This is a genomic window from Lutispora thermophila DSM 19022 (assembly GCF_900142105.1).
Lineage (GTDB): Bacteria > Bacillota > Clostridia > Lutisporales > Lutisporaceae > Lutispora > Lutispora thermophila.
On record NZ_FQZS01000012.1, the window covers coordinates 57,672 to 115,342 of the forward strand.

65 protein-coding genes and 2 other annotated features (2 of these 67 cut by a window edge) are annotated in these 57,671 nt (G+C 37.4%); of the genes, 54 read left to right on the plus strand and 11 right to left on the minus strand.

All coding sequences use genetic code 11. The annotated features are described in order from the left end of the window. Positions 1-464, minus strand: the beginning of a protein-coding gene (locus tag BUB48_RS09625; protein WP_073026028.1) for an LCP family protein. The gene continues 529 nt to the left of window position 1, outside the view; 464 of the gene's 993 nt are visible here — the first part of the coding sequence; its start codon is at positions 462-464; its stop codon lies off the left edge, out of view. A 175-nt stretch (positions 465-639) separates the two neighbouring features. Between BUB48_RS09625 and BUB48_RS09630 the strand changes: the two genes are divergently transcribed. The 3 genes from BUB48_RS09630 (at position 640) to BUB48_RS09640 (ending at position 3,617) form a co-directional block, all read left to right on the plus strand. After that, entirely contained in the window at positions 640-1,563 is a 924-nt protein-coding gene (locus tag BUB48_RS09630; protein ID WP_084524472.1) for a hypothetical protein, read from the plus strand. Positions 1,564-1,760: 197 nt separating this feature from the next. Next, positions 1,761-3,119: a CCA tRNA nucleotidyltransferase gene (locus BUB48_RS09635; RefSeq protein ID WP_073026030.1), complete on the plus strand. Its 1,359-nt coding sequence runs from the start codon at positions 1,761-1,763 to the stop codon at positions 3,117-3,119. Positions 3,120-3,146: 27 nt separating this feature from the next. Continuing rightward, positions 3,147-3,617, plus strand: coding sequence for a pyridoxamine 5'-phosphate oxidase family protein (locus BUB48_RS09640; protein WP_073026031.1), 471 nt, complete (start codon positions 3,147-3,149; stop codon positions 3,615-3,617). 25 nt (positions 3,618-3,642) lie between these two features. Here the strand turns inward: BUB48_RS09640 and BUB48_RS09645 are convergent, their stop codons facing one another. Then, positions 3,643-4,833 carry an anaerobic nitric oxide reductase flavorubredoxin gene (locus BUB48_RS09645; RefSeq protein WP_073026032.1) on the minus strand — a complete coding sequence of 397 codons (1,191 nt, stop codon included), beginning with the start codon at positions 4,831-4,833 and terminating at the stop codon, positions 3,643-3,645. Positions 4,834-5,020: 187 nt separating this feature from the next. On the opposite strand from BUB48_RS09645, the gene ric reads away from it, so the two are divergent. From ric to BUB48_RS09660, 3 genes are all read left to right on the plus strand, one after another. Continuing rightward, positions 5,021-5,719: an iron-sulfur cluster repair di-iron protein gene (gene ric, locus BUB48_RS09650; protein ID WP_073026033.1), complete on the plus strand. Its 699-nt coding sequence runs from the start codon at positions 5,021-5,023 to the stop codon at positions 5,717-5,719. 31 nt (positions 5,720-5,750) lie between these two features. Further along, positions 5,751-5,948, plus strand: coding sequence for a DUF1858 domain-containing protein (locus tag BUB48_RS09655; RefSeq protein ID WP_073026034.1), 198 nt, complete (start codon positions 5,751-5,753; stop codon positions 5,946-5,948). Positions 5,949-6,014: 66 nt separating this feature from the next. Beyond that, on the plus strand, positions 6,015-6,572 hold the full coding sequence (locus BUB48_RS09660) for a hemerythrin domain-containing protein (protein ID WP_073026095.1): 558 nt from the start codon (positions 6,015-6,017) through the stop codon (positions 6,570-6,572). A 21-nt stretch (positions 6,573-6,593) separates the two neighbouring features. On the opposite strand, the gene BUB48_RS09665 is transcribed toward BUB48_RS09660, so the two are convergent. From BUB48_RS09665 to yedE, 3 genes are read right to left on the minus strand one after another with little or no spacing between them, the layout of a single operon-like run. Further along, a complete protein-coding gene (locus tag BUB48_RS09665; protein WP_073026096.1) occupies positions 6,594-6,830 on the minus strand; it encodes a DUF3343 domain-containing protein in 237 nt (78 codons plus the stop codon). 6 nt (positions 6,831-6,836) lie between these two features. Next, entirely contained in the window at positions 6,837-7,049 is a 213-nt protein-coding gene (locus tag BUB48_RS09670; protein WP_139249959.1) for a sulfurtransferase TusA family protein, read from the minus strand. Further along, the gene (gene yedE / locus BUB48_RS09675) at positions 7,039-8,124 is read right to left on the minus strand and encodes a YedE family putative selenium transporter (RefSeq protein ID WP_073026036.1); all 1,086 of its coding nucleotides are present in this window, start codon (positions 8,122-8,124) and stop codon (positions 7,039-7,041) included. Before yedE ends, BUB48_RS09670 begins: the two co-directional genes overlap by 11 nt. Positions 8,125-8,292: 168 nt before the next feature. Between yedE and BUB48_RS09680 the strand changes: the two genes are divergently transcribed. From BUB48_RS09680 to BUB48_RS09690, 3 genes are all read left to right on the plus strand, one after another. Next, positions 8,293-9,450 (plus strand): aminotransferase class V-fold PLP-dependent enzyme, encoded by a 1,158-nt coding sequence (locus tag BUB48_RS09680; RefSeq protein ID WP_073026037.1) that lies wholly within the window; start codon positions 8,293-8,295, stop codon positions 9,448-9,450. Then, positions 9,440-10,129, plus strand: coding sequence for a DNA/RNA nuclease SfsA (sfsA, locus tag BUB48_RS09685; RefSeq protein WP_073026038.1), 690 nt, complete (start codon positions 9,440-9,442; stop codon positions 10,127-10,129). Before BUB48_RS09680 ends, sfsA begins: the two co-directional genes overlap by 11 nt. Before the next feature lie 74 nt (positions 10,130-10,203). Next, entirely contained in the window at positions 10,204-10,383 is a 180-nt protein-coding gene (locus BUB48_RS09690; RefSeq protein WP_073026039.1) for a DUF1540 domain-containing protein, read from the plus strand. Positions 10,384-10,452: 69 nt separating this feature from the next. Here the strand turns inward: BUB48_RS09690 and BUB48_RS09695 are convergent, their stop codons facing one another. Next, entirely contained in the window at positions 10,453-11,163 is a 711-nt protein-coding gene (locus BUB48_RS09695) for a hypothetical protein (RefSeq protein ID WP_073026040.1), read from the minus strand. A gap of 264 nt (positions 11,164-11,427) precedes the next feature. Between BUB48_RS09695 and BUB48_RS09700 the strand changes: the two genes are divergently transcribed. The 21 genes from BUB48_RS09700 (at position 11,428) to asnA (ending at position 29,525) form a co-directional block, all read left to right on the plus strand. Continuing rightward, on the plus strand, positions 11,428-11,814 hold the full coding sequence (locus tag BUB48_RS09700; protein ID WP_084524473.1) for a BMC domain-containing protein: 387 nt from the start codon (positions 11,428-11,430) through the stop codon (positions 11,812-11,814). A gap of 9 nt (positions 11,815-11,823) precedes the next feature. Further along, positions 11,824-12,252, plus strand: coding sequence for a EutP/PduV family microcompartment system protein (locus BUB48_RS09705; RefSeq protein ID WP_073026041.1), 429 nt, complete (start codon positions 11,824-11,826; stop codon positions 12,250-12,252). A gap of 100 nt (positions 12,253-12,352) precedes the next feature. Further along, the gene (locus BUB48_RS09710; RefSeq protein WP_073026042.1) at positions 12,353-12,934 is read left to right on the plus strand and encodes an ANTAR domain-containing response regulator; all 582 of its coding nucleotides are present in this window, start codon (positions 12,353-12,355) and stop codon (positions 12,932-12,934) included. Further along, a complete protein-coding gene (locus tag BUB48_RS09715) occupies positions 12,935-14,365 on the plus strand; it encodes a sensor histidine kinase (RefSeq protein WP_242944196.1) in 1,431 nt (476 codons plus the stop codon). 96 nt (positions 14,366-14,461) lie between these two features. Beyond that, positions 14,462-15,889 carry an ethanolamine ammonia-lyase reactivating factor EutA gene (eutA, locus tag BUB48_RS09720; protein ID WP_073026043.1) on the plus strand — a complete coding sequence of 476 codons (1,428 nt, stop codon included), beginning with the start codon at positions 14,462-14,464 and terminating at the stop codon, positions 15,887-15,889. Positions 15,890-15,904: 15 nt separating this feature from the next. After that, entirely contained in the window at positions 15,905-17,269 is a 1,365-nt protein-coding gene (locus BUB48_RS09725; protein ID WP_073026044.1) for an ethanolamine ammonia-lyase subunit EutB, read from the plus strand. A gap of 17 nt (positions 17,270-17,286) precedes the next feature. Then, entirely contained in the window at positions 17,287-18,183 is an 897-nt protein-coding gene (gene eutC / locus BUB48_RS09730) for an ethanolamine ammonia-lyase subunit EutC (RefSeq protein WP_073026045.1), read from the plus strand. A gap of 33 nt (positions 18,184-18,216) precedes the next feature. After that, positions 18,217-18,870 (plus strand): ethanolamine utilization microcompartment protein EutL, encoded by a 654-nt coding sequence (gene eutL / locus BUB48_RS09735; protein WP_073026046.1) that lies wholly within the window; start codon positions 18,217-18,219, stop codon positions 18,868-18,870. Between the two features lie 14 nt (positions 18,871-18,884). Beyond that, complete coding sequence (locus BUB48_RS18860; protein WP_073026047.1) at positions 18,885-19,493, plus strand: BMC domain-containing protein; 609 nt, start codon at positions 18,885-18,887, stop codon at positions 19,491-19,493. Next, complete coding sequence (locus BUB48_RS09745) at positions 19,480-20,922, plus strand: acetaldehyde dehydrogenase (acetylating) (RefSeq protein ID WP_073026048.1); 1,443 nt, start codon at positions 19,480-19,482, stop codon at positions 20,920-20,922. The genes BUB48_RS18860 and BUB48_RS09745 overlap by 14 nt, the downstream gene beginning before the upstream one ends. A 25-nt stretch (positions 20,923-20,947) precedes the next feature. Then, positions 20,948-21,232, plus strand: coding sequence for a BMC domain-containing protein (locus BUB48_RS09750; protein ID WP_073026049.1), 285 nt, complete (start codon positions 20,948-20,950; stop codon positions 21,230-21,232). 83 nt (positions 21,233-21,315) lie between these two features. Further along, on the plus strand, positions 21,316-22,086 hold the full coding sequence (locus BUB48_RS09755) for a cobalamin adenosyltransferase (RefSeq protein WP_073026050.1): 771 nt from the start codon (positions 21,316-21,318) through the stop codon (positions 22,084-22,086). A gap of 5 nt (positions 22,087-22,091) precedes the next feature. Further along, a complete protein-coding gene (pduL, locus tag BUB48_RS09760; RefSeq protein WP_073026051.1) occupies positions 22,092-22,715 on the plus strand; it encodes a phosphate propanoyltransferase in 624 nt (207 codons plus the stop codon). A gap of 10 nt (positions 22,716-22,725) precedes the next feature. After that, positions 22,726-23,550 (plus strand): ethanolamine utilization protein EutJ, encoded by an 825-nt coding sequence (eutJ, locus tag BUB48_RS09765; RefSeq protein ID WP_073026052.1) that lies wholly within the window; start codon positions 22,726-22,728, stop codon positions 23,548-23,550. A 12-nt stretch (positions 23,551-23,562) separates the two neighbouring features. Then, entirely contained in the window at positions 23,563-24,231 is a 669-nt protein-coding gene (locus BUB48_RS09770; RefSeq protein WP_073026053.1) for a hypothetical protein, read from the plus strand. A 26-nt stretch (positions 24,232-24,257) separates the two neighbouring features. After that, positions 24,258-24,539 carry a EutN/CcmL family microcompartment protein gene (locus tag BUB48_RS09775; protein WP_073026054.1) on the plus strand — a complete coding sequence of 94 codons (282 nt, stop codon included), beginning with the start codon at positions 24,258-24,260 and terminating at the stop codon, positions 24,537-24,539. A 16-nt stretch (positions 24,540-24,555) separates the two neighbouring features. After that, positions 24,556-25,905: a 4Fe-4S dicluster domain-containing protein gene (locus BUB48_RS09780; RefSeq protein ID WP_073026055.1), complete on the plus strand. Its 1,350-nt coding sequence runs from the start codon at positions 24,556-24,558 to the stop codon at positions 25,903-25,905. After that, positions 25,899-26,447 carry a BMC domain-containing protein gene (locus BUB48_RS09785; protein WP_073026056.1) on the plus strand — a complete coding sequence of 183 codons (549 nt, stop codon included), beginning with the start codon at positions 25,899-25,901 and terminating at the stop codon, positions 26,445-26,447. Before BUB48_RS09780 ends, BUB48_RS09785 begins: the two co-directional genes overlap by 7 nt. A 29-nt stretch (positions 26,448-26,476) precedes the next feature. Next, on the plus strand, positions 26,477-27,586 hold the full coding sequence (gene eutH / locus BUB48_RS09790) for an ethanolamine utilization protein EutH (protein WP_073026057.1): 1,110 nt from the start codon (positions 26,477-26,479) through the stop codon (positions 27,584-27,586). A gap of 17 nt (positions 27,587-27,603) precedes the next feature. After that, positions 27,604-28,053: a cupin domain-containing protein gene (locus BUB48_RS09795; protein ID WP_073026058.1), complete on the plus strand. Its 450-nt coding sequence runs from the start codon at positions 27,604-27,606 to the stop codon at positions 28,051-28,053. Positions 28,054-28,198: 145 nt separating this feature from the next. Further along, positions 28,199-28,455 (plus strand) — a binding site (T-box leader). A 53-nt stretch (positions 28,456-28,508) separates the two neighbouring features. Further along, a complete protein-coding gene (gene asnA / locus BUB48_RS09800) occupies positions 28,509-29,525 on the plus strand; it encodes an aspartate--ammonia ligase (RefSeq protein ID WP_073026059.1) in 1,017 nt (338 codons plus the stop codon). 537 nt (positions 29,526-30,062) lie between these two features. Here asnA and BUB48_RS09805 read toward each other — a convergent pair. Then, positions 30,063-30,584, minus strand: coding sequence for a peptidylprolyl isomerase (locus BUB48_RS09805; RefSeq protein WP_073026060.1), 522 nt, complete (start codon positions 30,582-30,584; stop codon positions 30,063-30,065). 236 nt (positions 30,585-30,820) lie between these two features. On the opposite strand from BUB48_RS09805, the gene BUB48_RS09810 reads away from it, so the two are divergent. Next, a complete protein-coding gene (locus tag BUB48_RS09810) occupies positions 30,821-31,747 on the plus strand; it encodes a TIGR01212 family radical SAM protein (protein ID WP_073026061.1) in 927 nt (308 codons plus the stop codon). On the opposite strand, the gene BUB48_RS09815 is transcribed toward BUB48_RS09810, so the two are convergent. Next, on the minus strand, positions 31,742-32,080 hold the full coding sequence (locus tag BUB48_RS09815) for a DUF3870 domain-containing protein (RefSeq protein WP_073026062.1): 339 nt from the start codon (positions 32,078-32,080) through the stop codon (positions 31,742-31,744). The genes BUB48_RS09810 and BUB48_RS09815 overlap by 6 nt on opposite strands. 270 nt (positions 32,081-32,350) lie before the next feature. Here BUB48_RS09815 and BUB48_RS09820 point away from each other — a divergent pair, with 270 nt between their 5' ends. From BUB48_RS09820 to BUB48_RS09870, 11 genes are all read left to right on the plus strand, one after another. Next, positions 32,351-33,139, plus strand: coding sequence for a serine hydrolase (locus BUB48_RS09820; protein ID WP_073026063.1), 789 nt, complete (start codon positions 32,351-32,353; stop codon positions 33,137-33,139). Between the two features lie 33 nt (positions 33,140-33,172). Further along, positions 33,173-33,997, plus strand: coding sequence for a C40 family peptidase (locus tag BUB48_RS09825; RefSeq protein ID WP_175548403.1), 825 nt, complete (start codon positions 33,173-33,175; stop codon positions 33,995-33,997). A gap of 150 nt (positions 33,998-34,147) precedes the next feature. Next, on the plus strand, positions 34,148-34,783 hold the full coding sequence (locus BUB48_RS09830) for a hypothetical protein (RefSeq protein ID WP_073026064.1): 636 nt from the start codon (positions 34,148-34,150) through the stop codon (positions 34,781-34,783). Positions 34,784-34,799: 16 nt separating this feature from the next. Next, positions 34,800-35,005 (plus strand) — a binding site (T-box leader). Positions 35,006-35,065: 60 nt separating this feature from the next. Beyond that, positions 35,066-37,513 (plus strand): leucine--tRNA ligase, encoded by a 2,448-nt coding sequence (leuS, locus tag BUB48_RS09835; protein WP_073026065.1) that lies wholly within the window; start codon positions 35,066-35,068, stop codon positions 37,511-37,513. A gap of 186 nt (positions 37,514-37,699) precedes the next feature. Then, on the plus strand, positions 37,700-38,146 hold the full coding sequence (gene acpS / locus BUB48_RS09840) for a holo-ACP synthase (protein ID WP_084524476.1): 447 nt from the start codon (positions 37,700-37,702) through the stop codon (positions 38,144-38,146). Further along, a complete protein-coding gene (locus BUB48_RS09845) occupies positions 38,094-39,653 on the plus strand; it encodes a bifunctional ADP-dependent NAD(P)H-hydrate dehydratase/NAD(P)H-hydrate epimerase (RefSeq protein ID WP_073026067.1) in 1,560 nt (519 codons plus the stop codon). Before acpS ends, BUB48_RS09845 begins: the two co-directional genes overlap by 53 nt. A 12-nt stretch (positions 39,654-39,665) precedes the next feature. Beyond that, entirely contained in the window at positions 39,666-40,280 is a 615-nt protein-coding gene (locus BUB48_RS09850) for a germination lipoprotein GerS-related protein (RefSeq protein WP_073026068.1), read from the plus strand. A 68-nt stretch (positions 40,281-40,348) separates the two neighbouring features. After that, positions 40,349-41,536, plus strand: coding sequence for an alanine racemase (gene alr / locus BUB48_RS09855; protein WP_073026069.1), 1,188 nt, complete (start codon positions 40,349-40,351; stop codon positions 41,534-41,536). 177 nt (positions 41,537-41,713) lie between these two features. Next, the gene (locus BUB48_RS09860) at positions 41,714-41,989 is read left to right on the plus strand and encodes a CopG family ribbon-helix-helix protein (RefSeq protein WP_073026070.1); all 276 of its coding nucleotides are present in this window, start codon (positions 41,714-41,716) and stop codon (positions 41,987-41,989) included. 1 nt (position 41,990) lies between these two features. Further along, positions 41,991-42,347 (plus strand): type II toxin-antitoxin system PemK/MazF family toxin, encoded by a 357-nt coding sequence (locus BUB48_RS09865; RefSeq protein ID WP_139249960.1) that lies wholly within the window; start codon positions 41,991-41,993, stop codon positions 42,345-42,347. Positions 42,348-42,546: 199 nt separating this feature from the next. Then, positions 42,547-43,113, plus strand: a complete 567-nt coding sequence (locus BUB48_RS09870; RefSeq protein ID WP_073026072.1) for a hypothetical protein — start codon at positions 42,547-42,549, stop codon at positions 43,111-43,113. Between the two features lie 64 nt (positions 43,114-43,177). Here the strand turns inward: BUB48_RS09870 and BUB48_RS09875 are convergent, their stop codons facing one another. From BUB48_RS09875 to BUB48_RS09885, 3 genes are all read right to left on the minus strand, one after another. After that, the gene (locus tag BUB48_RS09875; RefSeq protein ID WP_073026073.1) at positions 43,178-44,788 is read right to left on the minus strand and encodes a tetratricopeptide repeat-containing diguanylate cyclase; all 1,611 of its coding nucleotides are present in this window, start codon (positions 44,786-44,788) and stop codon (positions 43,178-43,180) included. Between the two features lie 77 nt (positions 44,789-44,865). Then, positions 44,866-45,762, minus strand: coding sequence for a radical SAM protein (locus tag BUB48_RS09880; RefSeq protein ID WP_139249962.1), 897 nt, complete (start codon positions 45,760-45,762; stop codon positions 44,866-44,868). Further along, entirely contained in the window at positions 45,746-46,336 is a 591-nt protein-coding gene (locus tag BUB48_RS09885; RefSeq protein WP_175548404.1) for a TetR/AcrR family transcriptional regulator C-terminal domain-containing protein, read from the minus strand. Before BUB48_RS09885 ends, BUB48_RS09880 begins: the two co-directional genes overlap by 17 nt. A gap of 265 nt (positions 46,337-46,601) precedes the next feature. On the opposite strand from BUB48_RS09885, the gene BUB48_RS09890 reads away from it, so the two are divergent. The 12 genes from BUB48_RS09890 to BUB48_RS09945 form a co-directional block, all read left to right on the plus strand. Beyond that, on the plus strand, positions 46,602-47,453 hold the full coding sequence (locus BUB48_RS09890) for a DegV family protein (RefSeq protein WP_073026075.1): 852 nt from the start codon (positions 46,602-46,604) through the stop codon (positions 47,451-47,453). A gap of 113 nt (positions 47,454-47,566) precedes the next feature. Then, on the plus strand, positions 47,567-48,643 hold the full coding sequence (locus BUB48_RS09895) for a GNAT family N-acetyltransferase (protein WP_073026076.1): 1,077 nt from the start codon (positions 47,567-47,569) through the stop codon (positions 48,641-48,643). A 29-nt stretch (positions 48,644-48,672) separates the two neighbouring features. Next, positions 48,673-49,626, plus strand: a complete 954-nt coding sequence (locus BUB48_RS09900) for a PIG-L deacetylase family protein (protein WP_073026077.1) — start codon at positions 48,673-48,675, stop codon at positions 49,624-49,626. Then, positions 49,601-50,755 (plus strand): glycosyltransferase, encoded by a 1,155-nt coding sequence (locus BUB48_RS09905; protein ID WP_073026078.1) that lies wholly within the window; start codon positions 49,601-49,603, stop codon positions 50,753-50,755. Before BUB48_RS09900 ends, BUB48_RS09905 begins: the two co-directional genes overlap by 26 nt. Next, complete coding sequence (locus BUB48_RS09910; RefSeq protein ID WP_073026079.1) at positions 50,739-51,233, plus strand: DUF4330 domain-containing protein; 495 nt, start codon at positions 50,739-50,741, stop codon at positions 51,231-51,233. Before BUB48_RS09905 ends, BUB48_RS09910 begins: the two co-directional genes overlap by 17 nt. An 11-nt stretch (positions 51,234-51,244) precedes the next feature. Further along, on the plus strand, positions 51,245-51,658 hold the full coding sequence (locus tag BUB48_RS09915; protein ID WP_073026080.1) for a hypothetical protein: 414 nt from the start codon (positions 51,245-51,247) through the stop codon (positions 51,656-51,658). 11 nt (positions 51,659-51,669) lie between these two features. Next, positions 51,670-52,917: an O-antigen ligase family protein gene (locus BUB48_RS09920; protein ID WP_073026081.1), complete on the plus strand. Its 1,248-nt coding sequence runs from the start codon at positions 51,670-51,672 to the stop codon at positions 52,915-52,917. A 15-nt stretch (positions 52,918-52,932) separates the two neighbouring features. Further along, the gene (gene csaB, locus BUB48_RS09925; protein ID WP_073026082.1) at positions 52,933-54,021 is read left to right on the plus strand and encodes a polysaccharide pyruvyl transferase CsaB; all 1,089 of its coding nucleotides are present in this window, start codon (positions 52,933-52,935) and stop codon (positions 54,019-54,021) included. Positions 54,022-54,032: 11 nt separating this feature from the next. After that, a complete protein-coding gene (locus BUB48_RS09930; RefSeq protein ID WP_073026083.1) occupies positions 54,033-54,764 on the plus strand; it encodes a WecB/TagA/CpsF family glycosyltransferase in 732 nt (243 codons plus the stop codon). 80 nt (positions 54,765-54,844) lie between these two features. After that, the gene (locus tag BUB48_RS09935) at positions 54,845-55,672 is read left to right on the plus strand and encodes a transketolase (protein ID WP_073026084.1); all 828 of its coding nucleotides are present in this window, start codon (positions 54,845-54,847) and stop codon (positions 55,670-55,672) included. Next, positions 55,672-56,607, plus strand: coding sequence for a transketolase family protein (locus BUB48_RS09940; RefSeq protein ID WP_073026085.1), 936 nt, complete (start codon positions 55,672-55,674; stop codon positions 56,605-56,607). Before BUB48_RS09935 ends, BUB48_RS09940 begins: the two co-directional genes overlap by 1 nt. 78 nt (positions 56,608-56,685) lie before the next feature. Then, on the plus strand, positions 56,686-57,671 hold the 5' portion of the coding sequence (locus BUB48_RS09945; RefSeq protein ID WP_073026086.1) for a Lon protease family protein. 1,408 nt of this gene lie beyond the right edge of the window; 986 of the gene's 2,394 nt are visible here — the first part of the coding sequence; the start codon lies at positions 56,686-56,688; its stop codon lies off the right edge, out of view.

Below are 57,671 nucleotides of genomic sequence, written 5' to 3' on the forward strand. Positions count from 1 at the left end.
TCGATGCCTCCATAGGCATAGGAAGCGTTGATCTTTTGATTGCCTCTTTTGTCAAGTTTTATAAGAGTATCTCTTGGTATAGATATGAAATTTACCTTATCATTTCTCATATTGATGAGAATTATGGCATCTGCTCTGGCAGGTTCATTCTTTCTGGCATCGATGCCGATGATAAGCAAATTTTTATTTGTAATACTCGGTTCCGTACTTACTTCATAATTTATGCTTTCACTGGGGGAATTTTCTTCAATAGTTTCTTTGTTGTTTTCATCAATGGAATTAATATCTTTGTTTTCATCAACAGCTTTATTATCATTAGTAATTATACCCTCATCTGTTTCCTGATTGTTGGATTCAATAACATTGCTGCTTAATTTGCTCATATTAATTCTGCTGCAAGCGATAAGAACTATTGGAATGCTTATTGCCAAAATCAAGGCAACTTTTTTTATTTGATTATTCATATGAAGGTATTCCACCTTTCACAATTATTAATATTGTTTAATTTATTATTTGCAGTTATGATTTTTCTTTTCAGAAAAAACTTTGTCAAATAATTCATTGTAAAAAGTAAAGAAAAAAGGCATCTTTGCGCGTCTAATGGTATAAATGTTGGTTAATGCAAAAGGAGGACACAAAGTGATAAATAAAAAAATATTAGTAGCAGCTGTACTGGTGTTGACTATATCTTTCGGTACCGGTTGTGTTTCGCAAAATAAGCGAGATATGGAAGATAATCCAAGTGTTGAATCAAATGTGAGTGAACCTAGAGACAATGATATTGTAAAGGAATATGAGAATATGATAAATAATGAAACTAACATTTCTCAGTTTATTTCATTTGTGGACAAGAATATTGAAAAATTGTCTCCAGAAAATGCATCGAAACTTATTGCAAAGTTGGAAGAATTACAAGAAATATATATTGGTCAGTTGGAGGATAAATATAATACAACTGAAAATCAAACTATATTATTTGAAGCCTTTAAATTTGGATTGGATTTAGAAAAACTCAAATACAAGAATATTGAAGATGAAGAAATAAAGGAACTTCTAAAAGAAACTGAAGAACTGGGCTACAAGGTTGAGATGGCAGAAGGTTCATTCTTTCCTGTGATAGATTATGGGTTTTATGAAAAGTATTCCGCTTATGTTACTGAAGACGTGAAAGACTATATTAGTATCATGGCTGTAGAATCAGGTAAAGCTCCTGCAAAGGATGCTGCCCTTGCTATAAGCTGGGGAGAGCTTTTGGAAAGAATATCGAAACAGGAAAGATTTTTAAATGAGCATAAGGAATCAGTAAAGTTCGAAAAAATTAACGAGTTGTATGGGAAATATATATTCTTGGCACTACATGGGCTAGATAATACTCCATTATTTGGTCGAAGCGACAACAGGTTGGATGATGAGGCTAAGGCAGCCTATGAAAAAGCTATAACAAAGGATAGTCAAGTTTCCAAAGTTATAAAGGAGTATTATGAACTAATCAAAAAAAATGGATATAAGATGACAGAAGAAGTGAAAAATTATAGGAACCAAGCGAATGAAAACTTGAAATAATTATTAAGGTTAAAACTATAACAATATTTGATTAATCATCATACTATGGTAAAATATTTACAAGATAAGCGATTATCAAAACAGGCAGTTGGCTTTAAGTCTGCTGCCTTTTCCATACATAACTATATGACATATTTCCTGGGAAATTGAGCAAATTTTTTACCTGTTTGTCATTATGAGTATAAGGAGCTGGACGCATGAAAATTGATATTCCTCATTATGTAAGAGGTATATTGGACAGGTTGATAGATAATGGATATGAGGCTTATATTGTTGGAGGTTGTATAAGGGATATATTGTTGAAAAAACATCCTGAGGATTGGGATGTGACAACTTCAGCCTTGCCTGAGGAAGTTATCAAAATTTTCAATGATAAGACAGTTGTGAATACCGGAGAAAAGTATGGGACAGTAACAGTAATAAATGGGGATGGCAAAGTTGAAGTTACAACATTTAGAAAGGAAGGAGATTATAGCGATGGACGTCATCCTGATTGGGTGAGTTTTGGAAACAATATAGAAGATGATTTGAGAAGGAGAGATTTTACTGTTAACTCAATGGCGTGGAATCCTATAAAAGGTATAGTTGATCCTTTTGGTGGAGAAGAAGATATTGCAAAGGGGACAATTAGGACTGTAGGAAATCCGTTGCATCGATTTTCTGAGGATGGGCTTAGAATGATGAGAGCCGTTAGATTTGCTTCAAATCTTAATTTTACCATAGTTGATGAAACCCTGGAGGCTATAAAGTATATGGCAGCCTCTATTAAGAATATAAGCATGGAGAGGATTAGAGAAGAATTTTTCAAGATTATTGTCGGAACCAATCCCAAATATGGACTTAATTTACTACTGGATACAAGGCTTATGGATTTTATTCTGCCAGAGCTGCTCATTACCATCGGCTTTCAGCAAAACAATCCTTATCATGACATGGATGTTTTTCACCACACTTTATGTGTATTGGAAAAGACCCCTCCTGTTTTGCACATTCGTCTTGCTGCTCTTTTTCATGATATCGGAAAACCTTATTGTTATACGGAGGACGAAGAAGGTATAGGGCATTTTTATGGTCATAATAAAAAGAGCGTTCAAATTGCAGAGCAAATTTTGAAACGGCTAAAAAGCCCAAACAAGCTAATCAGGAAGGTTTCTATATTAGTGGAGCATCATATGAGATATTACAATAGCAATGAAAGATATGAAATAAAGAAGCTAATTTGTGAAGTAGGAAAGGATAACATATTTGACTTATTGAGCCTTCAAAAAGCAGATGCCATGTGTAAAAATAAAGAAGGACTGATCGATAATGCTCACAATATGGAGAAGACAGTGAAGGAGATTATAAGCAATAATGAGCCTTTATGTTTACAAGATCTGGCTATCAATGGAGAGGATTTGATGAAATCCGGATTAAAGCCAGGTATAGATATGGGAAAAGCACTCAACGAGTTATTGAATATGGTTATAAAGAATCCCGAGTTAAATAACAAAGAAACCCTATTGACAATAGCGTTGAATAAATGGCTAAGTGCCAAATGTAATGAAAGATTTTAAAATATAATAAATGTAAGGGGTGGCATTATGTTTAGAAAAATGAGAAGAATTGACAAGGCCATGGATGAAGGAACAGCTTTGGAATTGCTGAAAAGGTGCGAGTATGGAGTTGTATCCACTGTAGGAAGCGATGGATATCCTTATGGAGTACCGGTAAACTATGCCTATAAAGATAATGTTATATATTTTCATTGTGCAACAGAGGGGCACAAGCTGGACAATATTATGGAAAACCCCAAGGCTTCATTTTGCATTGTAGGAAATACGGAACTCATACCCAGTAAGTTCAGCACCAAGTACGAGAGTGTTATAGCGTTTGGAAAAGCAAGTATAGTGGAAGATGACAATGAGAAGAGAGAAGCATTGAGGGAAATAATTAAAAAGTACTCACCTGATTATATAGAAAGTGGAGAAAAGTACATAGCAAATGATTCCAAAAAGGCAAATATAGTTAAAATAGAAATTGAGCATATGACAGGCAAGAAAGCAAAAGAGTAATGGATTGGCCATTACTCTTTTTTAGTTACATAATATTCTCAACAAATTTCCTTCCAAATTCTTTGCATCTGTTTAATGCCTCTTCACCAGGATGCCAAATTTCTTTCAGCGGCTGACTGACAATTTCGAATCCCGCTTTTGAAAGCTCTTCATTGATAATTTTTGGCGATTCTCCGCTCCAACCATAAGTGCCGAATGCAGCTCCCTTTTTATTCTTGAAAGACAAACCTCTTATCATTTCCAATATTCCCATTGTTGCAAAAGATATGGCTTTATTTATGGTGGGGCATCCTACAAGTATGGCTTTTGATTTGAATACTTCTACAATCAAGTCATTTTTGTCTGTATCAGCTACATTGAGCAGTTTTATTGTTACATCCCCATCTGCTTCTCTTATGCCTTTGCAAATATATTCAGCCATTCTTCTAGTACCGTTCCACATGGTGTCATATATTATGGTTATCTGGTTTTCTTGATAATCATTAGCCCATTCCAAATATTTACGAATTATCTGTTCAGGATTTTCTCTCCAAATGACACCATGGCTGGGGCAAATCATATCCAAAGGAAGATGGAAACTCAAAACCTCTTCAATCTTATCGGATATAAGATAGCTAAAGGGTGTTAATATGTTGGCGTAATATTTCATAGATTCATAATACAGTTCTGCCTGATCAACTGAATCGTTGAACATGGGGTCTGCAGCAAGATGATGACCGAAGGCATCATTGCTGAAAAGTATGTTTTCTCCCGACATGTAGGTGAACATGGTATCCGGCCAATGGAGCATCCTTGCCTCTATAAATGTCAATTTGCTTTCTCCAATGTCCAGCACATCGCCGGTTTTGACAGTTACAAAGTTCCAATCCTGATGATAATGTCCCTTCAGAGATTTTACAGCATTTGCAGTACAGTAAATTGGTGTATCAGGTATATGTTTCATAAGCTCTGATAAGGCGCCGCTGTGGTCTATTTCACCGTGATTCATTACTATATAGTCTATATCTTTCAAATTGATTTCTTTTCTCAGTTCATCTACAAACTCTTTTGCAAAGGGAAGCCATACTGTGTCGATAAGCACATTTTTCTTATCCCTAATCAGATAGGCGTTATATGATGAACCTCTGTGGGTAGAATATTCATCACCATGGAATCTGCGAAGTCCCCAATCTATTTTTCCTACCCAGATTACTTTATCTGTTACTTTGAATGCCATTTTATCACTCCTTATTTTTTTAAGGTTTATGTAGATTATGATAAATATCGTCATATGTAATAATTATTTTCAATAACACAGAATATTATTTAAGAATAACTAATTTTTGTGATAATTGTTACAACACAAATATTGATTTAAGGTTAAAATATAACTAAGCAAAGGATATGAAGGAGGGCTTTATAATATGGGAAAGTTCAATGTAAACGATAGGGTGGGAGATATAGTAGCAATGTATTCTGCAGCAGCCGATATATTTATGGATTATAATATTGATTTTTGCTGTGGAGGCAACAAACCGTTAAATATTGCAGCCCAAGAGAGCAATGTTGAAGCAGAAAAGATTTTGAATGAAATTAACAGTAGATATGAAGACTTTGCACAACAAAAGCAGGAATATGAAGATTATGCTAAATATTCTTCCATAGGCCTTATGGACCATATTGTCAATACCCACCATAAATTTTTATGGGAAGAGATGCCTACATTGTCTAAACTTACCCAAAGAATTCTTGCTGCCCATGGAGATAGGCATCCGGAATTAAGTAAAGTCAAGAATCTTTATGAAGATTTAAGGAATGAATTGGAGGATCATCTTAAAAAAGAAGAAGATGTAATATTCCCCTTGATTAAGGCATTCGAAGAGGAAAAAGAAGAAAGGGAAAAGGACGATGTGCTGGAATGTATAAGAAGCCTTCGAGGTGAGCATGAAGCAGCAGGTAATATATTGAAGGAGTTAAAAAAGACAACTCATGATTATGTTGTGCCTGATGATGCATGCAGAACTTTTGATTTGACATATACAAAGCTTCAGGAAATGGAGAGAGATATTTTCCTTCATATACATCTTGAAAATAATATTTTATTTAAGAGATATGAGGGATAATAACTTTAAGAAAGATTTAGGAGGTGTGAAAATGGCTATTAACAAAGACATGACCATTGGTGAAATAATAAGACAATATCCCGAGTGCATTGAGATACTCATGAGTTTTGGCATGGGTTGTGTGGGCTGCCCGGCATCTCAGGCAGAGACTCTGGAAGAGGCTGCAGCAGTTCATGGTTTTGATGTGGATGTATTGATTAAAAGGTTAAAAGAAGCTGTTAATGAATAAATTCGGGGGTAAAGGGTGGTTATTATGCTCTTTACCCTGAATTATATATGGGTGGAGGTTGATGCATTGAACAGTATAGATATAATGAAAATGGAACATCAGAATATTCTCAGGATGCTGGAAGTAGTTAGAAGGTATTGTCTTAGAGTATTGAAACATGAGCCGGTGGATTATAAAGATTTTTATAAGATAATAGATTTTGTGAGGAACTATGCTGATAAACATCATCATGGCAAAGAAGAAACGCTGCTGTTTAACAGGATGATGGATGAGCTTGGTTCTCTTGCGGATAAACTTGTAAGGCATGGAATGTTGGTAGAGCATGATCTAGGAAGGCTGTATATGAGTGAATTGGAAGAAGCATTGAAAAAACTGGAAAGTGGAGATGAAGATGCGAAACTTGACATCATTGCCAGTGCCATGGGATATGTGAATCTATTAAAGAGACATATCGATAAGGAAGATAATGTAATATATAAGTTTGCCGAAAACAATTTGAAGAAAGATACGCTGAAGTTGATTGATGATGAAAGTGCCAACTTTGAAAAGAAGGCGGAAGGTGCAGAAGTACAATATAAATATCTTGTCATGTTGTCAGAATTGGAAGCTAAGGTAAATAAATAGGAACCCATTTTTCATGGATTCCTATTTATTTTCATATATAAGCTTTACATCAGAGCCTTCTAACACATATACTTTGTCAATATCTTCACTTATCATGTTTTTTATATTTTCGCCGGTTTTAAATTTAACACAAACACCGCAGCTTGAGCTTAGTTTTCTAGGTACTGGCATTGTTTCTGAGGATATGTTCCTGCTTGATAAAAACTTACTGTATTTTATGGCTCCAATGTGTGAAAAGAAAGTTGCGATATAATCCATAGCCATTTATTTTTTTAGGTTTAAAATGTAGTCGCTACCCTTTTGAATAACTTCTACATTGTAACCTGAATTTTTGGCAAAGCGGGTCACATTTTCTCTTGCTGTCATATTATCTACAAGAACTTCTAATGCTTCAGGATTGCCCTGAAGAGCTTTTTTTGTTATAAGTGCAGGCTCAGGGCAGGATCTTCCTCTTGCATCTATGGAATTAAGCTTCAATTTCAACATCCTCCTTTATTTTGATATCCGCAGATTTTTCTGTATTGAAGTAAGCAATGGCTAACACTACAATAAAGCCAATTATTACAGCTATTTGTCCTCTGGTGGTTGGTCCATTAGCTGATGAAGCCAGTTTAAAATTATGGGCAAAGGCTGCTCCAAAGGTTAAGCCTAATACTGTAATAACAGAATCAATATTTCCCTCAGAGGCTAATATTAATTGTCTTAAAGGACATCCTCCCAGTAATACTGATCCGAAACCGGCGAGAGCCATACCAAGGAAGTTCCATAAACCATCGGTATGAGCAACAGGCTGACCTGTAAATCCGGCCTTAAACTGACCAAGAAGGATGTTTCCAATTAAAGCTGTTGCGATTATTGCTATGAAGCCGGAGATCAAATGCCAGTCCTTGAATAGTATTAAGTCCCTTATGCCTCCAACGGTGCAAAGTCTTGTTTTTTGAGCCAATGCTCCGACAATAAGTCCTGCAGCCAATGATATGAGCACAGGCGCATGTAAAGAACCGGGTCCTTCCTGGCTGAAGATTAGAAGCGATGGGGTAGCTAAAAATACTACAAGAAGAGCAATTATGACAATTGGGAAAAGATAGCCTTCAAACTTAGGAAGGTTGTATGTTCTTTTCAGGCTAAAGCCTTTGTTAAGGAATATGATACCTAGGTATATTCCTACAGCAAAACCTACGAGGCCTATTATTGCATTTAAGTCTCCACCTGCGATTCTTAACATCATTCTAAGTGGGCATCCTAGGAACATTAAAGCACCTATCATTACTGTGAAGCCTAGAATAAATCTTGAGAAAGGAGCAGATCCGCCACGAGCATAAAACTCTTTTCCTGCAATTGACATAAGGAAAGCTCCTAAGACAAGGCCAATTATTTCAGGACGAGCATATTGAACCACTCCTGCACTATGAAGACCTAATGCTCCAGCTGTATCCCTTATGAAGCAAGCTATACAAAAACCCATATTGCCGGGGTTACCTAGTTTTGTAAGCAGGACAGCTATAATGCCGACTATAATTCCGGTCAGAATGATTCCTCTTTTTTCTTTCATTTTCCATACCTCCCTATATTTACTACGCAAGTTAAGTATAATATAATTATCAATGTTTTAGCATTTGATTTATCTATAGAGAAATATAACTCAATAGAAACTATCTATAATTTATTTATGGCTTAGGATTCTTTTTTGTAGTACTATTAAATCATTGGAGGGATTATTGTGGAGCGAGTGTATTTGGATAATGGAGCTACATCCTATCCTAAAGCGCCGGGTGTAGCTAAAGCAATGATAGATTATATAGAGAATATAGGAACTAATATCAACAGAGGAGGATATAAAAGCGCTTACTCTGCTGCAGAAGTGGTTTTAGATACCAGGGAAAGATTGGCAAGGTTGTTTAACTTTTCTAGCAGCAATAATGTTATATTTACCCCAAACATCACATATAGTTTGAATTTCATAATTAAAGGCCTGTTAAAGCCGGGAGACCATTGCATTGTTACATCCATGGAGCATAACGCTGTTATGAGACCTTTGATGCAAATGCATAAAAAAGGTGTAGAATTCACAAGAGTAAAATGCGATATAGAAGGAAAACTAGATCCTAAGGATATAGAAAAGCATATAAAGAATAACACAAAAGCTGTCATTATAACTCATGCTTCCAATGTTTGCGGAACTATAATGCCTGCATATGAAGTGGGTAAGATATGCGAGGAGCATAATGTCAAGTTTATCGTGGATTGTGCTCAAACAGCAGGAGCTATTGATATAGACATGAAAAAAATGAATATTGATGGCCTTGCATTTACAGGACACAAAGGTTTACTGGGGCCACAGGGAGTCGGAGGCTTCATAATTACTGATGAAATGGCGGAAATGATGGAACCTTTGGTTTCAGGAGGTACCGGAAGCATGTCGGATTCCGAGGAGATTCCGTCTTTTATGCCGGATAAATTTGAATGCGGTACAATAAATATTCCGGGTATTTTTGGCTTGAATGAAGCATTAAAATATATCGAAAAAGAAAAAATAGAGAATATAAGAAGAAAGGAAATGGAATTGACCAGATCTTTCATAGAGGGTGTGAAAGCTTTGAAAAATGTGAGACTGGTTGGATTAGAAGGAACTGAAGGAAGAACCGCAGTGGTATCATTAGATTGCAGGGATAGGGATAATGCAGAGATATCATATTTACTGGATAAGGATTTTGGTATTGCCACCAGATGCGGATTGCATTGTGCACCTTCAGCCCATAAGACTCTTGAAACTTTCCCTCAGGGAACAGTTAGATTTTCTTTTAGTCACTTCAATACTGAGAAGGAAATACATTATGCTATAGAGGCATTGGAGAAAATATTGAAATATGAAGTATAAAGAAGTAATAGAAGCACAATTCATAAAAAGGCCAAACAGATTTCTTGCTCATGTTTTGGTAGATGGGAAAGAGGAAATTGTTCATGTTAGAAACACCGGAAGATGTCGAGAGATTCTTATTGAAGGAACAAAGGTAATACTTGAGAAATCCAAAAATCCAAACAGAAAGACTGCATACTCCTTAATAGCAGCTTACAAGGGCAATACCCTTATCAATATTGATTCGCAGATACCCAATGCGGTTGTATTTGAAGGAATAAAAAATAACAAAATATCTGAAATATTAAATGTGGAGAACATAAAAAGAGAAGTAACCTATGGAGACTCTCGATTTGACATATATTTTGAAAGAGAAGATTCCAAAGGTTTTATAGAAGTTAAAGGCGTGACTTTGGAAGAAAATGGGTTGGCCATGTTTCCTGATGCGCCTACAGAAAGAGGCAGGAAGCATATGGAGGAAATGGCTGATGCAGTAGCCAATGGTTATGAAGGATACATCATTTTTTTGATACAAATGAAAGGGGTTAAAGCCTTCTCACCAAATTTTGCTATGGACCCAGAGTTCTCAGAAGAATTGAGAAAATCTGCATCCTTGGGTGTAAAAGTTATGGCTTATGACGCTGTTGTGAAGAAAGATGAGATAATCATATCTGATCCGATTACAGTAATAGGGTTGTAAAAGAAAAAATTCCAGCATAACATGGGTTTTAGAGAAAGATAATATTACTGAAAAAATTAATGGAGGTAGATATGATGCAAGGCAGAGTAAACAATACTCACAACCCCATTCCAGGAGTGAAATGTGTGGTTAACACTTGTGTATATCATGATCAACATGATCATTGCAATGCTCAGGCTATAGAAATACAGCCAAGGAATGCTAAAAACACACAAGATACAGACTGTGCAACATTTACTCCCAATAATATGTAATAGATAAATTAGATAGTTAAGGCTTCCTTTATTGTTAAAATGCTTCCAAAGGAAGCCTTTCTTAATTCGTTATTTGTCAAATTCCATCTGGACTTCAGCATCGCATCCAGGGCAGGCTCCCATTATTTTGCCGTTTACATCGAAAAACTCCATATCTTCACCGCATCGGAAGCATTTCAGGCCAAGTTTTTTGTTATCCAGATATTTTCCTAGGAATTTAACATTAGAACCTCTGGTTATCATTTTTGAATAGGCTTTGCTTTCATTTCTGTTTTTCATCAGCTCATTTTTTGTGGTTATGAAGTTTATATTCTCAAGTTGAAGGGTTTTACGAGCATTTTCAAGGTTATGGATTTCCTCTGTTATTTCCATAATTCTTTCCTGGTTAGCGGCAATCTTTGCATTTAATTCCTCAATTACATCTACTTCTTCAGCATAATTAAAGTATAATCTATAGGCCGTTATATAATTTTCCTGATGGTTGAATTCAGCTTCACAGAATCTGCAATGATCTAAAAATGGTATGTCGTCTTCATCCACATAGGAGTTCCCCAGCTCATTGCAATAAGGACACTGAATGATGTATAATGTGGACACATAGTCCCTTTTCTCCAGTTCATTAAACAGTCGTTCATATTCATTTATAGTAAGATCAAGGTCCTTAATCACGTACGGATAAAGTACATCATTTTCAGAGTAATGTTCTAATATTTTGATGAACTTTTCGGATTTCTTTTCATCAATAATATTCTGTTTTTTCAAAAATTCGATCAGATTCATAAGCACATCCTCCAATACATATGTTATACAAAGTATAGCATGAGAAAAAAGTTAATACAATCATATGTTTCATGTATTATGGATTAATTAGTATATTTCCCCAATAATTTAAATATTATCATTATCGATTCTTTATTGACATTGATGTGAAAGTAAATTAAAATAATATAAAATAATAAATATTCTGAAAAGTGAATAAAGTATATTGTACAACGGCGTACAATATAAAGCGATGAAGCTTCCTTAGAGAGACCTTGTCTTGTCATGGAAGCTTTTATTTATAATGAGGAGAGGATTAACATTGGGGTAGAGCATATAAATAGGGTGATACAGGAATATGTGCCAGGGAAACAGATAACACTTGCCCATATTATTGCCAGCCCACAGCATGCTGTTTACAGGAAGCTGGGAATCAGTGAGGATAAACAAACAGCTTTGGGCATTCTTACCATTACCCCCAGCGAAGCAGCCATAATAGCTGCTGACATAGCTACTAAGGCTGCAGATGTAGAAATCGGATTTTTGGATAGATTCAGCGGATCTCTGGTTATAAGCGGCAGTGTTGCAGATGTGGAAGCTGCCATGAATAGCATAATCGAGGTGTTTCAGGGAGTTCTATCCTTCAGTACAGCTAATATAACAAAATCCTAGGAGATAGAAATGAAAAAGATAATTCTTATAGGTAGGAGCGGTTCAGGTAAGACTACTCTCACCAGAAAGCTATTGAACATGTCATCAGATTACAAAAAGACCCAGTCCATAGAGTATTGCAACAACATAATAGATACTCCTGGTGAGTATCTTGAGAATAAAAGATATTATAAAGCTTTGCTGGTTACATCATTAGACGCAGATGCCATATTATTGATTAAAGATGTCAATGATGCAGAGTGCTATTTTCCTCCAGGATTTGCGTATATGTTCAATAAACCTGCCATAGGAGTCGTAACTAAAACTGATACGGGTATAGAGAATATAGAATCAGCAATCAGGTGCCTACAAAATGCAGGAGCAGAAAAAATATACAAGATAAGTTCATATACAGGAGAAGGACTGGATGATTTAAGAAATTTTCTGGAATATTTGTGATGCGTTATATATATAAATTTCAGAAAAAGGACAAAAAGAAGAAATACATAATGGTTGTTTTGCAATGGTGCAAGTTAAACCAGTATGTGAAGGGGGTAGCATGATGAAAAGAATAGTAATAGCCGATGATGAGCCTATTACTAGGATGGACTTATGTGAGATGTTGCAGGATCATGGTTATGCAATTGTAGGCGAAGCCTCTGATGGTTTTGATGCAGTTGAAATGTGCAGAAAAAGCAATCCCGATTTAGTTTTGATGGATGTTAAGATGCCTTTTCTGGATGGACTGAAGGCAGCCAAGGTGATATCAAATGAAAATCTTGCCCTCTCTGTGGTATTGCTATCAGCTTACAGCGGCAATGAATTCATAGAACAGGCCAAGGAGGCAGGGGTTATGGGTTACTTGGTCAAACCTGTGGATGAAAAGACTCTCATTACCTCCATAGAGATAGCAATATCAAAAGGAGAAGAACTAAAAAGGATAAAACAGGATTATATCAAAATGAAAGAAAATCTGGAAAATAGAAAAGTCATAGAAATTGCTAAAGGATTGATGATGAAAAAATATGGTTTTAATGAAGACGAGGCATACAGACATATAAGAAAGCTAAGTATGGATAAGCGTTGTCCGATGAAAAAGATTGCAGAGACAATACTTATCAATGAAAAGGAAGCCTTGTAAATGATGGACAAAGAGAAGTTAAGGGAGTTATGCCTAGTACATACAGATCTAAAAGACGATGACATAGAAAAGCTTGAAAGAATAGCAGATATACTTCCTATTATTGCTGATCTTGTAAAAGCCGATGTCTTCATAGATTGCCTTACAAGGGACCCAAATGAGGCCATAGTAGTGGCAGAAGCCAAGCCTTCCATGTACCCATCCATGTATAAGTATACTGTTGTTGGAGAATTGGCTTTGAGGGAGAATGAACCTGCGGCCTTGAGAACCCTTGAGACGGGTATGATTACAAGGGATCTAAAGGCCATAACCCAGGAAAATGCTACGGTTAAGCAAAATGTGGTTCCTATAAAGAATGATGAAGGAAAAACCATAGCAGTTCTCATCATGGAGCAAGATATTACCGAAGACCTGAACCACGACAGGCATATGGAAATATTGTCCGAAACAGCGCAACAGCTTGCTGAGACGCTGCTTTCCTTTAAGGAGGCAGATGTTGAAAACAGCATAACAAAACATCTAAATGATGCCATAGTCATATTTGATGAAAATGGTTTTGCTACATATGCAAATCCTGTAGCAATTGAACTGTATAAGAAGCTTGGATATAAAGATAACATAATAGGAATGCATTTTAACAATCTTGTTTTGGATGGCAGTACCTATGAGTCTGTCATATGTGACAGAAGTTGCAATATATTTGACATAAATGTAGGGAAATTAGCTTTGCAGGTGAAGTATGCAGTTATAACCAGCAAAGACAAGATTAAGGGGCTTACAATGCTTATAAAGGATATTACGGAAGTAAAAGAGAAGGAAAAGGAATTGATTCTAAAATCCTTTGCCATAAGAGAAATACATCACAGGGTAAAAAACAATCTGCAGACCATTGCCAGCATTTTGAGACTTCAGTCAAGGCGAATAGACAATGAGCAGGTAAAGAAGTATTTCAGTGAAAGCATAAACAGAATTTTAAGCATTGCCGTTACTCATGAGATACTTGCTCAAAATGGGGTTGATGATGTTGATATAAAGACCATTTTGGAAAGGCTGAAGGAATATATTTTAAGCTACGGCATGGTACCCAATAAAGATATAAGCCTTGAGATAAAAGGTGATACCATAATAATAGACTCAGATAAGGCTACTTCAATTGCTTTGGTGGTAAATGAGCTTTTGCAGAACTCATTGCAATATGCATTTATAGGAAGAGATAAAGGGGAAATTAGGGTTAATATTCAAAAAGGCATAATGTATTCAAATATTTCCATTGTCGATGATGGAGTGGGTTTCAATGTTGATTCGAATAAGCCAGGGAGCCTTGGACTTAACATAGTAAAAAACATTGTGAGAGATAAGTTGAATGGAACCTTAAGTATCGAATCTTCATCGCTTGGTACAAGGGTAGAATTTGATTTCAAAAATGAATAGGAGTACAATGAAGTACTCTGGGAGAGGCAAAGAAGCCAAAGGGATATGTGCATTTATATATCCTTTTGGCTTCTTTGTTTCAAAGGGGGAAATAAGTTGAGGGAATCTATATTGAGTGTAGGTATCGACATAGGTACATCAACAACACAATTGGTTTTCAGCAGTATACTGATTGAGAATATAGCTTCACAGTTTTCTGTGCCCAGAATTGAAGTGAAAGAAAAAAGGGTCATCTACAGAAGCCCTATCTACTTCACTCCGCTCATTGATCAGGAGACCATAGACGGTCAGAAAATAAGGGAGATAATAGAGGCTGAGTACAAAAAGGCGGGATTTTCTCCCGAGGAAGTTTCTACAGGAGCAGTAATAATTACTGGTGAAACTGCCAGAAAGGAAAATGCTTCACTGGTGCTTGAAAGCCTGTCTGGATTGGCAGGAGAATTTGTGGTTGCTACAGCAGGACCGGATCTGGAGTCCATAATTGCCGGGAAGGGAGCAGGTACAGAGCGTTTCTCCAGAGATGAAGAATGTACAGCCGTCAATTTGGATATAGGCGGAGGTACTACCAATATAGCTGTTTTCAAGAATGGTCAGGTGATTGATACCGCCTGCCTGGACATAGGAGGCAGGTTGATTAGATTGGCTAAGGATAATTCCGGGATAGAGTATATAGCACCAAAGGTTAAGAGATTGACTGAAAGAATGAGCATAGATATTCGGAAAGGTGAAAGGCTGACCGTGGGAAAAGCTGAAATCATATGCAAGGAGATGACCAAAGCTCTGGAAGAAGTGTTGGGGCTAAGACCTAAATCTGAGCTGCTGGAAATGATGCTGACAGGCAAGGACTTAAAGCGAAACTATAGCATTGATTATGTTACCTTTTCCGGCGGAGTGGCTGATTTCATATATAACTCTACTGACAACAATGTTTTCAGATTCAATGATATCGGCATACTTCTCGGGAAGGCCATTAGCCAATCAGATATAACAAGAAGATTAAAAATGAAGAAGCTCAATGAAACCATAAGAGCCACAGTGGTAGGAGCCGGAGCCCACACAGTGGAGATAAGCGGTAGCACAATAACCTATACAAAAAATTGCTTCCCGTTAAAGAACATACCAATACTTAAAGTTCACAATGAACCAGAAGATATAGAAAGTCTTGCAGAGAACATAAGAAGCATCATTGAACTATACAATTTGCAATCCGGCGGACAGCAAATGGCATTGGCCTTAAAGGGGGTGAAGAATCCGAAATACTCACAGCTTGTAGCAATTGCAGAAAGTATAGTCCGGGGCATAGGAGAATATCTAAAAACTCAAGAGTATCTGATAGTGGTGGTGGAGAATGACATTGCAAAAGCATTGGGACAGACATTGTATCAGATGCTCCATAGGGAAAAAGATGTTGTTTCCATCGATGGAATCAGTGTGGGAAACGGAGATTACATCGATATAGGAAAGCCTTTAGGAGATGGAAGAGTAGTGCCTGTAGTTATTAAAACCCTTATTTTTAATTTTTAGCAAAGAGGTGATTAGATGAGACTAAAAACAAAGCTCTTCGGACATGTTTATCAGTTCAAAGATGTAAAGGAAGTATTGGGAAAAGCCAATGAAGAAAGATCAGGAGACAGATTGGCAGGTGTATGTGCTGAAAGCATGGCTGAAAGAATTGCAGCAAAAGAAGTTCTGAGCAATCTAACACTGGCAGATTTAAGAAACAATCCTGTTGTTCCATATGAAGAAGATGAGGTGACAAGGGTAATTCAGGATTCGGTCAATGAGAGGATATACAATGAGATCAAGAATTGGTCTGTATCCGAGTTAAGAGAATGGATACTCTCAAATGAAACTACTTCCGAGGATATAAGAAGGATAAGTAGAGGCTTGACCAGTGAAATGGTGGCTGCCGTAGCCAAAATAATGAGCAATCTTGACCTGATATATGGTGCCAGCAAAATAAGGGTGACAGCCCACTGCAATACATCTATAGGATTGCCTGGAACATTGTCCTTCAGACTTCAGCCAAATCATCCAACAGATAATCTGAAAGGCATAGAGTTATCTGTATATGAAGGATTAAGTTATGGTGTGGGAGATGCGGTAATAGGTCTGAACCCTGTGGAAGATACTGTGGACAATGTAATTTCAGTGCTCAATCTTTTTGCAGAAATAAAAGAAAAATGGGGGATACCTACCCAATGTTGTGTATTAGCCCATGTAACGACACAAATGGAAGCAGTGAGAAGAGGAGCTCCAAGTGATTTGTTCTTCCAGAGCATAGCCGGATCTCAAAAAGGTAATGAAGCCTTTGGCATATCTGTGGAACTTCTTGATGAAGCCTATGAAATGATAACCAAGTATGGCACGGCTACCGGTCCCAATGTTATGTATTTTGAAACAGGTCAAGGTTCCGAACTTTCATCGGATGCACATCACGGAGCCGATCAGGTAACCATGGAAGCCAGATGCTATGGTTTGGCAAGAAGATATAATCCATTTATGTTGAACACCGTTGTGGGATTTATTGGTCCGGAATATCTATACAACAGCAAGGAAGTCATAAGAGCTGGTCTTGAGGATCATTTCATGGGTAAGTTGACAGGAATTTCTATGGGAGTTGATGCTTGCTACACGAATCACATGAAGGCTGACCAGAATGATATAGAAAACCTGGCTGTTTTGTTAACTACTGCAGGCTGCAACTACTTCATGGGAATACCTCACGGAGATGATGTGATGCTCAACTACCAATGTACTGGATATCATGATGCCGCTTCATTGAGGCAACTGCTTAAGTTAAGACCCTCTAAAGAATTTGAAGCATGGATGGAATCCATGGGCTTATGGGAGGATGGAAAGCTGACATCCAGAGCCGGTGACGCATCAATCTTTTTAAAATAGAGAGAGGGGTGAAGTGAATGATATCAGAAATGGAATTGAAGAAGATAATAGAACAGGTTATTTCAGAGATGGGAGTTTCGGCAAGCAAAACGGAATTAAAAAGCGATGCGGATAACTGTTGCACTGTAGAAGGTTCTTCAAAGGATGTAGATGAGGATATTCAGGATATAACAACCATAGATTTGAAGAAACAGATACTTGTAACACAACCTGAAAATCTTCAAGGTTTACTAAAAATGAAGGAAAACACACCTGCCAGAATAGGAGTATGGAGAGCCGGTCCCAGATATAAGACAGAAACCATGCTGAGATTCAGAGCGGATCATGCTGCCGCCCAAGACGCTGTATTTACCGATGTTTCAGAAGAAATCATCAAGAAGATGAATCTATTCTCTGTAAAAACTAAATGCACAGATAAGGATCAATATCTAACACGCCCGGATTTAGGAAGAATACTTGATGATGAAGCGGTAGAAATATTGAAGACAAAATGTATTAAGTCTCCAAAGGTTCAGATATATGTTTCTGACGGATTAAGCTCCACTGCAATAGAAGCAAACGCACCGGAAATATTGCCTGTAATAATACAAGGATTGAAGAGTTCCGGAGTTACAGTGGGTACACCTTTCTTCCTGAAATATGGAAGAGTGCCGGCTATGGATCACGTTTCAGAAGTTCTGGAGGCAGAAGTAACATGTGTTTTGATAGGAGAGAGACCGGGTCTTGTTACTGCTGAAAGCATGAGTGCCTATATAGCATATAAAGCCAAAGTTGGTATGCCTGAGGCAAAGAGAAATGTGGTTTCCAATATCCATAAAGGTGGCACTCCGGCAGTAGAGGCTGGAGCTCATATAGTTGATCTCATAAAACTGATGCTGGAGAAGAAAGCCAGTGGGCTGGATTTGAAGGCGTAATTGGTTTCATGTATTAAGTAGGAGGGATGATAAATGAAAAATGATCCTATTAGAGCGACGGTTCTCAGTGTGAAAATCATACCCAATGTGGATCCTGATATGGCAGCTCAGTTGAATTTGAAACCCCATCAGCGCAGTATAGGAATACTCACTACAGACATTGATGATGTGTCATATACTGCATTGGACGAGGCAACAAAAAAGGCAGATGTTGAGGTAGTATATGCCAGGTCCATGTATGCCGGTTCTGCCAATGCCAGCACAAAGTTGGCAGGAGAATTCATAGGTATTATAGCCGGTCCAAACCCTGCGGAAGTGAGAAGTGGATTAAATGCAGCCATTGATTTTATAGAAAACGATGCATGTTTCTATAGTGCCAATGATGACAATACAATACCATATTATGCCCACTGCATATCCAGAACAGGTTCCTATCTATCCAAAGTAGCAGGCGTGGAGGAGGGAGCATCTTTAGCATATCTTATAGCACCTCCCTTGGAAGCCATGTATGCCCTGGATGCAGCATTGAAAGCAGCAGATGTAAAATTGGCAGCTTTCTATGGCCCGCCATCAGAGACCAACTTTGGCGGTGGATTGTTGACGGGCAGCCAGTCAGCCTGCAAAGCAGCTTGTGAAGCTTTTGCAGCAGCGGTGCAGTATGTAGCGGATAACCCCACCAAGTACTAATAATGTGATGTGCTATGACAAGGTATAATGATCAAACTGCTCTTGGCATGCTAGAAACATACGGATACATAGCTCATATAGAAGCTGTAGATCAATGTTTAAAAGCTGCTAATGTCAGATTAGTAAGATCTGAAAAAGTCAAAGGGGGATATATGCATGTAATGATCGTAGGAGATGTGGGAGCTGTAAAGGCAGCATTGAGTGCCGCAGAAGCAGCAGTGGAAAGGCTTGGCTTAAAGGTAGTTACCCATGTGATTCCAAGACCTTCAGAAGATGTTCGGAAACTCATGTTCCCCCATGATGGAAAAAGCGATTCCATGGATGTACCTGTAGAAAGCAAGCAGGAAATAGATGAGCTTCAAAGCAAAAAAGATGGTCAAGGGAAGAAAAAAAATAAAAAACAAGTTACTCAAAGAGACCAAAAGAAAGTAGATGCATCAACTCTTAATCTTGATGCTGAGCAATTATCCAAGATGAATGTAGCTAAGTTGAGAGCCATTGCAAGATCGTTGAAAAATATATCATTGGACAAAAATCAAATTAATTTTGGAAAGAAGCAACAACTCATAGAAGCAATACTTGATGCTTTGAAAAGGGGGGAGATAGCGGATGAAGATAGTTGATTCTGACTTGATGTCAATTCAGGAAGTTAGAATGTTGGTGCAAAGAGCCAAAGAAGCCCAGAAGGAGTTTTCAACCTTCAGTCAGGCTGAAATTGATGAAATAGTCAGATGCATGGCAGAAATAGCTTATTCCAATGCAGAATATCTTGCAGATCTTGCAGTAAATGAAACTGGATTTGGCAAATACGAGGATAAAGTTATAAAAAATAAATTTGCAAGCAAGAGACTATATGAGAGCATTAAAGCCATGAAAACTATAGGAATAATAAATGAGGATAAGGAGAAGAAGATTATAGAAATCGGTACCCCAGTGGGAGTCATAGCAGGACTGGTACCTTCCACCAATCCAACCTCAACGACCATATATAAGATTTTGATATCTGTAAAGTCGGGAAACGCAATAATCTTGAGTCCACACCCATCTGCAAAGGGATGTATTATGGAAGCAACAAAGATTATGAAGGACGTGGCTGAGAAACTAGGTGCACCGGAAGGAATCATAAGCTGCATGTCTTTTCCCACTGCTGAAGGTACAGCAGAATTAATGAAGTTATCCTCTTTGATACTGGCAACAGGAGGTTCCGCCATGGTAAAGGCGGCATATAGCTCAGGAACTCCTGCACTTGGAGTTGGACCGGGAAACGTGCCTGCATTCATTGAAAGAAGTGCAGATATACCATTGGCGGTAAAGCGGATACTGGACAGCAAGACCTTTGACAATGGAACCATATGTGCCTCAGAACAGGCCATAGTCACAGAAAATTGTATTAAGAAAGAAGTGCAGAAAGAACTGGTAAGGCAAGGTGCCTATTTTGTATATGGCCATGACATGGAAAAGTTGGCACGTCTCGTGGTAAAACCAGATGGTCATCTTAATCCCAAAATTGTAGGTCAGTCGGCAGAAAAAATTGCTGCCATGGCAGGAATCACAGTGCCTCCGGGAACTAGGGTAATAGTATGCGAACAAGCCGGGGTTGGAAAGGATTATCCATTTTCAATAGAAAAGCTATCTCCTATATTGGCATTCTATTCGGAAGAAGATTGGCAAAGAGCCTGCGAGAGATGTATAGAGCTTTTGAAGAATGGTGGATTGGGTCATACCCTGGTAATACATTCACGAGATGAAAATGTAATAAGAGAATTTGCATTGAAAAAACCTGTATCCAGAATGTTGGTCAATACTTCTTCTTCTCAAGGAGCCATTGGAGCCACCACCAATCTGTTCCCTTCCCTCACTCTGGGCTGCGGTGCCATAGGAGGAAGCGCTACATCAGATAATGTGGGCCCAATGAACCTTATAAATATCAGAAGATTGGCCTATGGAGTTTTAGAGGCTGAGGATCTGCATGATAAAAAACAGGAAGTCAAAAAGGAAGATATAGACATTGATAAGATTGTCAAGTTGGTGTTGGAAAGATTAAAACAATAAAATAATATTTAAAGGAGGAATATAAATGTCTAATACAAATGCATTGGGAATGATTGAAACTAAAGGTTTGGTTGGAGCTATTGAAGCAGCAGATGCCATGGTAAAGGCTGCAAATGTAACACTCATAGGAAAAGTTCTAGTTGGCGGAGGTTTGGTAACAGTGATGGTTAGGGGCGATGTAGGGGCTGTTAAGGCTGCAACGGATGCTGGAGCAGCCGCTGCCGAAAGAGTTGGGGAACTCATATCTGTGCATGTAATTCCAAGACCTCATAGTGAAGTTGAAATGATATTGCCCAAGTTGGAAGGATAAAGATAATGGCACCATAAGGGCGGAAGCTTATCCCCGCCCAGGTGCTTTATTCCCTTATTTTATTCAAAAAAGGGTGTGAAGATATGAGCGTATTAACGGAAGCTTCACTGAGGGCTGAATTGAAAAACAAAAAGATAAGCCAATACATTGTGGGCCCTGATATCAAGGTAACACCATCCGCCCGGCAATATTTGAAGGAAAGAGATATAGAACTGATTATAAAAGATAAGGATGAAAAAACAGAGGAAGTTCCAAAAAAAGATGAGATTAAAGTTGATGAAAGGGAATGCCTAAAGCCTAAATATTATGCAGCCTACGGCGGGGGATATTTTGCTGATAAACCCGAATACATGACCCAGTTGTATGGAAACAAGCTGGTATTTAAAGATCATCCACATATTGTGCTCAGAGGAAAGCTGGATAGCCTACAAAGTAAGATAATGGAAGTTCAATTAGCTGCCTCAAAACATAAAAGTATGGCACTTGTAAAGGATTTGGATGAAGTGCTGATACTGTGCAGGAATATTATGAGGGCTGAGGTTCTGAATGAACCTTTGGAAGATATAAAAGTTTTGGAGCTGGGAGAAAAGGAATTGAGGGAAATGTCCCATAACCCACAAAAATATTTCAATACAAAGCATATGCTTCCATCTTGGGAGATGGGCGAGTTGGCTGTGTTGTTAAACAGCATAAGAAGCACCATACGAGAAACGGAAATTGCAGCCATTAAAGCTTTCAAGACAGAGGATGGAGTAAACAGGATTGACATAATAAAAGCTTTGAATAGGTTAAGCAGTTGTCTTTATATCATGCTGTTAAGGCAGTTGACAGGATACTACAAAGAAGAGAGGTAACAGGAATGGATAGATTGGAACTTATTGTAGAAAAGGTACTGAAAAAAATTGAAGAGAGCAAACATATTCCTGTGGAGACCTCTGCGAGACATGTGCATCTATCTAAGGGACATGTGGATATTCTATTTGGTGAAGGTTATGAACTGGAGATGGTCAGGGAGTTATCTCAACCGGGACAATATGTCTGCAAGGAAAGGGTGGATATAATAGGGCCCAAAAATATTATTAGAAATGTTGCAATTTTAGGACCTGTAAGAGAAGACACCCAGATAGAGATTTCAAGGACAGACAGCATATCATTGGGTATCAATGCTCCCCTTAGGCTTTCAGGGGATTTGAAGGATAGTGAAACTTTGTATATCAGGTGCAATGGGAAGATTATTGAGGTGCCAAGCAGCACCATAGTGGCCAAAAGGCATATCCATATGACCCCAGAGGATGGAAGGCGTTTTGGTGTTGAAGACAAGCAAATTGTCAAGGTCCGAATTGGAAGCCCAAGACCTGTAATATTTGAGGATGTAGTAATAAGGATTAGCAACAGGAGCAGGCTTTCAATGCATATAGACCATGATGAAGCCAATGCCTGCGGTTTTTTTGAAGGCGTTGTAGGAGAAATAATGGAAGTTTAGGAGGATTGCCATGGTTGATTTCTGCAAGGCTGATTCCTTGATAATGGAAGTAGAAGAGACCTTGACTAACAATAAGGATGTAGAGAAAAATCTGAAACTGAAAGTGGGAGTGGATTTAGGTACATCCCATATATCAATAACGGTTCTGGATAGATTTGGGAAACCCGTTGCATGTGCCATGGAGGAAGCCAGGGTTGTGCGGGATGGTCTGGTTGTAGACTATATGGGAGCCCAAAGTATAGTAAAAAGGTTGAAGATGAACATAGAAGATAGAGTTGGAGTTGAACTTGCTGCAACTGCTATTGCCATACCACCCGGTACGGGCAAGAGGGATAGCGATACCCATAGATATGTGGTGGAAGGAGCCGGAATAGAAGTAGTTTCAATTGTAGATGAACCTACAGCGGCAAACATGGTTTTGGGTATTAAGGACGGAGTGGTTGTTGATATAGGAGCAGGAACTACAGGCCTTTCAATTTTTGAAGACGGAAATGTAGTATATACGGCTGATGAGCCAACAGGAGGAACTCATCTGTCGTTGGTTATAGCCGGTAATTATAAAATTCCCTTCGAAGAAGCGGACAAAATCAAGAAAGATAAGTCAAGACACAAGGAAATAAGACCGTTAATATTGCCTGTTGTTCAAAAAATAGCCTCCATCATAAACAACCATATTAGAGGTTTTAAAGTAAATGACATATATCTGGTAGGAGGAACATCCTGCCTGACAGGTATAGAAGACATTATAAAAACGGAAACGGGAATTAATGCAGTTAAGCCATACAATCCATTGTTGGTTACACCTGTGGGAATTGCTCTTAGTTGCAGTTTATAAAGGGGTGATAATATGGAGGATATTAGCGCTTTAGTGGATAGAATAGCTGAGGAAGTCTTGAAAAGAATTGAAAATTGCTCTGCAAAGGTGCTGCTCATCGGACAAGGAGAATCGCTGAAGGGTGAGCTGGATAAAGCGGGTATACTCTATGATCATTATAGTGGTTATTCTGATGAATTGGATCTGGATAATTATGAGCATATAATTATCGATGGTATGTCTAATTATCACTTGGTAACATCTGCTCTATTGGTTCCTGGTACAGATATTTCCAAGCTCATTCTGAAAGGTAGGCTTACAGGCAAGAAAGTATATGTGGAAAAGAGCAGCCTGGAATACAAGAAATATGAGGTAACCATTGATAAAGGCTTAAAAGAGAAGTTTGAATTCTATGAAAAAACTATAGCCGGTTATGGAGTCCAATTTTTTAATACTCAGGATATTATCAAGGTTATTATAGGTAGTTGTGAAAACATAATTGCAGTTGATGAAAGAAACTTAGAAAAAAAGTGTCGGGAGGAAGAATGCTTCCTATTGGACAAAAAGCTAATAACTGAGCAGGACTTGAGGAAGTTAGTTCAAAAAGGCCACAGGAAGATAAGAATAGGAAATAAAAGCATCATCACTCCTTTGGCAAAGGACTATATAAAAATAAACAATATATGCTTGTTCAAAGAATAAGCCTATATAAAGGAGTTGACAAGCAGATGATAATGGCAAAGGTAATAGGCAATGTTTGGGCTACAAGGAAGGAGGAGTCATTGAACGGACTCAAGTTTCTTGTGGTTAAGCCATTGGATTATGGGAGAGAAAGCGATGCTCCCACTTTCATTGCAGCTGATGTGGTAGGAGCGGGAGTTGGGGAAACGGTGCTGGTGACTAAGGGAAGCTCTGCAAGAAAGGTGTTGGATAAGGATGAAGCGCCAATTGATGCTGCTATCATTGGTATCATTGATATGGTAGAAGTTGAGAAAGCCTATTTGGTGTAGGTGGTGAGGTGATAGGATGGAAGATTTGATAAAGATATACGATGCAGGTGTAGTAGGTGCTGGTGGAGCCGGTTTTCCCACCTATAAAAAACTAAACGCCAAGGTGGAATATTTCATAATAAATGGGGCAGAATGTGAACCATTACTCCAGACTGATAAATATATAATGAGAGAAAGGTCTGAAGAAGTGCTGCTGGGGGTAAAGAAAGTTGCGGAAATCATCAAGGCTGAAAAAGTAGTCTTTGCTTTGAAGAAAAAATACCAATACGAGATAGAAAGTCTAAAGAAAGCTCAGGAGAAGTTTGGAATTGATCTGGATTTTTTTCTCATGAATAGCATATATCCTGCCGGAGATGAGCAAGTTCTTGTTTATGAAGTGACAGGACGAACAGTTCCTCCCGGAGGGATACCCTTGCAAGTTGGAACAGTGGTCAGCAATGTAGGAACTATGTTGAATGTTTATCATGCCATGGAAGGGAAACCCGTAATAAGAAAGCTTGTATCAGTGATGGGAGAGGTAAACAATCCTCTGCTGTTGGATGTGCCAATAGGAATAAGCATAAGAGAATGTATAGAAGCAGCCGGAGGCAGCAAACTGGATGGTTTTCATATAATCCTTGGTGGACCTATGATGGGAATGCTAATATCCTCTGAAGATATTGACAGCAGGGTCGTAACTAAAACAACAGGAGGAGTAATAGTTATTCCTTCAGATCACTATCTGGTTTATAAGAACAAGCTTAATCTGCAGCACATGATAAATCAAACCAAATCAGCCTGCATACAGTGCAGCTACTGTACAGATATGTGTCCAAGATATCTGATAGGTCATCCTATTAGACCTCACAAGATAATGAGAAAGATAGGGTATAGCGAAGAAATAGATGAAAGCTTCATGGATTCACTTATTTGCTGTGAATGTGGCATTTGCGAATTATATGCCTGTCCTATGGGGATATCACCTAGATTGGTGAACATATACGTGAAAAATAAGCTGAGAGAAAAGAAGATAACATTCAAAGATGACAAAAGCGGTCCCAGTGAAATAGGTATAAGAGAACATAGGAAAGTTCCCGTGGAAAGATTGCTTACGAGAATACATATGCATAAGTATGATGTAAAAGAACCTCTGAAAATCAAAGCAATAAAGACAGACAGAGTATCTATACCACTTAGACAGCATATTGGAGTTGCTGCTAACCCCTTAGTTAAAGTTGGGGATAATGTTGCTTTAGGACAGCTTATAGCTTCTGTCAATTATGGAGATTTAGGAGCCAATATACATGGAAGCATCGATGGTGTTGTTGTGGAAATTCATGACGCAATAGTCATTGAGAGGAAAAACAGTGGGGTGATGTCATGCTGAAGTCCATAGGAATGATAGAATTAAACAGCATTGCAAGAGCAGTTGAAACCGCTGATACCATGGTGAAGGCAGGAGATGTGGATTTGATTTTTTCTAAACCTGTATGTCCAGGAAAGTATATCATTATGATAGCGGGAGATGTAGGCGCGGTTAAATCCTCAGTAGCTGCAGGTTTGGAAAAAGCAGGTCAATTTGCGGTGGAAAATTTCATTATACCCAATGTTAACCCTCAGGTATTAAATGCATTTAACGGGGCAAATCCCGTAGAGAGAGTTAATGCCATTGGTGTCATGGAGTTTTTCAATATTGCATCTTCAATTATTGCAGCTGATAAAGCTGTAAAATCAGCTCAAGTCAAATTGCTGGATATAAGGCTTGGAATAAGCATAGGAGGCAAATCCTATGTAGTGCTTACAGGTGATGTCAGTGCAGTGAATGAAGCTGTAGAAGCTGCCACAGTTGCAGCCAAGGAAGCGGGGACTTTAATCAATAAAGCAGTTATATCGAATCCATCTGAGGATTTATTCGTGAGCCTGTTATAAAATTCAATCAATGAAAAGGGGGAAGTTGAATGAGCATTAATGAGATTATTGTATATATAATGGTAGCCTTTATGGTGCTGGGAGCTATTGACAAGATAATCGGAAACAAATATGGATTAGGTGAGAAGTTCGATGAAGGCTTTATGGCCATGGGTTCCTTAGCCATAGCCATGGTGGGAGTAGTATCGTTGGCACCTGTGCTGGCCAATGTGTTAAAACCAGTGATAGTTCCTTTATATACTGCTCTGGGTGCTGATCCTTCCATGTTTGCAACGACACTTCTAGCCTGTGATATGGGAGGTTATCCTCTTGCAATAGAGTTGGCCCAATCTCCTGAAGCGGGGCAATTTGCAGGGCTTATTCTTGGATCCATGATGGGGCCTACAATAGTGTTTACAATACCTGTAGCTCTGGGAATAATTGAAAAGGAAGACCAAAAATTCTTAGCCATGGGTATATTGGCCGGCATTATAACCATTCCTATAGGATGCTTGGCCGGCGGCCTTGTTGCAGGATTTGAAATTGGCATGATTTTGAGAAATCTTATACCTATAGTTATAGTAGCATTGCTCATTGCCCTCGGACTATGGAAGATACCTCAAAAAATGATAAAAGGGTTTACTGTATTCGGAAAGGGTGTTGTGGTTGTCATAACCATAGGTACTGCTGCAATCATTATAGAAACTTTGACCGGAATAGTTGTAATTCCCGGAATGGCTCCCATAACAGAAGGAATACAAATAGTAGGTAGCATTGCAATAATGCTGGCCGGAGCTTTTCCTATGGTGCACTTTATAACAAAAGTCTTTAAGAAACCTTTGATGAGCATGGGCAGACTTTTAGGTATGGGAGATGTGGCTGCAGCAGGTATGGTGGCAACTTTGGCCAATAACATTCCAATGTTCGGACTAATGAAGGATATGGATGACAGAGGCAAGGTTCTCAATGTTGCATTTGCAGTAAGCGCAGCCTTTGTATTTGGCGATCACCTAGGCTTCACAGCCGGAGTCAATCGAGATATGATATTCCCCATGATAGTAGGCAAGCTTGTTGCCGGTATAACTGCCGTTGCTTTGGCCTCTTTCATAGCACCTAAGAGCAGCATAGATCAAGAAAAGAAGCAGGACCTCTCTGCATGATTGGGGAGGTATGAAACTTGAATAATATTGATAACAAAGAGTTAGTGGAAATCATAGCAAAACTTGTATTAGAGAAGCTTCAGCAGCATGAGATCAAAATAATAAAAGAAGTGGACAGAAGCGGTGTAATCAGCATAAAAGGATCAACGGTGAAATGTGAAACCTTTGATACAGGCAAAGAAGGAGATAAGGTTTATCTTAAGGATATTTTGTCTTTGGATGAAAGTCCAAGACTAGGATGTGGTTTTATGGAAATGAAAAACAGCAGCTTCCCTTGGACCCTTAAATACGATGAGATAGATTATATAATAGAAGGAACATTGGAAATCATAATCAATGGGAATAAGATAAGAGGAAATGCAGGAGATGTAATATTTATACCTGTGAACAGTTCTATTGAGTTTTCTACACCAGATTATGTGAAGTTTATATATGTTACATATCCTGCTAATTGGGCAGATTTATAAATGTGGTGGAAAACACCACATTTATTTTATGCTTGCTTACATGTTTAAAGGCTTTTTTAATTCAAATTGCTTTCGAAAAATAATCAGAAAATTTAGGTTGACAATCAAAAAAAACTATTTTATAATATACATTAATTCATTTGCGAGAAAGATTATGATGGGAAGAGTAGATTAGGAAGGTAGTTTAAGCGAGTCGGAGACGGTGGGAGTCCGATACGATAGCCTAATTGAAGAACATCCCGGAGTTTCTAACCGAAATCCTGATGGAGAGTAGACTTAGACGCAGCCAAAGCGTTAAAGTTGGGCGATATCGAATATTATATTGATTGATATTCCGTATCGGCAGAGTGAACCAGGTGTTAATTTGGGTGGTACCGCGGAAGTATTCCTTTCGTCCCTTGTATTAGGGATGAAAGGATTTTTTATTTTAATTGAAAATTATGGAGGGATAGTAAATGGGTAAAGTTACTTTATTCGAAGCAAAAAATTATCAATCTAAGAAAGACATTAGAGGTACACAAGTAGCAATAAAGAAACTAAAAGATTATTTTGAAAAGAGACTTGCAGCTGAGTTGAATCTTACAAGAGTTTCTGCACCTTTGTTTGTTGAAGCTGATAGGGGAATAAATGATAACTTAAACGGAGTAGAAAGACCCGTATCCTTTGATATAAAGGCTATAGAAGGTAAAAAAGTTGAAATAGTTCAATCACTTGCTAAGTGGAAAAGGATGGCTCTGAAGAGATATGGCTTTAAACCTTATGAAGGTTTATACACAGATATGAATGCCATAAGAAGGGATGAAGATTTGGATAATATCCATTCCATCTATGTAGACCAATGGGATTGGGAAAAAGTCATCACAGCAGATGACAGAAATATTGAATTTTTAAAGGAAACAGTAAGAAGCATCTATAAGGTTTTTAAGGATACAGAAATCTTTATGAAAGGGCTATATTCGGATTATGAAATCATGCTTCCCGATGAAATTTCCTTTATAACTTCACAGGAGTTGGAGGATATGTATCCAGATAAAAATCCTAAGGAAAGAGAGAATGCCATAGCTAAAGAGAAAGGCGCCGTATTCGTAATAGGCATTGGAGGTAAACTTAAATCAGGGAAAAGGCATGATGGTAGATCTCCTGACTATGATGATTGGGATTTAAACGGAGATATACTATTCTGGTATCCTGTTTTGGATATGGCATTGGAGTTATCTTCCATGGGAATCAGGGTAGATAAGAACTCATTGCAGAAGCAATTGAAGCTGGCTGGATGTGAAGAGAGGTTAGAACTTGAATATCACAGAATGCTTATGGAAGATAAGCTACCTTTAACTATAGGTGGAGGCATCGGCCAGTCCAGAATATGCATGTACTTCCTCCGCAAAGCACATATCGGAGAAATACAGGCTTCCGTATGGCCAAAGGAAATGATTGATCTATGCGAAGCCAACGGAATAGCGCTACTGTAAGCAAGCCTAACGTATTCCTTATAGGTCGGTGGCTGGTAGCTGGCCACTGGTCTCTGGTGCTAGGGCATTCCTTTTGAGTTTTTAAGTGGAATACGGATTTAAACAGCGGAATTTATTAGAACACTAAAAGACACTAAATTGCCCTACAATACACTAAAGGGTATTATAAACTTTATGGAACTATGAAATAGTGCAAGAAAATATTTAGAGTAATTAGTATAACACCAGTAACTGAAGACCAGCAATAAGATATGTGTCGTAAGTCTCCAGATTCTGGTGTTAGTATTTCCAAAATCAATAACCTTGTGAACTGCACATATGATTATTATAGTTTGCTATAGTATTATAGGAGTATCCTTTAGTGGCTTTTTGTGATATTTTAGTGTCTTCTAGTGTTCTCAAAAAAACCCGCCGTGGTAATCCGTGGATATCGCTGTGCAAATCACTGTTCATCAAAAAGACCTATAATGAATACCCCAGCTCTCGTAACTCGTGTCACGCGTCAGGGCCCAAGAAGAATACCCTAGTCAGTGCATACTATATAACCTCTGGTTCTTCGTACTCAATGCCGAAAGTCTCAACTGTAACCTTTCTCATCTTTTGGTCATTGAGAGGCTTATCTCTGAAATCCGTAGGCGTATTCACTATTTCATCTGCAACTTCCATTCCTTCAATTACCTTTCCAAAAGCAGCATAATCTCCATCAAGATGAGGAGCTGCTTCTACCATTATAAAAAACTGAGAACCCGCAGAATCAGGATTCATAGCACGAGCCATGGATATAACTCCTCTGTCATGCTTCAGATGATTCTTGAAGCCATTGGATGAAAACTCTCCCTTGATTGAATAACCTGGTCCCCCTATTCCTATACCTTGAGGACATCCTCCCTGTATCATGAAACCTGGGATAACTCTATGGAATATCAATCCATCGTAGAATCCTTTGTTTATCAGAGATATAAAATTTCTGACGGTATTTGGAGCCACATCTGGGTAAAGCTCCACTTTTATCTCTTTACCGTTTTCCATTTCAATGGTGACTATTGGGTTGTTGTTCATGCAAAACTTCCTTTCTATATAAGATAAGATCATTATATAGCATTAAAAGCCTTGATTGAAGCATTTTAATTAAGTAAAATCAGCCCTTTTGAATCTTTGGTTTATGCTTTATACTGAAGAAAATCCATGTTTGAAAAAGATTCATGCAAATATATTATTGAGCAATGATTATAAAAATATATTATAATATTGTAAATATAGAGCTTATTTGAACTACTTATCGGGGAGAATTGAAAATGGTTATGAAATGGGATAACAAAAGATATTATAATTTAAACTATTTTTTAAGACAAAAATTCGGTGAAAAGGTGATGAAAATATCTCTTGATGCCGGTTTTACCTGCCCTAACAGGGATGGTACCAGGTCAAAGGGCGGTTGCATATTTTGCAGTCCAAGAGGTTCTGGTGATTTTACAATGGAAGCAGATGATTTGTCAAAGCAGTTTGACGAGGCTAAGGCTATGATGAATAAAAAGTGGAAAAACGGAAAATACATCGGATATTTTCAGGCCTATACAAATACCTATGCTCCTGTTGAAGTTCTAAGAGAAAAATATTATACAATATTGAATAAAGAGAATGTGGTAGGATTAGCTGTTGCCACAAGACCTGATTGTCTGCCTGATGATGTGCTGGAACTGTTGGAGGAACTGAATGATAAAACATACTTATGGGTGGAACTGGGGTTGCAAACCATAAAAGAAGAAACTGCTAAGCTTGTCAACAGAGGTTATCCTTTGGAGACATATGTTAAAGCAGTGGAAGAATTGAAAAAGAGAAATATAAATATTGTCACTCATTGTATTTTGGGATTGCCAGGAGAAACTAAAGAAGATATGATCCGAACTGTGGACTTTGTAGCTCATACAAAAACCCAGGGTATTAAGCTTCATTTGCTGCATCTGATGAAGGATACTCCCATGGTAGAACTCTATGAAGAAGGAAAGCTTAGGTTCATGGAAAAAGATGAGTATGTTGATTTGATAGTGGATTGCCTAGAAAGGATTCCATCGCATATGGTCATCCATAGGCTTACTGGTGACGGTCCGAGAGCCACTCTGATAGGCCCAAGATGGAGTCTCAATAAGTGGGAAGTACTAAATTCCATAGATGATAGATTAATTGAAAGAGATACATGGCAAGGGAAGAAATTCAGCTTATAACTGAATATCCTTCCCTGATTTTACATCGGTATATTTTTTCTGTGCATCCTTGAAGGCTACCAATATGGCCTTCTGGGATGAGCCCAGATATCTTTTCTCAACTTCAGCCTTTAAATGATCAAAGTCATATCTGATGCTTTTCCCGATAAATATGGTTTTTATAAAGTCATTTGTCAGAGGCAGTATGGAGTTGCATTCAACATCAATTATTTCTTCAGTGTCATTATCAATAACAAAGGCAATAAAAAATGCTCCATATACATGTGTAATTGGATTGTTCTGCTGAGACTTAGAATTTCCTACAATGTAAGTGGTATTGGTTGTGTATTTCAAAATTATCTCCTCCTCATAGAATAAATTAGCATAAAAAATATTTCTGTTCAATAATAGTGGCAATATAGCATATATTAAAGAGGAATTTTTCAAAATATATAGAATATAAAATTTAGATTTTGATAGCCTTACTGGTATTTTACCAATAAATTATCGAAATCATTGATATGTCGCAGCATTTATTTTCCGTAAATGAAGTTCGGCAGAGAAAGTTGATATTATACTTTTTCTACCGAATTTTTTGCTTATAAGAATAAAGGAGGGAGCCGGATGTTAGATCAGGATATAATGAAAAGCTTTCAAAATGATGTGGGCAATGTTTCCATTGTTTTAAAGGATTTAAAAAATGATGCTTTAATGTTTCAATTGGATCCTCATAGGGTAGTGGCCTCTGCAAGTACAATAAAAATTCTCATTATGATTGAAGCCTTAAGACAGATTATGGAGCAAAGGCTTTCCTTTGATGAATTGGTGGAAGTTAAGGATGAAGACAAAGTTGATTTTAGCATCATTACCGAATTAAATGTAAAACACTATTCCATTAAAGATCTTATAACTTTGATGATTATAACAAGTGATAACACAGCTACAAATATATTGATTGATATTTTGGGGTATGGAAACATAAATAAGATGGCAGAAGACTTGAAGCTTGAAGGAACTGTACTCAGACGCAAGATGATGGATTTTGAAGCTGCAAAGCAGGGGAAGCAAAATGTTACCACAGCATGGGATATGGCCGTTATGATGGAAGCATTGTACAAGGGTACAATACTTGATGAATCCATGTGCCAAGTAGCTCTAGACATATTGAAGAGACAACAGCATAAGGATCTTCTGACAAGATACATTGCCGATGACATAGTAGTAGCCAATAAAACCGGCGATTTGCAAAATCTCAACCATGATATAGGCATATTCTATCATCCCTATACAGATTACTTGCTTGGCGTATTTGTAACAGATGCGGAAAGCAATATTGGCGCTAAGCATATCATTGGAAAGGTATCAAAGACCGTATATGATTATTTTTCTAATAAAATGAGCAGCTTGAAATAGTTATAGATCAAATAATTTATGGAGGTGCTGGTGATGTGCAATAAACTGGCTATAACAAAGAAAAATGTAATACCTTTGAAATTAAATCCTTCTTTTGATAGTGAGGTAGCAGATGAAAGCCTGTATGGGATGGTGCTTCAACTGGAAGAAAAACTGACAGACGGCTGGTATAAAGTAAAAACCCATTATGATTATGAAGGCTTTGTACATGAAAATGATATGCTCATAGATGATGAAAGAGCATTAGAGTGGTCCAAAATGGCAGAACATTATATAATTCACAATATAGCTGATGTAATGGCAGAACCTAAATATCAAAGCTACCAGCTAATAACTCTGGTAAGGGGAGATTTTATTCACCTGACAGGAAAAGAAGAAGGCAGATGGTGTGAAGTAGAACTTATAGACAAAACAAAGGGATGGGTGCAAAAAGAATTTTGCAAGAAGATGCCTAAGTTTGATTTAGACAAAGAAGAAGATGTAGTCAGGAAGAGTCTCCTGGATATCGCATTTTTATATATGGGAACTCAATACAGATGGGGTGGTAAAAGTACCATGGGCATTGACTGTTCAGGCTTTGTTTCAATGGCATATATGCTCAATGGAATAATCATATATAGAGATGCAAGATTAAAAGAAGAGTATATGAAATCCATTTCCATTGAAGAAGTAAAACCCGGCGATGCTTTATATTTCCCAGGACACATTGCTATGTACATTGGAGACGGAAAGTACATTCATTCTACCGGAAGTTCCGGTAGAGTGGTTATAAATAGCTTGAATCCGGAAGATGAAGATTATAGGGAAGATCTCCATAAGTCTCTTTATGCAGTAGGGACAGTATTCGGCAGAAAGTAGTTTATTAAATAACAGAAATAGATAAGGTTGTTGGAATCTGAAGAGTTCTCCAACAACCTTTTTGAGTATATTCTACTATATACTTGTATTGATTTTCTGTGATATGATATTAATGGAATATTTTTTGGACAAGTTTATGATGATAAGGTGATGGAGTTGAAAGATATACATATAGATAGTGATTTTATTCGAAAAAATAGAATACCCATTTTAATATATACTCCTGAATGGATACAGCTTTTTTCCAATTTTAAATCGAGAAGCATGGAGAAGACAGTCAGTAAACTGGAAGGACTTTTATCCAAGCAAAAAAGCTTGGAGCAGGAGCAAAAGGACTTGGAAAGAAGAAAAAAAGTACTCATAAACAAAATATTGCATATATCAAATGAACTTAACGAGAGCAAAAACCAAGCATTCGTTGGGCCTTTAGAAGAAGCGCAGAATGAAATTCTACAGATTAATGAGAGACTGCCACAGATTTTAGATGAACTACATACTTTATATGAAGACATAGATCAGCTAAACGCCATATTGCTTAAGGAAACTGTTAAAAGAACCTATGAGCTTATCAATGAAAATGAACAAGGTTTAGAAAGTGTCCAGCGAGAGATTAACAGATTGAGAGAGACCATCATGGAGCTTATTCAGAAAAAGGTGGATATGGAAGAGAGAGTAAAGAGACTTTATTCTTATTTGCATGATATAGTAGGTGGAGATGAAATGGAAGTAATGGATGAAGAAATGTTAGAAGCAAATAATATTGACAAGAATGAAATTTTGCGCTAAAATCACATACAATATTACAAAAGTGAAGAATGGGAGTAGTAGAAGATATTGAAGCTTATAGAGAGCCATGAGTGGTGGAAAATGGCAGCTTTAAATCTTTGAACTCACCCAGGAGCTGCTGCCTGAATGAAGTAGGGTAAGACGGTCCCCGCCGTTATAGGGTTTGAGTGGATTATTTTAAATAATCAATTAGAGTGGTACCGCGGATATCCCGTCTCTTATATTAAGAGACGGGTTTTATAATTTTACTTAAATTATTAATACTATAACAGGAATGGAGTGATGGAAATGTATAATATTGAAGTAGATAGAAAGTGGCAAAAAAGATGGGAAGAAACCAAACTATACAAGTTCAACCGTGATAGATTAGATAAAAAATTGTATTGTCTTGAAATGTTTTCTTACCCTTCCGGCGCAAAGCTTCATGTAGGACACTGGTATAATTTCGGTCCCACTGACTCCTGGGCTAGATTCAAGAGGCTTCAAGGCTATGAAGTATTTCAGCCTATGGGATTTGATGCTTTCGGTCTACCAGCAGAAAACTATGCCATAAAAACAGGCATACACCCTCATGATTCTACCATGAAAAATATTGAGACCATGGAAAAACAGCTGAAAGAAATGGGAGCCATGTTTGATTGGGATTATGAAGTAATAACATGCCTACCTGAATACTATAAATGGACTCAATGGATGTTTCTGCAGCTTTATCGCGCAGGATTAGCCTACAGGAAGGAAGCTCCTGTAAACTGGTGTCCCAGCTGTCAGACTGTTTTGGCCAATGAGCAGGTAATTGAAGGTCATTGCGAAAGATGTGAATCTGAGGTAACCAAGAAGAATTTGACACAATGGTTCTTTAAAATAACTGCTTATGCAGAAGAACTTTTGGAAAAGCTGGATGTGCTGGATTGGCCTGAAAAGACCAAGAAAATACAGAAGAACTGGATAGGCAAGTCAGAAGGTGCAGAAATAGAATTCAAAGTAGAGAATTCAGATATTGCCTTTAAGGTGTTCACTACCAGGGCTGATACATTATGTGGCGTGACCTATGTGGTATTGGCACCGGAAAATGAAATAGTGGATAAGATAACAACTGATGAATACAGAAACTCTGTGGAAAAATATAAAGAATGGGCAAAGAAGCAGACCGAAATAGACAGATTATCAACAACCAGAGAAAAAACAGGAGTTTTCACCGGAGCCTATGCAATACATCCCATAACAGGAGAAAGGGTGCCTATCTGGATCGCTGATTATGTATTGGCAACCTATGGTACAGGATGTGTAATGGCAGTTCCTGGACATGATGAAAGAGATTATGAGTTTGCAATGAAATTTAATCTACCAATTGTAAGGGTTATAGATTCAGCAGATGGCAGTGAGGCTTCATTGCCATACACTGATTATGGAATTTTGGTAAACAGCGGCAAATACAGCGGTATGAAGTCAGAGGAAGCCAGGATTAAGATTGTTGAAGAACTAGCCAAGGAAGGCAAGGGAGAAATAAAAGTAAACTATAGATTGAGGGACTGGTTGGTATCAAGGCAGAGATATTGGGGCGCTCCTATACCCATCATATATTGTGACCACTGTGGTACAGTGCCGGTTCCTGAAAAGGATTTGCCTGTACTGCTTCCCTATAATGTTGAGTTTACTCCCGATGGAGAGTCACCACTGAAGAAATGCGAAGAATTTGTCAATACAACGTGTCTTATATGCGGAAGACCTGCAAAGAGAGATGCGGATACTTTGGATACATTCGTATGCTCATCCTGGTACTATTTAAGGTATCCGGACAATAAAAATTCCGAGGAACCCTTTAATAGGGAATGGATAAACAAGATGCTTCCTGTAGATAAGTATGTAGGTGGTGCAGAACATGCAGCTATGCATTTGCTATATGCCAGATTCTTTACAAAAGCCCTCAGAGATTTAGGGTATCTCAATTTTGATGAGCCATTTTTATCCTTGAGACATCAGGGCGTAATATTAGGACCTGATGGCAACAAGATGAGCAAATCCAAGGGAAATGTCATCTCTCCTGATAGCTATATTAGCGAATATGGTTCTGATGTTTTTAGATTATATCTTATGTTCGGGTTTGCCTATGAAGAGGGAGGACCTTGGAGCGACGGAGGAATAAAAGCTGTTGCCAGATTTCTAAGCAGGATCGAAAGAATTGCCGAAAGAGTAATTGAGCTTAGAAATACAAAGAGCAGCAAGCAAATGTCGTCAGCTGAGAAGGAATTGAACTATGAAAGAAACAGAGCAATAAAAGAAGTGGAAACAGATACTGAGGAATTCCATTTCAATACGGCAATAGCCAGGATGATGGAACTGTTAAATGCTTTATATAAATATGAACAGGAAGTTGAAAATAAGAATGTAGAGTTCTTTGAAGATGTTTTTGCAGATTTATTGAGGATATTATCTCCATTTGCACCTCACTTCACAGAAGAGATATGGGAGCAGCTTGGTTATGAATATTCCATCTTCAATCAATCCTGGCCCAAATGGGATCCGAAAGCTTTAGTAAAGGATGAAGTGGAGATAGCAGTCCAGCTAAACGGAAAGGTAAAAACCAGATTGATGGTTCCTTCTTCTGCAGATGATAAGGAAATAGAGAACGTTGTGCTTAATAATGAAGAAGTGAAGGAATTTATCGAAGGAAAGCAGATTGTAAAAGTAATAGTTGTAAAAGGAAGATTGATCAATATAGTAATAAAATAGTTTTAATTAGCTGGTGTTGTCTTTAACACCAGCTATATTTATTAATGGAAATATGCATTTTTATCAATGACGAAAACGATCGTCAAAAGGGAGAAACCAAAATATGAAACAATAATTTTTAGAGGATTATCAATGGCTCTGTAGAATAATATTTTTAGTATTATGTGGCAACGGAGGGTTAATATGATTATTTATGGAGTTGGAACTGATATCATTGAAATAGATAGGATAAGAAAGGCAATGGAACGCTTTCCAAAGTTTGTAGAGAGATTGTTCAGCGCTGAAGAGTTAGCATATTTAGAGAGCAAAGCACTAAAACCACAACATGTGGCGGGTGGATTTTCTGCTAAAGAAGCGGTGCTTAAGTCCATGGGAACCGGGCTTCGTAACTTCAAGTGGAAGGAAATTGAGATAGTAAGGGATATGAAAGGTAGACCATTTGTCCGGTTAAATGGAAAGGCCAAGGATTATGCAGATACCAACTATATTGGGGATATTCATATAAGCATTTCTCACAGCAGAGAGTTCGCAACAGCTACTGCAGTAGCTGAAGTTTCCATTGAAAAGAGGTGGATGGATCTTGAGAGTATGCTTGTCGGAGCAAATGCGGAGATCAGACGAAGTATCAATTAAAGAGTTTAAGATACCGGGTATTGTCCTTATGGAGAATGCTGCTTTAGGTATAATAGAAGAGATTAAAAAAGATATGTTGATGAAAAAGCTCCCTAGCAATGGGGAAGCTTCTATTGTATGTGGAACAGGGAACAACGGAGGTGATGGGTTTGCAGTGGCTAGACATCTGGCATCCATGGGCTGGTCTGTTAATGTTTTCATCTGCGGCGATGAGAAAAAAATCAAGGATGATGCTCTAACAAATCTAGCTATAATAAAGAAAATGAACATTCCAATTTTTAAAATAGAGAATACTGAGGCTGAAACATTTGATAAATCACTTGGAAGAAGTCATCTCATTGTGGATGCATTATTAGGAACTGGATTTAAAGGAAATCTGGGAGGCATATATGAGTTTGCAGTAGAAAGAATAAACAAACATCATAAATACGTTCTTTCCATAGATAATCCTACAGGTTTAAACTGCGACACAGGATTCGCAGAAGGAAGTTGCATAAAAGCAGATAAGACGGTTACATTAGGCTTACCCAAGACAGGGCTTGTCATTAATGATGGACCCTATTACTGCGGGGAACTGTCTGTATGTGGTTTATCCATACCAGAACAGGTTTACGACATGGTAGGTATCAAAAGGTTCATTACAGAGAAGGATGATGTGGGAAGGCTTGTAAAACCAAGGAAGCTCAATGGACATAAAGGAACTTATGGAAGGATATTAATTGTAGCAGGTTCCATAGGGATGGAGGGTGCAGGTCTTTTGGCTGCCAAGGCTGCCTTAAGAAGCGGCGCAGGTATTGTAGAGCTGGCAGTGCCTTCAAGAGCCTTGGAAGCTGTTAGAGGCGTAATACCTGTTGTAATAACAAGAGGCTTGTCTGATGATGGAGAAGGTTGCCTTGCGTTTAACAGCGGCAAAGAAATACTTACTGGTTCTGAATCAGCTTCTGTATTGCTCTTGGGACCTGGATTAAGGAATACACACCAGGTGAAGGAAGCAGTGGTTTATACGCTTATAAACTGCAACAAGCCTATTGTGCTGGATGCAGATGCATTAAATGTCATATCCAATGAGCCTGAGATTTTGATAAAAAGAAAAGAAGCTACAATTATAACGCCACATCCAGGAGAGATGGCTAGACTTATGAACATCAGCACCAATGAGGTTCAACAGAATCGTTTGGAAGTAGCAGAGAGTTTTTCTCAAAAATACAAGGTTATTGTTGTACTAAAAGGCTATAGAACCATAATTGCATCACCCTGGGGGGAAACATGGATTAATCCTACAGGCAATCCTGGTATGGCTACTGCAGGATCCGGAGATGTATTGGGAGGAGTGATAGCCGCCTTTCTAGCCCAGGGCATGAGCCTCATGGAAGCAGCAGTTGGAGGAGTGTACGTACATGGAGCAGCAGGTGACAAGGCTACTAAAAAATACGGACAATGGGGAATGGTTGCTTCTGACATAATAAAATATATACCGCATACAATTATGGATATAGGGGGAATATAGAGGAGGTCTCTAATGCTGCAAAAAGCCTTATCCATAATTATCGTTATATTAGTGGTAATATCCGGATGTTCAGTTTCGTATCCTACAGCAGAAGAAGTTTTAGAAAAAATAGAAGCGGCAAAAAGTTACAGTTGTGAAGCTAAAATGGCTGTAAAAAACAACAAAAGCGTATTTTACTATAATTTAAAACAATATTATATGCAACCGGAAAAGTTCAGGATAGAGTTTTATGATGATTATGGTGAGCTGAAGCAAACAATGATATATAACAATGGACAATGCGGTATATATCATACACAAATAGAAAAACCCTTTAAGGCTCAGAATTTTACAGATACAAAAGAGCATAACTCGTTTGTTTCCGTATTCTTGGAAAACTATAAAAAGGATGCAGAAGCCAGATGGACTAAAGAGAAGATAGAAGATGAAGAATACTTTGTTTTCCAGTGCAAAATCAGCGATGGGAATGAATATTTTAACACAGCCCTGTTATTTGTTTTGATGAAAAATGCTGTGCCTAGGTTTTTATATATATTAGGAGAAGATAATTCCAAAACCATGAGGGTGGAGTATAGGGACTTTCAATATAATGTTACCATTGATGATTCATTGTTTAATATGGAGTAAAATCATATAAATAATGATATTAAACACATACAAGTGCTATAATGTAATTGAAAAGCAAAGGAGGTTTTATGATGTACGATATGAATCTAGTAAGACATGCATGGGCAGAAATAGATTTAGATAATCTGGCAAGCAATATGAGGGAGATCAGAAGAATTACCGATAAGAATGCTCAAGTAACTGCTGTAATAAAAGCAGATGGTTATGGACATGGAGCGAAATATATTGCTCAAACTCTATTGGAAAACGGTGCAGATAGATTTGCCGTAGCTATATTGGATGAAGCTTTGGAGTTGAGGCGATATGGTATTAAAGTGCCAATATTGATATTAGGTTATACACAGCCTGAGAGAGCTAAGGCCATCGTTGGAAATGATATCGAACAGGCAGTATATTCCTATGAATTAGCAAAAGCGTTGTCAGAAGAGGCAGTAAAGCAGAATAAGAAAGTAAAAATTCATATTAAGTTGGATACAGGCATGGGAAGAATAGGTTTTAGATGTGACGATGATGCCATAGACTGTATCAAGGAAATATACAAGCTGCCCAACGTTATTATAGAGGGACTATTTACTCATTTTGCAGTTGCAGATGAAAAAGATAAGACATATACAGAAGACCAGTTCAAAAAGTTTATGTGGGTTGCAAACAGGTTGGAAGAGGAAGGTATAAAGATAAAGTTGAAGCATTGCGGAAATAGTGCAACCATAATCGACTTACCAAAAATGCATCTGGATATGGTAAGAGCCGGGATAATACTATATGGTCTGGCACCTTCCCAGGATGTAGAGTTGGATAAATTAAATCTTAAACAGGTAATGTCGCTGAAAGTAAGAATAAGCCATGTAAAGGAAATAAATACAGGCGAAAGCGTCAGCTATGGAAGAAAATTTATTGCATCAAGAAAATCTAAGATAGCATCATTGCCTATAGGATACGCAGACGGTTATACCAGGATGCTATCAGGGAAGGCTGAAGCGTTGGTAAATGGCATCAGAGTTCCTGTGGTGGGCAGGATATGTATGGATCAATGTATGATAGATGTTACAGGCATTGAAAATGTGAAAGTAGGGGATGAAGTGGTTCTCTTTGGAGAACAAAAAGGCTCTTTCATATCAATAGATGAAATTGCACAAAAACTGGGTACAATAAATTATGAAGTTGTATGTATGATTGGAAAAAGAATTCCTAGAGTATACGTAAAAGAAGGAAAAATTGTTGAAATCGTAAATTTAATTTCCCCCTATGAAGATTAATCCTGGAAAAAAGGCATAATGGGAATTTTTATATATAGCGTAAATGCAAAAGCTGGTATATAATAGTCTATATATGGTTAGCATAAATTCAGAACCCTGTTGTCTTGAGGACGAATATTTTGAGGTTTTTATTCATACATATTGGATAAGACAATAGATAAACCTGGAGGTGCTAGTGTGGCTGAATGTAAAAGAATAGTGGTCAGTTTGCCTGATAGCCTTTTGAAGGAAGTTGACAACGCAGTATGTTTAGAACATTGTAATAGAAGTGAGTTTGTGAGAAAAGCAATGAAATTCTATATTAGTGAAATTAAAAGGATTAATTTTATCGAAAGCATGAAAAAAGGTTATCAAGAGATGACTGAAATAAATCTTGCACTAGCAGAAGTTGGGCTTACTGCTGAATATGAGACTATTTGCAGGTATGAATCAAGGCTTGCGGAGTGTGAATGAAGTGGTTGTAAAAAGAGGCGATATTTTTTATGCAGATTTAAGCCCCGTTGTTGGTTCCGAGCAGGGAGGCATTAGACCTGTTCTAGTTATTCAAAATGATATAGGCAATAAATATAGTCCTACCATTATCATTGCGGCAATAACTTCACAGATCAATAAGGCCAAGCTTCCCACTCATATTGAAATCAGCGCGGAAGAATATGGTCTTACCAAAGATTCCGTCATATTGTTAGAACAAATAAGAACTATAGATAAAAAAAGATTGAAAGAAAGAGTAGGACATCTTTCTGATGAACTTATGAAAAAAGTTGATGAATGTATAGAAATAAGTTTTGGATTAACTGACTATACAGTATGAGACATTGGGGACGGTTCTCGGTGTCTCATTTTAATTTTTGGGACATTGGAGATGGTTTGAAGTTCTCCGTGTCTCACTTTATTTTATCAGATTCTTACTATTTTTTCCAATATTACATTTCTGTAAAATATACAGGAATTTCTATTTATATGGCGAATAGTAGTTGAGATAGAAAAAAGGGGAAATAGGAGGAAATTTGATGAAAGTTAGTTTTACAATTACAAGAACAAAGATAGCAATAATAACAACAGCAATTATTTTATCAATCTTTGGCTTTATAGTATCGGCGGATGGTGCTACTCCCGGATCAGAGCAAGATCCTCTGGTAACGCTTAGCTTTGTTGATAAGAAAATTGAGCAAATAAAATATTATATAGATTCAATAACCCAGGGATATAGCGGTGAAATAACGAACTTCGCAAGTACCCTTGCAAAATATCAGGAACAGCTTAATCAAAAAGATACAGAAATAGCAGAGTTAAAAAAGACAGTAGAAGATGCCCTTACATTTAAAGTTGTTCAGCTTAAAAAAGGACAGTCACTGATTCCAGGAGAAGGAGCCGAGATAATAATCAGATCAGGCCAGTCAACAGCATTGTACGGCGCCAATGGTGGATTGTGTGATATTACATCGGCAAAAGACCTACAGGAAGGGGAGGCTATTGCTAATAACCATATGCTTATATCTTCAAGGAATGATGGAAGAGGTATAAAGGCAGCATCAGAAGTATATTTATTAATAAAAGGCAGTTATACTTTAAAGTAGAAATAGAAAAAGCAATGGAGATGTTTCTTTTAGAATCATCCCCATTGTTTTTCATTATTTTAGCTTATCTTTTCATTACAGCATTCCTGCCCGAGCTTTTTGCTTCATAAAGGGCACCATCAGCCATTTCTATGTATTGATCCACTGATTTGGCTGAAAGATCTGAAATGATAGTATAGCCGATGCTTATAGTCACATGTAATTTTTTCCCTTTGTAAGTGTATTTAATATTAGCCTCTTCTATTCTATATCGAAGCTGTTCAGCGATGGAAGATATAGATGGCAGGTCTATGTTCTCTAGTATACAGAGAAACTCTTCTCCTCCATAGCGACCTACAAAGCCATTTGCTTCTGTGACTTCTTGTGATAAAATCTTAGATATTTTTTTCAGGCAAACATCGCCAAAAGCATGGCCCATGCCGTCATTTACCCATTTGAAGTGATCTATATCAATAATCATTAAAGCGTGATATTTGCCTTTTTCCGGGTTCATCAGGGATTGAAGCTTCCTGTCAATACTTCTTCTATTGGGCAAATCAGTCAATGTATCATAATAGGCTTGTTTTTCCAGTATTAAATTCTGCTTTTCCAAAGTTTCAATTATCTTTTTGCTTTCATTATACTGGCATTCAATAATCTCATCTAATGTTGAATCTGAAGGCATATTTTTCATTTCTTCATTTTCAAGCTTTAATATCTCCAGCTTACGGATCAAATTAAAAGAATCGGTTTTGTTTTCAAGATAATGGTAGTTGTAAAAATGTTCTAAAGCCTTTTTGTAATCGTTTATTAAAAAATAATAATCATGGAGACGTTTTTCAATTTCAGCAAGTTTTTTATCTGCACCGCTAAAGGTAGCTAATGAACGTGCTTGCTCCAATATATGAATAGCTTCATTATTTCCCAATAATATTTCCAAATCGTATAAATTAATCAGAGTTTCTATGAGGTAAAATTTGTTGTCTATTTTCTCATATGCTTCCTTAGCTTTAAGGAAATAATCCTTTGCAATATCTAAGTCCATATTCTTCATATGAACTACACCGATTTTATTTAGTAGTGTTCCTGAATATAACATATTGCTATCATGGTTAATAAGGGAAAAGGCTGAGGTGTAGCATTCGAGGGCTTTTGCCAGATTGTCTTTTATAACATATACATCTCCTCTATTTAACAAAACCATTGCCTGATAGTCATTTATATGATTGATACTTGCTAATTCTTCCGCTTTTTCATAATACGCTAGTGCATAGTCGTAATTGGATGCTTCCTTGTATACTTCACCTATGTTGGATAATATTGATAGATAGAGCCTTGGGCAATCCTTATCTTTTACCATGGTTTTGGCAGTCATAAAACATCTCAGTGCCTTCTGAAAAAGACCTGAATAAAAATAAAATATGCCTAGAAAGTTGTTAACTCGTGCCTGGTTTTCTACATCATTTAAATCTTGAAAACATTTTAAGGCCTGGCCACACGTCTTAAAACCGTTGACAGAATCTGATGTATTTCTATACACCATGCACATGTCCAGCAAAACTTCACCTAATAACCTTAAGTTATTAGTCTCCATAGCTTCATCACGGACTTTAATAAAGATTTCAAGGGCTTTGTTATAGTCCGTGTTCATTATCTTTTTTCCGTATTCATAAAGCTCTCTTATAGTATTCTCCATACTGTATCCTTTCAAGAATCAGCAAATTTGCATTTTTAACTAATATTTTATTATATTTGTTACATATGTGCAAAACTTTATTCTATCCCGCTTAAATCAAAAATAGGAGTATACTCTTCTGTTGCGCTACCATGATCTTGTGTGAATCCGTTTTCAAGTCCTTTAGATAGGGCGTAATCTATGAGACTTTCATAATGCTTAGGGTTTAGTTTCCTGTTTATTTCATCAAAATACTTTGCTTTGTACATGGGAGTATATTGGCACATGATATTGAGAAATACTTGGGGGGGAAGATTATCCAATACCCAATCAACAACCTTCTTTGAATCAAATAAAAGCCCAGGCAACATCATGTGTCTTATCATCAAACCCTTTATAAGTATTCCGTCATCATTAAAAACAGGGTTTCCAACTTGCCGATACATTTCAAGTATGGCAGCCGTGGCATGCTCAAAATATGCGGGAGTTTTAGAATATCTTATGCTGTATTTATCATCATAGTACTTTAAATCCGGAAGATATATATCAATAATGCCTTCAAGGGATTTCAGAATTTCTGCATTTTCATATCCATTGGTATTATATAAGATAGGTAAGGTTAATCCTTTATTCCGTGCTGTTTTTACAGCTTCTCTAATATGAAATATATAGGGCGTGGGGCTCACAAGGTTGATATTATGAGCTCCTTTTTCCTCTAGATATAACATTATTTCGGCCAGTTTTTCAATAGATACTTCTTTTCCAAAGCCTTCATGGCTTATATCATAGTTCTGGCAAAATACACATCTCATATTGCAGTTGCTAAAAAATACAGTTCCTGATCCTCTTGAGCCTGATATACATGGTTCCTCCCAGAAATGAAGGCACGCTTTAGCCAGCTTTATTTGATTTTTAACTCTGCAATATCCGCATGTTATATTTCTGTTTATGCCGCATTTCCTTGGACATATGATGCAGTTATTTAACTCTTTTATCATGATCCACCGTACTCTTTTCATTTATACTGCAGTATTTTTCAACAATAAACTCCAAACAATCCTGAGTCATGGGGTAGAATATGAAGTTGTACTCATCCAAAGGAGTTTTCATACCTTCGCTTGCCCACTGGGTTATACATCCTATGGTTGCATTGGTAAAATAGTTGGCTATCATTTTCATACTATTGGAAGACATTTCTCTGGATCCCAATATTCCAGAGATTTTATTCATTATAATATCATAGGCTATCTTGAACATATGATCTCTCAGGTTATTCTGTACATTTGAAGTAAGAGCTGCAATATAAAAATTTTTATTTTCGTAGAGATGTTCTGCCAGATTATTGATTATCATATTATCCTGACTTGAACGGGTCAGGTTAGCAATTTCATAATCAAAAATCCAGCAAATCAATGCTTGTTTGTCATGAAAATGATAGTAAAATGTTTTTCTGTTAATACCGCACGTCTTTACAATATCCTGTACTGTTATCTTATCTAAGGGCATGTGTTCTACAAGCATTTTCAGAGTTTCTGCAATCAGAAGTTTTGTGAGCTCTGGCTTTGCCATTATAATCACTCCTAAAATACCACACATTCATATATGTGTGTAAAAACTACACACAAAATAATCTGTATGGGTTCATTATAATATTATAACATGCTAATCTAAAAGTAAAGAAAAGCGGGATAATCCACCCTATATCTGTAAAAGAGGTAGGTATGGAGCAATCCTGCTGTTGTTAGTTATGCATAAATATCTAAAATGGAATATATAAGTAATGTAGAAATGGATTAGTCAAGTAATATTAAAATTAGTGTTTGGGGTGAACATTGTGAGGAAAATCATACTAAGCGCAGATAGTACCTGTGATTTAAGTGAAAGTTTGAAGCAAAAATATGGTGTAAATACATATCCACTTCATGTAATTCTAGGAGAGAAAGAATATAAAGATGGAGTGGACATCTCAGCGTTAGATATTTATTCTGCATATGAAAAGCATAATATTTTGCCTAAGACCTCAGCAATCAATGTTAATGAGTACTTGGACTATTTCAAGGATTGGGTGGATCAAGGCTATAGCGTTATACATTTCAATATAGCTGCCAGCCTTTCTTCATCCTATCAAAATTGCTGTATTGCTGCAAAGGAGCTGGGAAATGTTTATCCAGTTGATTCCTGTAACCTTTCTACAGGAATAGGGCTGCTCATATTGGAAGCTGCTGAGATGATAGAAAGGGGAATGGAACCGGAGGATATCGTATCAGAAATAGAAAATAAAAGAACCAAGGTTCATGCCAGCTTTGTGCTGGATACTCTTGAATTTCTGTACGCAGGAGGTAGATGCTCTGCATTGGCAGCTTTAGGTGCAAACATTTTGAACATTAAACCATGTATTGAAGTGGACAATACAAGCGGTATGATGAAAGTTGGCAAGAAATATAGAGGTCCTCTCAATAAAGTTCTTAAAAAATACACTGTAGATAAACTCACTGAGCATGATAATCTGAAACTTGACAGAGTCTTTATTACCCACTCGGGTATTTCTGAGGAAATGATAAATATTGTAAGAAGAACAATAGAGGAAACGGCTGAATTTAAAGAAATACTAATAACCCAAGCAGGCTGTACCGTATCGTCTCATTGCGGACCTAACACCCTTGGAGTGCTGTTTATGACAGAATAGTTTGCATTAATGCCCTATTAAAGGGCTTTTTTCATGTCCATTTTTATGTCCTTTAATTGACACATATGCTATAATAATAAAATATAAAACAAGAATAGCAGGGGTGAGGTTCATTGAACCCGGATTATAACATTAAAGATTATGAAGATAAGCATTTGCCAGGTGTTTTCAGATTATTTAAAGATGTTTTTGGAAAGGATATGGACCAAAAACATTTCCAATGGAAAAATATAAATAATCCACAAGGGAAATCGATAATTAAGCTGGCTTTGAAAGAAGATGAAGTAATAGGACTTTCTTCAATTTGGATGTTTAGCATGGAATTCATGGGAAAGAAAATAATTGCGGGACAGTCTGTTGATGCCATGGTTCATAGAGAACATCGCAAAAAAGGTATATTTGAAAACCTGGCAATGGCTGCTTTAGATGATATGAAAAATGCAGGATTTCAGCTTCGTTTTAATTTTCCAAATGAAGCTGCTTACAAGGCATCCATAGGGAGAATAAATATAAAAAAAGTCTGTGATATTCCTCAGTACATAAAGATATTGAAGGGAAAAGAAGCTTCAAGCATGTTTACTACCAATAAGTTGATTAAGTCTTGCGGAGGTTTGGTTCTGGATCTTTATAAAAATATAAAAAATGTATGCATGAAAAAGACATCAGGTTACTCTATAGTTGAGATTAAAAGATTTGACTACAAATTTGATGAACTCTGGAATAATATTAAAAATGATTATCCTATAGCAGTGGAACGCAGTTCCAAATATCTTAACTGGAGATATGTGGACAGTCCTGAAGAATATAAGATCTATGGAGCGTATAAAAATAATGAGCTGGTAGGATACATGGTAACTGCTATAGAATCTAAGACGGGCAAAGGAGGGGAAAATCTACTTTTAGGTCATATAGCAGATTTTATATGTTATAAAGAACACAAAGCTGGAGCTTATGAGCTCATAAGGGAAGCAGAAAAAAAGTTAAAAGAGGCTGGAGTATGTGCCATATCCTGCTGGATGATAAAGGAATGGTTTTATTCACAAATATTGTCGAGGGCAGGTTTCTTGCAGTTAAGGTCTCCTTCGGTGCTGGCGGCGCTGCCTGTAGGTGAATTGGCCAAGGCAGCAGGTGATGCTTTATATGATCACAGAAATTGGTATGTGACTATAGGTGATTCGGATTATATTTAAAGGTAAAACCGGGGGTGAACAATGGTTCTATGAAAAATGTTATAAAGAAAGTGACTGCAAGACCAATAAAAGTTATAAACAATATTGTATTGGGAATATATTTACGTCTGGTAAAAGGAAAAGCAAAGGATATTAAAACAATAGATGTAAAGCAAAAGAGGATACTTATACTATCTCCCCACCAAGATGATGAGATACTTGGTTGTGGATGTTTGATAAAAAAAGCTTTGGAAGACAAGGGTGTGGTTAAATGCATTTTCATGACTGATGGTTCTCAAAGCCTGAGCCATGAGCTTACGCCACAAGCATTGGCTGAGTTGAGAAAAGTTGAGGCTATAGAACTTGCAAAAAATATGGGTATGGAGGAGCCTGTTTTTCTTGATTGTCCCGATGGTTCTCTGGAACCTAATGATGACGAGGTAGTTAAAAAAGTGGCTCATGTTATAGAGGATTATAAACCTGATATGGTATTTGTACCTTACTTCTTAGACGGACATAAGGATCATACAGCTGTAAGCGGCATATTGATAGCTTCAGTAAAGCTGCTGCAAAAGCATAAGGAATTTGAAACATATTGTTATGAAGTAAATTCACCAATCAGCGTTTATGGTGTAACCCACTATGTTGACTGTACAGGATATTTTAAAGCGAAAAGAGATGCCTTAGAATTCTATAGATCTCAAACCATGAGTTTTGAGTCCATATTTCAGATGAACAGACTAAACAGGATCATAGCTGGAACAGATGAAGGAGCGGAATTATTTAAGAAAGTAGAATTGCAATCTTATGAAAACGCCTATAATAGATATAACAAGGACAATAGAATTTCCTCATGTTTTAGGCAGATGTACAGCATATACTATATGATACCGGCATACTTTAAAGGCTTAAGTATAAAAAGAGAAGTAGCTTTATATCAATATCCAGGGGCTGCCCCGGTTAGGAGGAAAGATAAAAGTGGAAAAGGTACTGCACTTAATTAGTGGGGGTGACGTAGGCGGTGCCAAAACCCATGTGTTGACATTGGTTAAGGAACTGCAGAAGAACCTGGTCGTCAAAATAATATGTTTCATGGAAGGTCCCTTTGCCCAGGAAGCAAGAGAAATGGGCATAGATATTATGGTATTGCCTCAGAGCAAAAGATATGATTTAAAAGTTGTTGATACATTGACGGGTATTATTAAGGATGAAGGCTTTACAATAATTCATTCTCATGGAGCAAGAGCGAATTTTATTACAAGATTCATCAAGAAAAAACTATCCATACCATGTGTTACAACAATACATAGTGATTTTATGCTGGACTTTAAGGGGAATCTGTACAAGCATATAATATATACAAACTTGAACATTTTTGCTTTGAAGAAGTTCGATTATTTTATTGCTGTATCACAGAGCTTTAAAGATATGCTTGTCAGCAGAGGGTTCCCGGATGATAGAATTTTTGTTGTATATAACGGTATGGATTTTCAGGAGGACATTAACTATAAGAGCAGGGATGAGTTTTTGAATGAAAGAGGTTTAGCACACCTTAAGGATAAAAAGCTTATTGGCATATTGGCAAGGCTTCATCCCGTAAAAGGACATGAAGTATTTGTTAAGGCAGCGGCAGATGTAATGATTGATTATAAGGATATACACTTCCTTATTACAGGTAATGGGGGAGAACTGCCTTCTCTGGATAGCCAGATAAAGCAACTGGGTATAGATAAAAATGTTCATTTTGTAGGGTTTGTTGATAACCCATATGATTTTCTCAATGCCATTGATATCAATGTATTGACTTCCTATAGTGAAAGTTTTCCCTACGTTTTGCTGGAAGGGGCAAGACTGGAGAAGCCTACCATAGCTTCTGCGGTAGGTGGAATACCTATGCTTATAGACGACGGAGTCAACGGATATCTTTTTAAAGCAGGCGAAGATAAAGAATTAAGTAAAAAATTGAGGATGATGATCCAAGATGAAGATAAAAGCAGATCAATGGGAAAGGCATTATATATAAAGGCCAGTGAAAACTTTTCCCTGAAGAATCTTGCCATGGATCATATAAATATATACAATAAAATGCTTAATAACAAGAAAGTGAGGAGTACATATGAAGATAATAGATAAAAGAGGCAGACTTTTCGGATTGGTAAACATTATTGATTTGTTCATAACAGTAATTCTTATAGTCCTTATAGGATTCGGAGCCTATAAGATATTTAAAGTAAATCCAACGGTAGCTGTAAATACTGAGAAGATTACTATGGTATATATGTTTCAGGAAGTAAGAGACGTAACATATAATGCCATCGAAGAAGGAGAGATAGCCAAGGATTACGATAAGAATTCCGTATATGGAAAAATAGTTAAGAAAGAGGCCATACCTGCAACCAGACTGGTGAATACAGATGATGGAAGAGTTATAGAAGCCGAAGTACCCGGAAGGTATGATGTTAAAATATATATCGAAGGAGATGGAGTAATTAGCAATACAGGAGTATACATGGGAAATCAGGAAGTAAGAATCGGATCTCCATTAGGAGGTATAAAAGGTAAAAAATTTGCAGTTAGGGGTTTTGTCTACGACATAATCTTTAACGAGTAAGGGGATTAATCATGTATCAGGATAGCAAGATAATATCTTTTGTTATAGGTTTTGAAGACATGATGGCTAAAGCAGGCAGACATAGTTTTTTCTGCAAGCTGATTAAGAACTTTGTTGGATTTATAAGAAATTCTTGGAGAGACAGCTTTTTCGGACAGATTGTAGATAGCATGTTTAATATAGAAGCTCACAGAAATTCTACAGCCTATAAGGTGACAAGCAGATCCATCATGGCTTCACTGGGCTTTATAAGCCGCATACTCAGCCTGGAACAAGGAATTTCTGAGAGCAAATACTTTGCTTTAATCAACTATTCCAGACCCAGGGAAAATAAAATTGAAGAGGATGAAAATAGAGTGAGGGCTATTTTAAAGGATAGTTTTATTATTAGACATATCTATGAATTCTGGAATAACGTGGACTAGGGGGTGTATCTATGGAAACTGCTTTAAAACTGCTTGGTGGTATAGGTATCTCCGGATTAACCCTCAATAATCCTCTGTTGGGATTCTATGCTTTGATAATATCACTTCCATTTCTGCCTAATGAGGCTGCTTTGATTTTTGCTGCAGTGGTGGTGTTTTCCTATGTCATAAAGATTATGACCAATAAAGAAAGAGACTTTGCCAAGGATCCCATAGCAATGCCTTTGATAGCCTTTGCTTTGGTGCAGATTATAACTACAATTATATCTGTTGAACCTTTATTGAGTGCTCAAAACCTTTTGGTAAGCCTTGTCAGTATAGCATTGTACTTTGTAATAGTAAACACTCTTAAATCCAAAGAGGATTTTGACAGAGCTATCAAGTTTTTTATTATTACCGCATTCATACTATCAATCTATGGCATAATACAGTATTTTACCTTAGGTACCACAAGCAAAGCCTGGGTTGATATGAATCTGAATCCCGATGTAAAAACAAGGGTAGTAGGAACCTTCGGAAATCCTAATGTTTTTGCAGAATATTTGGAGCATATACTACCCGTCGCCATAACCTTGGTATTTGTCTATAGAAAATGGATGAATAAAATAACTATGTCGTTAATAGCAGGAACTATGTTTATATGCCTTTTGATGACTTTTTCCAGAGGTGCATGGCTGGGTTTTGCATGTGCTGCAATGTTGTTCGTAATTCTCAAAATGGCAAAATATATTCCGCTCTTTATCGCAGGCAGTATAGCTGCGATACCTCTTTTACCTCAAGTAGTAATCCAGAGGATAAGCACTATAGGAAATGTTCAGGATACATCCAATGCCTATAGAACTTATATTTGGGAAGGAACTATAAATATGATAAAAGATTTTTGGGTCACAGGTGTAGGCTACGGGTATTGGGCTTTCAAAAATACATTCTTGGAATACGGAATTAAGGGAAGCAAAGCATGGCACAGTCATAATATGTATCTTGAGATTATGGCAGAGATGGGCATATTCGGTATACTCACTTTTGCATGGGTGGTTCTTTCCATATTTGTGACAACAATTAAATTTTCAAAGAAGACTAAGGATAGATATTTCAGTTATGTTTCCATAGGGCTGTTGTGCGGATTTTTATCAATAATGGTACACGGAGTTGCAGAGCATATTTTGTATATGCCAAAATCTGTAATACTCTTTTGGATGTTTGCAGCATTTATCTCTGCTGCAAGGAATCTGGGTACCAATATCCAACAATTGCAATAGATTGGGGAGCTTTATATGAAGAAGATAGTGATTTCAGGATATTATGGATTTGGAAACAGCGGTGATGAGGCCATATTAAAATCAATAGTGAGGGACTTCAAAGAAGCAGACCCTAGTATTAAAATAACAGCCTTATCCAATAATCCTGCAAAAACAAGTTCTGAATATGGAATAGATGCAGTTAATCGATTAAACGTAATGAGCATTGCAAAGGTCATTAAGGATTGCGATTTATTGATAAGCGGTGGTGGAAGCCTGTTGCAGGATATGACCAGCACCAGATCCCTGCTGTATTATTTGAGTATAATAAAGATTGGTTTAATGTTCAATAAAAAAATAATGTTGTATGCTAATGGCATTGGTCCCATAAATTCCTCGGTAAATGCTAAAAGGGTGAAAAGGGTTATAGACAAAGTTGACCTCATAACCTTAAGGGAGGAAGAATCATTTAGCACATTAAAGAAAATGGGAGTTCAAAAACCCAGAATCATTGTTACGGCAGATCCGGTTCTGACTACTATGCCCATTGAAAAAGAAAAAGTAGATGTAATATTTGATAAAGAGGGCATACCTAAAGACAGCAAGCTCGTTGGTGTAAATATTCGTAAGTGGAAGCTGTCAAGGGATTTGGAATCACAATTGGCAAATTCCTTAGAGTTTATATACAATACATATAACCTTATGCCTGTATTTATACCTATGTATCAATCTGATACGGAAGTCATGATGAAGACTTCGGAAATGATGACCATTCCACATAGAATATTGTCAAAGACCTATGAGCCGGAAGAACTTATAGGCATTATGGGGCGAATGGAGTTTGTAATTGCCATGAGGCTTCATACTCTCATATATTCCTCCATAACTGCCACTCCTATGTTAGGCCTCATATATGATCCTAAAATAAAGGGATATTTGGATTATATCGGTCAAGAGGCAGCAGGAAGTGTTGAAAACATAAAGAGTGAAGTGATTATCACGGGAGCACGCCATATTATGGAGAATTATGAAGATAATAAAAGAAAGCTTGAAAATACTATGATGGCTATGAAGAATAAGGCCAAGGAAAATGTAGCTTTGGCATGCCAGCTAATGAAGAGCTGAGAGGTGTAAACATGCGAGATACTGTTGAGATAGTTGGAGTTAACATAGATAATATAACGTTTCAAGAAGCTGAAAACATATGTAAGGAGTATTTGCAACAGGATAAATTAAAAATGATATTTACTCCAAACAGCGAATTACTTGTAGATGCAGTAAAAGATCCAAGCTTCTCCCATGTATTGAACAGTGGTGACCTGATAATACCTGATGGTATTGGAGTAGTCATAGCTTCCAGATTTTATGGTACACCATTGAAGGAGAAGGTAGCAGGATGCGAGCTTATGAACAGCTTGCTTGAAATAGCTTATACCCAGGAAAGGAGCGTATACTTTCTGGGAGGTAAAGAAGGAGTAGCTGAGGAAGCAGCACAGAAGCTAAGTGAAAAGTATCCTGGAATAAATATCGCAGGATATCATCATGGATATTTCGATGAAGATGAAGAAAAAGAGATAATCCAAGAAATAATAAGTAAAAAGCCGGATATCATATTTGTAGCCATGGGTGCACCTAGACAGGAAAAATGGATATATAAACATAGAGATGTGCTAGGTGCCAAAATAGCTATAGGAGTTGGCGGCAGTCTTGATATTCTAGCTGGCAGAGCAAAAAGAGCTCCTGAGTTTTATCAGAAAGCAGGATTGGAATGGCTATACAGATTGCTGAAGGAGCCAAAGAGATTTTTCAGAATGCTTAAGCTGCCGAAATTCATATTACTGGCTTTCTATGATGCAAAAACAAGATAAGTCTATTATGCCATATCTTGTGAAAGATATAGCTAAATTGACTAAATACAATAGTAATCCAATGATTGAAGGAGGCAAATATGGATAATAAAGTATTGGAGCAATTAAAAGAAAAAGCCAATGCCATAAGAAAAGACATAATTGAAATGCTTGCAGAGGCCAAATCAGGACATCCTGGAGGGTCCCTTTCTGCTGTTGAAATTCTCACCTATCTTTATTTCAAAGAGATGAAAGTGGATTCCAGCAATCCGCAATGGCAGGACAGAGACAGATTCATACTTTCAAAAGGACATGGTGCTCCTGTGTTGTATAGTACTTTGGCGCAAAAGGGATATTTCCCAAAAGAAGAGTTGTTGAAACTGAGAAAAACTGGAGCTATGTTGCAAGGGCATCCTGATATGAAGGGTACTCCTGGGGTTGATATGTCCACAGGTTCATTGGGACAGGGGCTTTCAGCAGCAAATGGCATGGCATTGGCAGGAAAGCTGGACGATAAAAACTACAGGGTTTATGCATTGCTTGGCGACGGTGAACTGCAGGAAGGTCAGGTTTGGGAGGCAGCCATGACATCTGCTCATTATAAACTGGATAACCTGACTATATTCATTGATAATAACGGACTACAGATAGACGGGACCAATGAAGAAGTAAAAAATGTTAATCCCATAGAGGATAAATGGAAGGTTTTCGGATGGCATGTTATAACCATAGACGGGCATGATTTGCTGCAAATAGAAAAGGCTGTGGAAGAAGCAAAAAATACTAAGGGAAAACCTACTGCCATAATAGCAAAGACTGTGAAGGGCAAAGGCGTGTCCTTTATGGAAAATCAAGTAGGCTGGCACGGTGTGGCACCTAATGAAGAGGAGAAAGAGAAAGCCCTAAAGGAATTGGAGGTTTTGATATAATGGCTAATATTGCGACAAGAGAAGCCTATGGAGCAGCTTTGGCAGAACTAGGGGAAAAATATAAAGATGTGGTGGTTTTGGATGCAGACCTTTCAAAATCCACAAAAACCAATGATTTTAAGAAAAAATATCCAGAGAGATTTTTTAATATGGGAATATCGGAACAGGATATGATGGGTACAGCAGCAGGTTTAGCCACTTGTGGGAAGATTCCCTTTGCCAGTACCTTTGCCATGTTTGCTACAGGAAGAGCCTTTGAACAGATACGAAATTCCATTGCCTATCCAAAGCTAAATGTGAAGATCGCTGCCACACACGCTGGAATAACATTGGGAGAAGACGGTGCTTCTCATCAAGCCATAGAAGATATAGCTTTAATGAGAGCTGTACCCAATATGACCATAATTAACCCTGCCGATGCGTTATCAACAAGGAAAACTATAGAAGCGGCCATTCTTCATAAAGGGCCCATGTATATCAGACTTGGAAGACTGGGAGTGCCTGAAGTATATAAAAATGATATGGATTTTCAGATAGGGAAAGGAATACTTCTTCAGGAAGGTAAGGATGTGACTATAATAGCCACAGGTTTTATGGTTCACATTGCAATTGAAGCTTCGGAAATGCTAAAGAGGGAAGGCATATCAGCAGAGGTAATAGATGTGCACACCATAAAACCAATTGATAGGGAACTTATAATCAGTTCTGCGAAAAGAACAGGGGCAATTGTTACCGCTGAAGAACATAATATAATAGGAGGTCTGGGTGGCGCTGTAGCCGAGGTTCTATGTGAAGAATATCCTGTTCCAATGGTTAGAGTTGGAATAAAGGATGTATTCGGTCAATCTGGAAAACCTATGGAGTTGGTAGAACTATACGGCATCAGTACTAAGGATGTTACAGAAGCAGCAAAAAAGGCCATAGCAAAGAAATAGGCTGCTATGGCCAACAATAAAGGAAATTATCTGGTTTCTTGAAAATAGGAAACCTATTTTTCTAATAGGGGGGTTTTCATGAGTAAATACAATGAATTGTCTGCCAATGAACTAGCTAACAAATGCAGCCGTGAAGAATTAGGCTTCCAGACAACAGCTGAGTTGGAGCCTTTGGATGGAATAATTGGTCAGGAAAGAGCCGTATCATCCATGGAATTTGGACTTACCATAAAAAGGAACGGTTACAACATATTTGTGGCAGGGTTGACCGGAACAGGCAGGAGCAGCTATACAAAATCCATATGCAAGAAGATAGCTGCTACGGAGAAGACTCCTGATGACTGGTGTTATGTATATAATTTTAAAAATCCCGACAGACCAAAAGCCATTAACCTGCCCACCGGACATGGGCACATTTTTGTCAAGGATATGAGAAAACTGGTCAAGATGCTTAAGCTCAACATACCAAAGGCCTTTGAAAGTGAAGAATACGAAAAGCAAAAGAGAGAAATTCTTGAAGATTATCAGAACAAAAGTTCAGACATTATGGATGCCTTTAACAGGTATGTAAATGAGCAAGGCTTTATACTGAAAAGAAGCGAGCAGGGTCTTTTGACAATTCCTATGGTTGATGGTAAACCATTGGAAGAAGGAGACTTCATGAAGCTTGAAACCTCCAAGAGAAAAGAACTGGAAGAAAAATCATATATAATTCAAAAAAAGCTAATGGAATACATGAAACAGATGAAAGATATTGAAAAAAACGCAAGAAACAAGATAGAAGAACTGGAAGCCAGAATTGCGTTGATTACGGTGGAGCAGCCCATACGTGAGCTAATGGAAAAGTATGCTGATAATAAAAACGTATTGAATTATCTTTCAGCTGTTCAGAAAGACATAATACAGAACATTGAAGATTTCAGGAAGCTGGATAAGGAAAAAGCAGAAGATATTGAACTGCTTGAAAAAATAAATGTTAAAGATTATACGATAAAGTATAAGGTTAATCTGATAATAGACAACAGGGATACTAAGGGAGCTCCTGTAATTGTAGAGTCAAATCC

Coding starts and splice junctions, on each gene's coding strand:
- BUB48_RS09635 (WP_073026030.1), top strand. CDS start 1,761: ATGAAAATTGATATTCCTCATTATGTAAGAGGTATATTGGACAGGTTG.
- BUB48_RS09640 (WP_073026031.1), top strand. CDS start 3,147: ATGTTTAGAAAAATGAGAAGAATTGACAAGGCCATGGATGAAGGAACA.
- BUB48_RS09645 (WP_073026032.1), bottom strand. CDS start 4,833: ATGGCATTCAAAGTAACAGATAAAGTAATCTGGGTAGGAAAAATAGAT.
- ric (WP_073026033.1), top strand. CDS start 5,021: ATGGGAAAGTTCAATGTAAACGATAGGGTGGGAGATATAGTAGCAATG.
- BUB48_RS09655 (WP_073026034.1), top strand. CDS start 5,751: ATGGCTATTAACAAAGACATGACCATTGGTGAAATAATAAGACAATAT.
- BUB48_RS09665 (WP_073026096.1), bottom strand. CDS start 6,830: ATGGATTATATCGCAACTTTCTTTTCACACATTGGAGCCATAAAATAC.
- yedE (WP_073026036.1), bottom strand. CDS start 8,124: ATGAAAGAAAAAAGAGGAATCATTCTGACCGGAATTATAGTCGGCATT.
- sfsA (WP_073026038.1), top strand. CDS start 9,440: ATGAAGTATAAAGAAGTAATAGAAGCACAATTCATAAAAAGGCCAAAC.
- BUB48_RS09690 (WP_073026039.1), top strand. CDS start 10,204: ATGCAAGGCAGAGTAAACAATACTCACAACCCCATTCCAGGAGTGAAA.
- BUB48_RS09695 (WP_073026040.1), bottom strand. CDS start 11,163: ATGAATCTGATCGAATTTTTGAAAAAACAGAATATTATTGATGAAAAG.
- BUB48_RS09700 (WP_084524473.1), top strand. CDS start 11,428: ATGGAAGCTTTTATTTATAATGAGGAGAGGATTAACATTGGGGTAGAG.
- BUB48_RS09705 (WP_073026041.1), top strand. CDS start 11,824: ATGAAAAAGATAATTCTTATAGGTAGGAGCGGTTCAGGTAAGACTACT.
- BUB48_RS09710 (WP_073026042.1), top strand. CDS start 12,353: ATGATGAAAAGAATAGTAATAGCCGATGATGAGCCTATTACTAGGATG.
- BUB48_RS09715 (WP_242944196.1), top strand. CDS start 12,935: ATGATGGACAAAGAGAAGTTAAGGGAGTTATGCCTAGTACATACAGAT.
- BUB48_RS09725 (WP_073026044.1), top strand. CDS start 15,905: ATGAGACTAAAAACAAAGCTCTTCGGACATGTTTATCAGTTCAAAGAT.
- eutC (WP_073026045.1), top strand. CDS start 17,287: ATGATATCAGAAATGGAATTGAAGAAGATAATAGAACAGGTTATTTCA.
- eutL (WP_073026046.1), top strand. CDS start 18,217: ATGAAAAATGATCCTATTAGAGCGACGGTTCTCAGTGTGAAAATCATA.
- BUB48_RS18860 (WP_073026047.1), top strand. CDS start 18,885: ATGACAAGGTATAATGATCAAACTGCTCTTGGCATGCTAGAAACATAC.
- BUB48_RS09745 (WP_073026048.1), top strand. CDS start 19,480: ATGAAGATAGTTGATTCTGACTTGATGTCAATTCAGGAAGTTAGAATG.
- BUB48_RS09750 (WP_073026049.1), top strand. CDS start 20,948: ATGTCTAATACAAATGCATTGGGAATGATTGAAACTAAAGGTTTGGTT.
- BUB48_RS09755 (WP_073026050.1), top strand. CDS start 21,316: ATGAGCGTATTAACGGAAGCTTCACTGAGGGCTGAATTGAAAAACAAA.
- pduL (WP_073026051.1), top strand. CDS start 22,092: ATGGATAGATTGGAACTTATTGTAGAAAAGGTACTGAAAAAAATTGAA.
- eutJ (WP_073026052.1), top strand. CDS start 22,726: ATGGTTGATTTCTGCAAGGCTGATTCCTTGATAATGGAAGTAGAAGAG.
- BUB48_RS09770 (WP_073026053.1), top strand. CDS start 23,563: ATGGAGGATATTAGCGCTTTAGTGGATAGAATAGCTGAGGAAGTCTTG.
- BUB48_RS09775 (WP_073026054.1), top strand. CDS start 24,258: ATGATAATGGCAAAGGTAATAGGCAATGTTTGGGCTACAAGGAAGGAG.
- BUB48_RS09780 (WP_073026055.1), top strand. CDS start 24,556: ATGGAAGATTTGATAAAGATATACGATGCAGGTGTAGTAGGTGCTGGT.
- BUB48_RS09785 (WP_073026056.1), top strand. CDS start 25,899: ATGCTGAAGTCCATAGGAATGATAGAATTAAACAGCATTGCAAGAGCA.
- eutH (WP_073026057.1), top strand. CDS start 26,477: ATGAGCATTAATGAGATTATTGTATATATAATGGTAGCCTTTATGGTG.
- asnA (WP_073026059.1), top strand. CDS start 28,509: ATGGGTAAAGTTACTTTATTCGAAGCAAAAAATTATCAATCTAAGAAA.
- BUB48_RS09805 (WP_073026060.1), bottom strand. CDS start 30,584: ATGAACAACAACCCAATAGTCACCATTGAAATGGAAAACGGTAAAGAG.
- BUB48_RS09810 (WP_073026061.1), top strand. CDS start 30,821: ATGGTTATGAAATGGGATAACAAAAGATATTATAATTTAAACTATTTT.
- BUB48_RS09820 (WP_073026063.1), top strand. CDS start 32,351: ATGTTAGATCAGGATATAATGAAAAGCTTTCAAAATGATGTGGGCAAT.
- BUB48_RS09825 (WP_175548403.1), top strand. CDS start 33,173: ATGTGCAATAAACTGGCTATAACAAAGAAAAATGTAATACCTTTGAAA.
- BUB48_RS09830 (WP_073026064.1), top strand. CDS start 34,148: ATGGAGTTGAAAGATATACATATAGATAGTGATTTTATTCGAAAAAAT.
- leuS (WP_073026065.1), top strand. CDS start 35,066: ATGGAAATGTATAATATTGAAGTAGATAGAAAGTGGCAAAAAAGATGG.
- BUB48_RS09850 (WP_073026068.1), top strand. CDS start 39,666: ATGCTGCAAAAAGCCTTATCCATAATTATCGTTATATTAGTGGTAATA.
- alr (WP_073026069.1), top strand. CDS start 40,349: ATGATGTACGATATGAATCTAGTAAGACATGCATGGGCAGAAATAGAT.
- BUB48_RS09870 (WP_073026072.1), top strand. CDS start 42,547: ATGAAAGTTAGTTTTACAATTACAAGAACAAAGATAGCAATAATAACA.
- BUB48_RS09875 (WP_073026073.1), bottom strand. CDS start 44,788: ATGGAGAATACTATAAGAGAGCTTTATGAATACGGAAAAAAGATAATG.
- BUB48_RS09885 (WP_175548404.1), bottom strand. CDS start 46,336: ATGGCAAAGCCAGAGCTCACAAAACTTCTGATTGCAGAAACTCTGAAA.
- BUB48_RS09900 (WP_073026077.1), top strand. CDS start 48,673: ATGAAAAATGTTATAAAGAAAGTGACTGCAAGACCAATAAAAGTTATA.
- BUB48_RS09910 (WP_073026079.1), top strand. CDS start 50,739: ATGAAGATAATAGATAAAAGAGGCAGACTTTTCGGATTGGTAAACATT.
- BUB48_RS09915 (WP_073026080.1), top strand. CDS start 51,245: ATGTATCAGGATAGCAAGATAATATCTTTTGTTATAGGTTTTGAAGAC.
- BUB48_RS09920 (WP_073026081.1), top strand. CDS start 51,670: ATGGAAACTGCTTTAAAACTGCTTGGTGGTATAGGTATCTCCGGATTA.
- csaB (WP_073026082.1), top strand. CDS start 52,933: ATGAAGAAGATAGTGATTTCAGGATATTATGGATTTGGAAACAGCGGT.
- BUB48_RS09930 (WP_073026083.1), top strand. CDS start 54,033: ATGCGAGATACTGTTGAGATAGTTGGAGTTAACATAGATAATATAACG.
- BUB48_RS09935 (WP_073026084.1), top strand. CDS start 54,845: ATGGATAATAAAGTATTGGAGCAATTAAAAGAAAAAGCCAATGCCATA.
- BUB48_RS09940 (WP_073026085.1), top strand. CDS start 55,672: ATGGCTAATATTGCGACAAGAGAAGCCTATGGAGCAGCTTTGGCAGAA.